Annotated in this window: 64 protein-coding genes (2 of these 64 only partly in view); 13 read left to right on the top strand and 51 right to left on the bottom strand. The window is 47.5% G+C overall.

Going from position 1 to position 56,798, the window contains the following annotated elements; all coding sequences use genetic code 11:
* The 11 genes from flgN to KNO91_RS15455 all read right to left on the bottom strand — a co-directional run.
* Positions 1–69, bottom strand: the start of a protein-coding gene (gene flgN / locus KNO91_RS07690; RefSeq protein WP_214793747.1) for a flagellar export chaperone FlgN. Its footprint begins 288 nt before the window's first position; the window shows 69 of its 357 coding nt (coding positions 1–69); its start codon is at positions 67–69; its stop codon lies off the left edge, out of view.
* Between the two features lie 114 nt (positions 70–183).
* Positions 184–435 (bottom strand): flagellar biosynthesis anti-sigma factor FlgM, encoded by a 252-nt coding sequence (locus KNO91_RS07695; RefSeq protein WP_074033759.1) that lies wholly within the window; start codon positions 433–435, stop codon positions 184–186.
* Between the two features lie 23 nt (positions 436–458).
* Positions 459–845 carry a flagellar protein gene (locus tag KNO91_RS07700; RefSeq protein WP_214793744.1) on the bottom strand — a complete coding sequence of 129 codons (387 nt, stop codon included), beginning with the start codon at positions 843–845 and terminating at the stop codon, positions 459–461.
* Positions 846–863: 18 nt separating this feature from the next.
* Positions 864–1,505, bottom strand: a complete 642-nt coding sequence (locus KNO91_RS07705) for a ComF family protein (protein WP_214817311.1) — start codon at positions 1,503–1,505, stop codon at positions 864–866.
* Positions 1,506–1,528: 23 nt separating this feature from the next.
* A complete protein-coding gene (locus KNO91_RS07710; protein WP_214817313.1) occupies positions 1,529–2,686 on the bottom strand; it encodes a DEAD/DEAH box helicase family protein in 1,158 nt (385 codons plus the stop codon).
* Positions 2,687–2,810: 124 nt separating this feature from the next.
* The gene (gene treC / locus KNO91_RS07715) at positions 2,811–4,445 is read right to left on the bottom strand and encodes an alpha,alpha-phosphotrehalase (RefSeq protein ID WP_214817316.1); all 1,635 of its coding nucleotides are present in this window, start codon (positions 4,443–4,445) and stop codon (positions 2,811–2,813) included.
* An 82-nt stretch (positions 4,446–4,527) separates the two neighbouring features.
* Positions 4,528–5,976, bottom strand: a complete 1,449-nt coding sequence (treP, locus tag KNO91_RS07720; protein ID WP_214793732.1) for a PTS system trehalose-specific EIIBC component — start codon at positions 5,974–5,976, stop codon at positions 4,528–4,530.
* Between the two features lie 200 nt (positions 5,977–6,176).
* Positions 6,177–6,884: a trehalose operon repressor gene (gene treR, locus KNO91_RS07725; RefSeq protein WP_214786828.1), complete on the bottom strand. Its 708-nt coding sequence runs from the start codon at positions 6,882–6,884 to the stop codon at positions 6,177–6,179.
* Between the two features lie 51 nt (positions 6,885–6,935).
* Positions 6,936–7,784 (bottom strand): DegV family protein, encoded by an 849-nt coding sequence (locus KNO91_RS07730; RefSeq protein ID WP_214817319.1) that lies wholly within the window; start codon positions 7,782–7,784, stop codon positions 6,936–6,938.
* A 95-nt stretch (positions 7,785–7,879) separates the two neighbouring features.
* Entirely contained in the window at positions 7,880–8,572 is a 693-nt protein-coding gene (locus tag KNO91_RS07735) for a response regulator transcription factor (RefSeq protein ID WP_271305325.1), read from the bottom strand.
* A gap of 22 nt (positions 8,573–8,594) precedes the next feature.
* The gene (locus KNO91_RS15455) at positions 8,595–9,719 is read right to left on the bottom strand and encodes a sensor histidine kinase (RefSeq protein ID WP_214793723.1); all 1,125 of its coding nucleotides are present in this window, start codon (positions 9,717–9,719) and stop codon (positions 8,595–8,597) included.
* A gap of 179 nt (positions 9,720–9,898) precedes the next feature.
* Between KNO91_RS15455 and KNO91_RS07745 the strand changes: the two genes are divergently transcribed.
* Together KNO91_RS07745 and KNO91_RS07750 are read left to right on the top strand one after the other, a co-directional pair.
* The gene (locus tag KNO91_RS07745; RefSeq protein ID WP_214793720.1) at positions 9,899–10,540 is read left to right on the top strand and encodes a YigZ family protein; all 642 of its coding nucleotides are present in this window, start codon (positions 9,899–9,901) and stop codon (positions 10,538–10,540) included.
* A gap of 41 nt (positions 10,541–10,581) precedes the next feature.
* Positions 10,582–11,589: an LCP family protein gene (locus tag KNO91_RS07750; protein WP_214793717.1), complete on the top strand. Its 1,008-nt coding sequence runs from the start codon at positions 10,582–10,584 to the stop codon at positions 11,587–11,589.
* A 40-nt stretch (positions 11,590–11,629) separates the two neighbouring features.
* On the opposite strand, the gene KNO91_RS07755 is transcribed toward KNO91_RS07750, so the two are convergent.
* The 5 genes from KNO91_RS07755 to KNO91_RS07775 form a co-directional block, all read right to left on the bottom strand.
* Positions 11,630–12,682 (bottom strand): glycosyltransferase family 4 protein, encoded by a 1,053-nt coding sequence (locus KNO91_RS07755; protein WP_214793713.1) that lies wholly within the window; start codon positions 12,680–12,682, stop codon positions 11,630–11,632.
* Between the two features lie 123 nt (positions 12,683–12,805).
* On the bottom strand, positions 12,806–13,213 hold the full coding sequence (locus KNO91_RS07760; protein WP_214793710.1) for a Rok-like winged helix domain-containing protein: 408 nt from the start codon (positions 13,211–13,213) through the stop codon (positions 12,806–12,808).
* A gap of 218 nt (positions 13,214–13,431) precedes the next feature.
* Positions 13,432–14,091 carry a beta-phosphoglucomutase gene (pgmB, locus tag KNO91_RS07765; protein WP_214817321.1) on the bottom strand — a complete coding sequence of 220 codons (660 nt, stop codon included), beginning with the start codon at positions 14,089–14,091 and terminating at the stop codon, positions 13,432–13,434.
* Positions 14,092–14,290: 199 nt separating this feature from the next.
* A complete protein-coding gene (locus tag KNO91_RS07770; RefSeq protein ID WP_074033784.1) occupies positions 14,291–14,626 on the bottom strand; it encodes an Asp23/Gls24 family envelope stress response protein in 336 nt (111 codons plus the stop codon).
* Between the two features lie 74 nt (positions 14,627–14,700).
* Positions 14,701–15,756 carry an acyltransferase family protein gene (locus KNO91_RS07775; protein WP_214793707.1) on the bottom strand — a complete coding sequence of 352 codons (1,056 nt, stop codon included), beginning with the start codon at positions 15,754–15,756 and terminating at the stop codon, positions 14,701–14,703.
* A gap of 329 nt (positions 15,757–16,085) precedes the next feature.
* Between KNO91_RS07775 and KNO91_RS07780 the strand changes: the two genes are divergently transcribed.
* Positions 16,086–16,574 carry a hypothetical protein gene (locus KNO91_RS07780; RefSeq protein WP_214786811.1) on the top strand — a complete coding sequence of 163 codons (489 nt, stop codon included), beginning with the start codon at positions 16,086–16,088 and terminating at the stop codon, positions 16,572–16,574.
* Between the two features lie 5 nt (positions 16,575–16,579).
* Here KNO91_RS07780 and KNO91_RS07785 read toward each other — a convergent pair whose 3' ends face one another.
* Together KNO91_RS07785 and KNO91_RS07790 are read right to left on the bottom strand one after the other, a co-directional pair.
* A complete protein-coding gene (locus KNO91_RS07785) occupies positions 16,580–17,179 on the bottom strand; it encodes an alpha/beta hydrolase (RefSeq protein WP_214786809.1) in 600 nt (199 codons plus the stop codon).
* Positions 17,176–18,120: a ring-cleaving dioxygenase gene (locus KNO91_RS07790; protein WP_214793704.1), complete on the bottom strand. Its 945-nt coding sequence runs from the start codon at positions 18,118–18,120 to the stop codon at positions 17,176–17,178. The genes KNO91_RS07785 and KNO91_RS07790 overlap by 4 nt, the downstream gene beginning before the upstream one ends.
* Before the next feature lie 116 nt (positions 18,121–18,236).
* On the opposite strand from KNO91_RS07790, the gene KNO91_RS07795 reads away from it, so the two are divergent.
* The 3 genes from KNO91_RS07795 to KNO91_RS07805 all read left to right on the top strand — a co-directional run bounded on the left by KNO91_RS07795 (position 18,237) and on the right by KNO91_RS07805 (position 20,800).
* Positions 18,237–19,127 carry an ABC transporter ATP-binding protein gene (locus KNO91_RS07795; protein WP_214786805.1) on the top strand — a complete coding sequence of 297 codons (891 nt, stop codon included), beginning with the start codon at positions 18,237–18,239 and terminating at the stop codon, positions 19,125–19,127.
* A complete protein-coding gene (locus KNO91_RS07800; protein WP_214793701.1) occupies positions 19,117–20,310 on the top strand; it encodes an ABC transporter permease in 1,194 nt (397 codons plus the stop codon). Before KNO91_RS07795 ends, KNO91_RS07800 begins: the two co-directional genes overlap by 11 nt.
* Before the next feature lie 64 nt (positions 20,311–20,374).
* A complete protein-coding gene (locus tag KNO91_RS07805) occupies positions 20,375–20,800 on the top strand; it encodes a hypothetical protein (protein ID WP_214693732.1) in 426 nt (141 codons plus the stop codon).
* Positions 20,801–20,854: 54 nt separating this feature from the next.
* Here the strand turns inward: KNO91_RS07805 and KNO91_RS07810 are convergent, their stop codons facing one another.
* Positions 20,855–21,454, bottom strand: a complete 600-nt coding sequence (locus KNO91_RS07810) for a helix-turn-helix domain-containing protein (protein ID WP_214786800.1) — start codon at positions 21,452–21,454, stop codon at positions 20,855–20,857.
* Between the two features lie 90 nt (positions 21,455–21,544).
* Positions 21,545–22,045, bottom strand: a complete 501-nt coding sequence (locus tag KNO91_RS07815) for a PTS sugar transporter subunit IIA (protein WP_012727005.1) — start codon at positions 22,043–22,045, stop codon at positions 21,545–21,547.
* 208 nt (positions 22,046–22,253) lie between these two features.
* Between KNO91_RS07815 and KNO91_RS07820 the strand changes: the two genes are divergently transcribed.
* Positions 22,254–23,948, top strand: a complete 1,695-nt coding sequence (locus tag KNO91_RS07820; protein ID WP_214817323.1) for a M3 family oligoendopeptidase — start codon at positions 22,254–22,256, stop codon at positions 23,946–23,948.
* Between the two features lie 31 nt (positions 23,949–23,979).
* On the opposite strand, the gene KNO91_RS07825 is transcribed toward KNO91_RS07820, so the two are convergent.
* The 4 genes from KNO91_RS07825 to KNO91_RS07840 form a co-directional block, all read right to left on the bottom strand.
* Complete coding sequence (locus KNO91_RS07825) at positions 23,980–25,047, bottom strand: DUF389 domain-containing protein (protein ID WP_214793695.1); 1,068 nt, start codon at positions 25,045–25,047, stop codon at positions 23,980–23,982.
* Positions 25,048–25,182: 135 nt separating this feature from the next.
* Positions 25,183–26,076 (bottom strand): aldo/keto reductase, encoded by an 894-nt coding sequence (locus KNO91_RS07830; RefSeq protein WP_285800806.1) that lies wholly within the window; start codon positions 26,074–26,076, stop codon positions 25,183–25,185.
* Complete coding sequence (locus KNO91_RS07835; RefSeq protein WP_214817325.1) at positions 26,073–26,576, bottom strand: cupin domain-containing protein; 504 nt, start codon at positions 26,574–26,576, stop codon at positions 26,073–26,075. The genes KNO91_RS07830 and KNO91_RS07835 overlap by 4 nt, the downstream gene beginning before the upstream one ends.
* Before the next feature lie 81 nt (positions 26,577–26,657).
* Positions 26,658–26,984, bottom strand: a complete 327-nt coding sequence (locus KNO91_RS07840) for a winged helix-turn-helix transcriptional regulator (RefSeq protein WP_214793689.1) — start codon at positions 26,982–26,984, stop codon at positions 26,658–26,660.
* A 262-nt stretch (positions 26,985–27,246) separates the two neighbouring features.
* Between KNO91_RS07840 and KNO91_RS07845 the strand changes: the two genes are divergently transcribed.
* The 3 genes from KNO91_RS07845 (at position 27,247) to KNO91_RS07855 (ending at position 30,601) form a co-directional block, all read left to right on the top strand.
* Positions 27,247–28,449: an MFS transporter gene (locus KNO91_RS07845; RefSeq protein ID WP_214817327.1), complete on the top strand. Its 1,203-nt coding sequence runs from the start codon at positions 27,247–27,249 to the stop codon at positions 28,447–28,449.
* Positions 28,450–28,459: 10 nt separating this feature from the next.
* A complete protein-coding gene (locus KNO91_RS07850) occupies positions 28,460–29,407 on the top strand; it encodes an LLM class oxidoreductase (RefSeq protein ID WP_214817329.1) in 948 nt (315 codons plus the stop codon).
* An 84-nt stretch (positions 29,408–29,491) separates the two neighbouring features.
* Positions 29,492–30,601 carry a low temperature requirement protein A gene (locus tag KNO91_RS07855; RefSeq protein ID WP_251126575.1) on the top strand — a complete coding sequence of 370 codons (1,110 nt, stop codon included), beginning with the start codon at positions 29,492–29,494 and terminating at the stop codon, positions 30,599–30,601.
* Positions 30,602–30,638: 37 nt separating this feature from the next.
* Here the strand turns inward: KNO91_RS07855 and KNO91_RS07860 are convergent, their stop codons facing one another.
* From KNO91_RS07860 to KNO91_RS07930, 15 genes are all read right to left on the bottom strand, one after another.
* Positions 30,639–31,067: a CBS domain-containing protein gene (locus KNO91_RS07860; protein ID WP_012727014.1), complete on the bottom strand. Its 429-nt coding sequence runs from the start codon at positions 31,065–31,067 to the stop codon at positions 30,639–30,641.
* Positions 31,068–31,321: 254 nt separating this feature from the next.
* A complete protein-coding gene (locus tag KNO91_RS07865) occupies positions 31,322–32,125 on the bottom strand; it encodes an alpha/beta fold hydrolase (protein WP_214793676.1) in 804 nt (267 codons plus the stop codon).
* 75 nt (positions 32,126–32,200) lie between these two features.
* Entirely contained in the window at positions 32,201–33,313 is a 1,113-nt protein-coding gene (locus tag KNO91_RS07870; RefSeq protein ID WP_214817334.1) for a M14 family metallopeptidase, read from the bottom strand.
* Between the two features lie 87 nt (positions 33,314–33,400).
* The gene (locus KNO91_RS07875; protein WP_214817336.1) at positions 33,401–33,799 is read right to left on the bottom strand and encodes a hypothetical protein; all 399 of its coding nucleotides are present in this window, start codon (positions 33,797–33,799) and stop codon (positions 33,401–33,403) included.
* A 114-nt stretch (positions 33,800–33,913) separates the two neighbouring features.
* Positions 33,914–34,381 (bottom strand): flavodoxin family protein, encoded by a 468-nt coding sequence (locus KNO91_RS07880; RefSeq protein WP_214793667.1) that lies wholly within the window; start codon positions 34,379–34,381, stop codon positions 33,914–33,916.
* A 56-nt stretch (positions 34,382–34,437) separates the two neighbouring features.
* Positions 34,438–34,794 carry a hypothetical protein gene (locus KNO91_RS07885; RefSeq protein ID WP_371816652.1) on the bottom strand — a complete coding sequence of 119 codons (357 nt, stop codon included), beginning with the start codon at positions 34,792–34,794 and terminating at the stop codon, positions 34,438–34,440.
* 80 nt (positions 34,795–34,874) lie between these two features.
* Positions 34,875–35,525: an SIMPL domain-containing protein gene (locus tag KNO91_RS07890; protein WP_214817342.1), complete on the bottom strand. Its 651-nt coding sequence runs from the start codon at positions 35,523–35,525 to the stop codon at positions 34,875–34,877.
* A gap of 33 nt (positions 35,526–35,558) precedes the next feature.
* On the bottom strand, positions 35,559–36,242 hold the full coding sequence (locus tag KNO91_RS07895) for a hypothetical protein (RefSeq protein ID WP_214817344.1): 684 nt from the start codon (positions 36,240–36,242) through the stop codon (positions 35,559–35,561).
* Positions 36,243–36,438: 196 nt separating this feature from the next.
* Complete coding sequence (locus KNO91_RS07900; RefSeq protein ID WP_214817346.1) at positions 36,439–37,515, bottom strand: RNA-guided endonuclease InsQ/TnpB family protein; 1,077 nt, start codon at positions 37,513–37,515, stop codon at positions 36,439–36,441.
* Positions 37,516–37,519: 4 nt separating this feature from the next.
* The gene (gene tnpA, locus KNO91_RS07905) at positions 37,520–37,921 is read right to left on the bottom strand and encodes an IS200/IS605 family transposase (protein ID WP_214794704.1); all 402 of its coding nucleotides are present in this window, start codon (positions 37,919–37,921) and stop codon (positions 37,520–37,522) included.
* Between the two features lie 168 nt (positions 37,922–38,089).
* Entirely contained in the window at positions 38,090–38,632 is a 543-nt protein-coding gene (locus KNO91_RS07910; protein WP_214817348.1) for an RNA polymerase sigma factor, read from the bottom strand.
* Between the two features lie 114 nt (positions 38,633–38,746).
* Positions 38,747–38,917, bottom strand: coding sequence for a hypothetical protein (locus KNO91_RS07915; RefSeq protein ID WP_214817350.1), 171 nt, complete (start codon positions 38,915–38,917; stop codon positions 38,747–38,749).
* Between the two features lie 220 nt (positions 38,918–39,137).
* Complete coding sequence (locus tag KNO91_RS07920; protein WP_214817352.1) at positions 39,138–39,647, bottom strand: GNAT family N-acetyltransferase; 510 nt, start codon at positions 39,645–39,647, stop codon at positions 39,138–39,140.
* Positions 39,538–39,774, bottom strand: a complete 237-nt coding sequence (locus tag KNO91_RS07925) for a GNAT family N-acetyltransferase (protein WP_214817354.1) — start codon at positions 39,772–39,774, stop codon at positions 39,538–39,540. The genes KNO91_RS07920 and KNO91_RS07925 overlap by 110 nt, the downstream gene beginning before the upstream one ends.
* A gap of 61 nt (positions 39,775–39,835) precedes the next feature.
* Positions 39,836–40,828, bottom strand: a complete 993-nt coding sequence (locus KNO91_RS07930; RefSeq protein WP_371816653.1) for a tRNA dihydrouridine synthase — start codon at positions 40,826–40,828, stop codon at positions 39,836–39,838.
* 138 nt (positions 40,829–40,966) lie between these two features.
* Between KNO91_RS07930 and KNO91_RS07935 the strand changes: the two genes are divergently transcribed.
* Positions 40,967–41,494, top strand: coding sequence for an AAA family ATPase (locus KNO91_RS07935; protein WP_214817357.1), 528 nt, complete (start codon positions 40,967–40,969; stop codon positions 41,492–41,494).
* Here the strand turns inward: KNO91_RS07935 and KNO91_RS07940 are convergent.
* Entirely contained in the window at positions 41,486–41,926 is a 441-nt protein-coding gene (locus KNO91_RS07940; protein ID WP_214817361.1) for a hypothetical protein, read from the bottom strand. The genes KNO91_RS07935 and KNO91_RS07940 overlap by 9 nt on opposite strands.
* Positions 41,927–42,133: 207 nt before the next feature.
* Between KNO91_RS07940 and KNO91_RS07945 the strand changes: the two genes are divergently transcribed.
* Positions 42,134–42,802, top strand: a complete 669-nt coding sequence (locus KNO91_RS07945; RefSeq protein WP_214817364.1) for an excalibur calcium-binding domain-containing protein — start codon at positions 42,134–42,136, stop codon at positions 42,800–42,802.
* A gap of 168 nt (positions 42,803–42,970) precedes the next feature.
* On the opposite strand, the gene KNO91_RS07950 is transcribed toward KNO91_RS07945, so the two are convergent.
* From KNO91_RS07950 to gatC, 11 genes are all read right to left on the bottom strand, one after another.
* Positions 42,971–43,504 carry a GNAT family N-acetyltransferase gene (locus KNO91_RS07950; RefSeq protein ID WP_214817366.1) on the bottom strand — a complete coding sequence of 178 codons (534 nt, stop codon included), beginning with the start codon at positions 43,502–43,504 and terminating at the stop codon, positions 42,971–42,973.
* Complete coding sequence (locus KNO91_RS07955) at positions 43,501–44,094, bottom strand: dihydrofolate reductase family protein (RefSeq protein WP_214793632.1); 594 nt, start codon at positions 44,092–44,094, stop codon at positions 43,501–43,503. The genes KNO91_RS07950 and KNO91_RS07955 overlap by 4 nt, the downstream gene beginning before the upstream one ends.
* Positions 44,095–44,345: 251 nt before the next feature.
* Positions 44,346–45,023 carry an HNH endonuclease gene (locus tag KNO91_RS07960; RefSeq protein ID WP_256441818.1) on the bottom strand — a complete coding sequence of 226 codons (678 nt, stop codon included), beginning with the start codon at positions 45,021–45,023 and terminating at the stop codon, positions 44,346–44,348.
* A 33-nt stretch (positions 45,024–45,056) separates the two neighbouring features.
* Entirely contained in the window at positions 45,057–45,239 is a 183-nt protein-coding gene (locus KNO91_RS07965) for a hypothetical protein (RefSeq protein WP_214817371.1), read from the bottom strand.
* Positions 45,240–45,557: 318 nt separating this feature from the next.
* On the bottom strand, positions 45,558–47,471 hold the full coding sequence (locus KNO91_RS07970; RefSeq protein ID WP_214817373.1) for a UvrD-helicase domain-containing protein: 1,914 nt from the start codon (positions 47,469–47,471) through the stop codon (positions 45,558–45,560).
* A 5-nt stretch (positions 47,472–47,476) separates the two neighbouring features.
* On the bottom strand, positions 47,477–49,462 hold the full coding sequence (locus KNO91_RS07975) for an ATP-dependent nuclease (protein ID WP_214817374.1): 1,986 nt from the start codon (positions 49,460–49,462) through the stop codon (positions 47,477–47,479).
* Positions 49,463–50,092: 630 nt separating this feature from the next.
* On the bottom strand, positions 50,093–51,454 hold the full coding sequence (rlmD, locus tag KNO91_RS07980; RefSeq protein WP_214817376.1) for a 23S rRNA (uracil(1939)-C(5))-methyltransferase RlmD: 1,362 nt from the start codon (positions 51,452–51,454) through the stop codon (positions 50,093–50,095).
* A 55-nt stretch (positions 51,455–51,509) separates the two neighbouring features.
* The gene (locus tag KNO91_RS07985; RefSeq protein ID WP_214786002.1) at positions 51,510–52,508 is read right to left on the bottom strand and encodes a diacylglycerol kinase; all 999 of its coding nucleotides are present in this window, start codon (positions 52,506–52,508) and stop codon (positions 51,510–51,512) included.
* Positions 52,509–52,571: 63 nt separating this feature from the next.
* Entirely contained in the window at positions 52,572–54,002 is a 1,431-nt protein-coding gene (gatB, locus tag KNO91_RS07990) for an Asp-tRNA(Asn)/Glu-tRNA(Gln) amidotransferase subunit GatB (RefSeq protein WP_214817378.1), read from the bottom strand.
* Positions 54,003–54,014: 12 nt separating this feature from the next.
* Positions 54,015–55,457, bottom strand: coding sequence for an Asp-tRNA(Asn)/Glu-tRNA(Gln) amidotransferase subunit GatA (gene gatA / locus KNO91_RS07995; protein WP_214817380.1), 1,443 nt, complete (start codon positions 55,455–55,457; stop codon positions 54,015–54,017).
* 11 nt (positions 55,458–55,468) lie between these two features.
* Positions 55,469–55,759, bottom strand: coding sequence for an Asp-tRNA(Asn)/Glu-tRNA(Gln) amidotransferase subunit GatC (gatC, locus tag KNO91_RS08000; protein ID WP_012727041.1), 291 nt, complete (start codon positions 55,757–55,759; stop codon positions 55,469–55,471).
* Positions 55,760–55,974: 215 nt separating this feature from the next.
* On the opposite strand from gatC, the gene KNO91_RS08005 reads away from it, so the two are divergent.
* A protein-coding gene (locus KNO91_RS08005) for a methyl-accepting chemotaxis protein (protein WP_214793619.1) crosses the window boundary here: on the top strand, positions 55,975–56,798 show its 5' end (the start). The gene runs 880 nt beyond the window's last position; only the first 824 of its 1,704 coding nucleotides appear in the window; its start codon is at positions 55,975–55,977; its stop codon lies off the right edge, out of view.

Raw genomic sequence — 56,798 nt, forward strand, 5'->3', positions numbered from 1 at the left:
GTCATTTTGAACGAGCAGCTGTTCTTTCGTATAGGCCAATTCGAGTAAACGTTTATGTAATGTGAGCATGAGTCTCTCCTTTTCTCAAAAAAAGAGCCGACTAAAGAAAGGGGTGCCCCTTATTTAGTCAGCTTCCGTGCCGTGTTATTCAGTGCGAAGGCCTCAAACGGACCTCGCTTCCATTCATCCTTGTAGAAAGCGTTTGGCGATTTCACGCGCGTCCCGTGAATACGTGCCCGCATCAATCTCTGCTTTCAAAGCGTCGATTTTTGCGAGACGATCCGGATGTTTCACCGGTTCTTCAAACCGGGCGCGGGCTTCCGCCGAGATTGACAATTGGTCCGTTTGGCGTGATGGCGCGGGCTTCGGCTCGACTTGCGTTTTCTTTTCATAAGTGTTCGGTAAGTGTACCCACTTGGCTGAATCGATGCGCATGCGTCTTCCCCCTCTTCATGATGTTAATCCAAACGATAAGCGCGAGCAGATGACGATTTCGTCAAGCTCTCTTGTAGACTAGACAGTTCCTTCTGCATATCTCTCTGGCAGTTCGAACACACTTTCCCTTCATTCGTCGGTTGACCGCAACGTACGCAGCCGACCAAGAGTTCCGGGTTGTCCTTAATGATCAGGCGTCCTTCATGGATATATCGCGTGATATCAAGTTCTGACACACCTGTCGCTTCGACGAGGGTGCCGATGTTCGTTGATTTGTTTTCTGGTTCACGAATGAAGTCACGGACTTTCAAAAAGTTTTGGAAGTCGACTTCACTACATGATGGGCAATAAGGCGAGCGACCTTGTTTCATAAACAAGCGTCCGCACATTTGGCAAGATGCTGCATCCATTGGTTTCACCTCTGCTCTTTATATCGGACGCGTTTTTGATTTGTTTAGCGCCCGAAATAAGCAAATCGCAGAAACTTCTGTCGCACCCGCCTGCCGTAACGAAAATGCTGCCTGATGGAGCGTCGTCCCCGTCGTATAGACGTCGTCTACAAGAATGATTTTCCCACATTTCACTGAAGTTGGTACAGTGAAAGGATTCGTTCGGTGTCGTCTTTCTTCTTTCCCGAGTTCGCGTTGACTTGAAACCTCGTTCTTTTCAATCAGTTGCCGGGTCGGAGCGATTTTTCGCGCGAGCAGTGCTGCTTGATTGAAGCGACGCAATCGGAGTCGTTCATCACTGAGCGGGACAGGTACATACGTCACGCCAGGTTCTCTTAGCTTACGAAGCACTGGTGCGACCGACGCGGCGATGGCGACGTCCCCACTGAACTTGAAGCGATGTAGCCATTCCACACCCGCCTCGTCATACGCATATAGACAATGAACGGTCAAATCTAAGCCGAGTGCGAGCCAGCGGATACAGTCCGAGCACGTCTCACCGGTCTCGTTCGGTTGACCGCAACGCGGACAGCCTCCATGGAGCGGTGTCAGTCGGTCCTCACACGACGGGCACACCCAGTCGCGTCTCCATAACGTGGCAGGTGTCCACGGGACGGTCATCGGTTGGTGACAAAGGAGACAGTTCATCGTCTGTTCGCCTTCTGGATCGCCCGAATGGCGAGGTCTTGTCGGAACGTCCGCTCCCCGTAAAAGAAACAGACCTCCCCCGTCGGCGCATCCGATTTTCGCCCGGCCCGGCCTGCCATTTGAATGAGCCCGCGTGTCGAGAAGAGCTGATGCTCACTCTCAAGCACCCCGACCTGCACGTCCCGAACCGTCATCCCTCGCTCCCAGATTGATGTCGCGAGGACAATCCCGTTCGTATCTTGGAGCCAGTGAAGCGCGTCGGTCCGCTCCTCGGTCTCGGCAGACACCATCCGACACGTAAATCCTGCGTCTTCTAACGTCTTTTGATACCGTTCCAGATCAGGCTTCGTCGGTACGAACAAGAGACGTGGTTTCGATGCATGACGTCGACAGAAGTCGAAGAGTCGCTCATCGGTCTGTTTGACGAGTGTCGGCACGGGTAAATCGAATCCGTGATAACGGCGAGACAGATGGACCGTCGAAACCCTCTGTTGCCATACGGTCGGGGTCGCCGTGATGAAGACAAACATCCCTTTACCGACACGAAGGATGGTGCGCCATAACGTGACGTCAAAGGCGAACGGGAAGGCATCAGACTCATCGACGAGCACATAATCGAACACATGACGTAGATTGAGTAGTAACGGCGCGGTCGCGACGGTGATCATCCCGATGGAATCTTTTTCCCCGCCTCCGTATCGTCTCGTGACGGGTACGGTGAATGCCTGTTCGAGTCGTTCCACCCATTCTAGGGCGACGTCTTTCCGTGGGGATACAATCAACACCCGTTTCCCTTCATTGACGACCCGCTCGATTACCAGGAACGTCATCTCGGTCTTCCCGGCCCCACACACCGCGTGGACGAGCCCGGTCTTGCGGTCGTCCCACCAAGCGAGCAACTGATTCGCGACCCGTGTTTGGGCGGGTGCGAGTTCGAACGGCATCGTCAATTCGGTCGTCTCGGGTGGAGTCGTGATGTCCCTTTCTTCTAAAAAGTCACAGCGACAGACGCGTCCGAGATACAGACAGTTCCGACAGTAGGCACACGAGCCGTGATGACAGGTAAAGGTCCGGACGTTCGTGCTGAGGCAGCGTTGGCAGATGCCGAAACGGATGGCACGGGTCCCGTTTGATGCGACGATGAGTTCCCCCATATTTCCTTGCTCCTTTTTCCTTTCACACTAGCAAATTGGAGACGCGACTGCGACTCAGCTTATGAAGGACAACCAATCGGCTAAACATAAATAGGACCCGACGAAAAAGTCGGGTCCCACTTGCTTATTTCTGTTTGTAGAACATGATCGCCTCGTATGGACGAAGGGACAACGTCGTCCCGTCGAGCTCAGGCACGTCGTAGTTGTGACTGACGACGCTCACCCGCTCGAAATCTTCCGGGATCGTGTACGTCGTTTCGGTTCCATAGAAGTTGGCGACGACGAGGAGCTCCTCGCGGTCGGTCTTCCGTGTATATGCCCAAACGTCTAGAGAATCAGGCGTGAGGAGCGTGTAGTCCCCGTCCGTCAAGACGTCAAGTTCTTTTCGTAACGCAATCAAGTTCTTGTAGTGGTAGAACACCGAATTCGGGTCATCGAGCGCCGCTTCGACGTTCACGTCTTGATAGTTCGGTGCGACGTTGATCCATGGTGTGCCGTCCGTGAAACCGGCATGCGTCGTCGCATCCCACTGCATCGGCGTCCGCGAGTTATCGCGTGACTTTTGTTTGATGGCCGCCATCATGTCTTCATGTGACACGCCTTCTTCGCGTTTCAACTTATAGTTGTTGAGCGTCTCGATGTCTCGATACTCATTCAAGTCGTCAAAACCAGGATTCGTCATCCCAATCTCTTCCCCTTGGTAGATGTAAGGTGTCCCTTGGAGCCCGTGGAGCACGGTCGCGAGCATCTTCGCGCTCTCGACGCGATGGTTCGTGTCGTTCCCGAAACGGCTGACGACACGTGGTTGGTCGTGGTTGCACCAGAAGATGGCGTTCCATCCCTTCCCGTGCATCCCTTGTTGCCACGTCGACATGATGTCTTTCAATTGGATGAAGTCAAACGGTGCCGCGACGAATTTCTCGCCGTTCGGATAGTCGACTTTCAAGTGGTGGAAGCTGAACGTCATGCTGAGCTCGTTCTCGTCCGGGTTCGAATAACGCACACAGTGGTCAAGCGTCGTCGACGACATCTCACCGACCGTGATGACATCATGACCGTCGAACACCTCTCGGTTCATCTCTTTCAAATATTCGTGGATACGTGGACCGTCCGTATAGAATTTCCGGCCGTCCGACTCATCCTCTGGGAAGTCTTGTTCTTTTGAGATCAAGTTGATGACGTCGAGACGGAACCCTTTGATCCCTTTCTCGCGCCAGAAGCGCATCATCTCATAGACGTCTTCGCGCATCTGCTCGTTCTCCCAGTTCAAGTCGGCCTGGGTCACGTCGAACAGATGGAGATAGTATTGTCCGCTCTTCTCATCATATTCCCACGCGTTCCCACCGAACTTCGATTCCCAGTTCGTCGGCTCGTCACGCCAGATGTAGTAGTCACGGTATCGTTCGTCTCCCGATAGTGACTTTTGGAACCATTCATGGTCGGTCGACGAGTGGTTGACGACGATGTCCATCATAAGGCCGATGCCCCGCGCCTCTGCCTCACGGATCAATTCGTCGAGGTCTTCCATCGTACCGTATGAAGGGTCGATGGCATAGTAATCACTCACGTCATAGCCGTTATCGTGTTGAGGTGACTGATAGACAGGCGTCATCCAAATGTATTCGATGCCGAGTTCTGCCAAGTAATCTAGCTTCGCCGTCACCCCTTTGATCGATCCGGTCGCGTTCCCTTCCGGACTGTAAAAACTTTTCGGGTAAATTTGATAGACGACTGATTTGCGCCAATTTTTCTGTGTCATCAACGACATCTCCTTTTTGTAAGAGTTTTCATTTCAATAAGAAAGAGGGAAGAACTGCCGTCCCTCCCTCCCGAGTCAATGCTTATGCGACTTTATTTTCTTCGATTTCACCTTTCTTCATGTAGCGCTTCGACAAGATGAATGTGAGCGCGAACGGGACGATGATCGCAATGATCATGCCTACGATGAAGAGAAGGATTTTGTCTGTGAAGATCGAGAGGAATCCAGGGAGTCCTCCGACACCGATTGCGATCGCTTGAACATCGTTCAATGTGATGAAGATGGCTGCGATCGCCGACCCGATCATCGCAGAGTAGAACGGGAATTTGTTCGGCAAGTTGACCCCGAACATCGCCGGCTCCGTGATCCCGAAGTAAGCCGAGATTGCTGAAGTCGATGCCATGCTCTTTTGTTTCGCGTTGTGCTTGTAGACGAAGAACATCGCGAGTGCGGCAGAACCTTGGGCAATGTTAGAGAGTGCGATCATCGGCCAGATGAACGTACCGCCTGTATCGGCAATCAACTGAAGGTCGATGGCGATGAACAAGTGGTGCATCCCTGTGACGACGAGTGGTGCATAGAACAATCCGAAGAGGAGTGCCCCGACGACCGGTACCGCTTCAAACGTGTTGACGAGTCCTGTCGCAATCAAGTTCCCGATTCCGCGTGTGACCGGTCCAACGATTGCGAGTGCGAGGAATCCAGTGACGACGATTGTCGTGATTGGAACGACCAAGAGTTGAATCGCGTTCGGTACACGTTTTTTCAAGAACATCTCAATTTGGCTCAAAATATAAGCCGCGGCGAGGACCGGCAAGATTTGACCTTGGTATCCGACTTTCTCGATCTCGAAGAGTCCGAGGATATCGAATGTCGGTACTTCGCCTTCAAGTGCTGCCGTCCCGTAGCCCCATGCGTTCAAGAGGTCCGGGTGGACGAGCAAGAGACCCATGACGATCCCGAGTACTTCGCTTCCGCCGAAACGTTTCGTCGCCGACCATCCGACGAGTGCCGGTAAGAAGACGAATGACGTGTTCGCCATCATGTTGATCAGGTCCCAAAGTCCTTGTAGGTTCGGATAAGCCTCGATGAGCGTCTGCCCTTCGATGAAGAGACCTTCTGAAGCAAGTAAGTTGTTGATCCCCATGAGGAGACCGGCCACGATGATGGCTGGAATGATTGGCATAAAGACGTCAGAGAAGACTTTGACGAGTTTTTGAAGCGGATTCATTTTTTTGCCGCCTGCGGATTTTACCTCGGCGACCGTTGCCGCCTCGAGTCCCGCGAGTTTGATGAACTCAGCATAGACGCGATCGACATCGCCGGCTCCGATAACGATTTGATACACGCCGGAGTTCTCGAACGCCCCCTTGACGAGATCGACTTCTTTCACACGTGCCTCATCGACTTTTGACTGATCTTTGAGCGAGAGACGGAGACGCGTCACACAGTGTGCGGCTTTGTCCACGTTGTCTTTGCCGCCGATCGCTTCTAAAATATCCGCGGCAATTTGACGATAATCTGCCTTCATGTTTAATGTCCTCCTTTGTTTGAAAACGATTAATGAAAACGGTTACTTATGAGTACAAACAAAGTATAACTTATCTATATAAGTTACGTCAACAACTTATATATACAAGTTATCAAGAAACATTCTAGTGATTATTCATGTAAAAAATTCCCTTATTCATTCTCCGTCAAACAAAAAACCTCTTCCTGTACGAAAGAGGTCTAGCGCCGAGCAACGTCACTGAACTGAAACTTGTCCAAGCGGTGCCGTGACTCCGTATATTCAAATTGCTGCCCTTCATATAAAAACGTATCGTTCGTGATGACGATGACATATTCATAGTCGTGCAAATCGAGACGCATCCGGTCGAGCTCTGTCACATCTTCCGCCGCGATTTTCCGTTTGGCGTAGCTGATTTGCAGACCGAGTTCACCTTCGATATATCCATAGATGGAACGAGCGGCAATCTCTTCTGTCAATCCAGGGACGAGGTCTTTGACGAAATAGTTGATGTCTAAGATGACGTTTTCCCCGTCAAAGTTCCGGACCCGCTCGATGCGAAACACATGCGTCCCCGCCTTCAAGTTCATCCGTTCGACGAGCCAAGGTGGGGCCTCCATCTCTTCGAACGCCGCAACGTGTGTCTGAATAGAACGACCGAGCATGCTGGCGTACACTTCCGAGAAACTGACGATGCCGTTGAATTGAAACTCGATCTGGTCACGTTTCAACACGAAGACGCCTTTCCCGTGATGCTTCCGGACATATCCGTTCTCTTGCAACAGATCGAGCGCCTTGCGGACCGTTCCCCGACTTGCCTCGAACTGATGCATCAATTCCGTCTCAGACGGAAGTTTCGAATCTGCAGGTCTCGTGCCGTTGCGCATCTCTTCTGCCAAGCGCTCAAATATTTGGCGATATTTCGCCATCGCATTCCCTCCTCCATTGAAAAAGACGACCGGAAACGGTCGTCTTTTGGTTTACCATTCGCGACGATACCAAGTGATGCCGATTGCACCAGGTCCGAGATGCGTTCCGATGACCGGACCGAAATGGCTTCCCGAGATGTGTGCTTTCGGGAATTTCTCTTTCATCGAAGCGATTTCTTCCGCCTGACGCTCCGGGCAGTTAGCGTGAATGATTCCGATACAGTATCCCTCACCGTCTCCGGCAATCGACTCGTCCATCATTTCTTCGATTCGACGCACAGCCTTCTTATACGTACGAATCTTTTCAAATGGGACAATCAATTTATCTTGGAAGTGTAGGACCGGCTTGATTTGTAAGAACGAGCCGACGAGCGCTTGCGCGGCGCTCAATCGTCCACCACGTTGTAGATGGTCGAGGTCATCGACGACGAAGTAGGCGCGAATCGAATCACGGACCGTCTCGAGTCGGGCGATAATCTCTTCCGGTGTCGCTCCTTTGTCACGGAGGTTTAACGCCTCTTCCACAAGAAATGCTTGCGGCATACAAGAAATCTCTGAGTCAAACGCATGAACGGTCACATCGACCATATCATTTATCGCGACCATCGATTGGTACGTTCCGCTGATGCCACTTGATAGCGTGATGGCGATCACATCCGTCACATCGTCTGGCAAGTTTTCAATCAACTCGACCGTCTCACCGATTACCGGCTGCGACGTCGTCGGTAGTTTGCCTGCCTCGATTCGCTCATAAAACGCCTCTGTCGACATATCGATCGACTCGCGGTACGACGCGCCATCGAAGATGACACTGAGTGGAGCGACATGGACGTCATGTCGTGCCAAAAAATCATCCGACAGATAGGCGGTACTGTCGGTTAAAATCGCAATGTTTCCCATACTATATCCTCACTTTACGTCGTTTCATTTTTCCAATTATGTTAGGATTCCATTCCATATTGTAACACAAAAACGAGGTAAAGCATCGGTGACGCTCAAATCTCGACCCAACCTCGGCGAATCGCATCAACGACCGCTTGCGTCCGGTCATTCACATCCATTTTACGGAGGACAGAGGACACATGGTTTTTAACCGTTTTCTCACTGATGAACAACATGTCACTGATATCTCGGTTCGACCGACCGTCCGCGAGAAGGTGCAACACCTCTACCTCGCGACGTGACAACAATTGGTACACTGGATCATCTGTGCGACTCTCGACGCCACGACCCGCTTGCTCCCCTTTGAATTGTAAGAGACGACGGTACTCTTTTAAGACGTTCGTCGTTACTTTCGGATGAAGGTAAGCCCCGTCCCGAGCGACGGCGCGGACCGCCGAAATCAATTCGGTCGACGCCACTTCTTTTAATAGAAAACCAGACGCACCCGCTTCGAGCGCATGCGTGATATACGATTCGTCATCATGGATCGAGAGGATGAGGACGCGTGTCTCCGGTGAAAGGAGAGACAGTTGTTTCGTCGCCTCGATGCCGTTCATGTCCGGCATGTTGATGTCTAAGATCATGATTTCCGGTTTTTGTTCGCCAGCGATGCGAATCGCCTCGCGACCCGTACGCCCTTCTGCGACGACCGTAAATTCATCTTCTAAATCAAAAATCCGCTTCAATCCTTCGCGGAACAGTTCGTGATCATCCACGATTGCAATGCGTGTCTGTGTCATTTCCATGTATGTCTTCCCCCTTGTTCTCTCACGGAATCGGAATCGACATCCGGACGACCGTCCCCTTGCCGACTTCCGAGTCAATGGTGATACTTCCGCTCACCAACTCAATTCGTTCACGCATCCCGACAATCCCAAATGATTCTTCGCCAATCGTACTCGGCTCGAAACCGATGCCATAGTCGCGGATGTGAAGGTGAATCACATCGCTCGCCTGTTCGACATTGACGATAATCTCTGGCGTCTTGGCATGCTTGATCGCATTTTGTACCGCTTCTTGTACGAGACGGAACACGTTGATTTCTAACTTCTCTGGCAGACGGGCGCGTGATCCCCGATAGTTGAGGCGTGTCTTGATGGCCGTATACTCCTCCGTTTGGTGGAGATAGCGCTCAAGCGTCGGTAAAAAGCCTAAATCGTCAAGTGACATCGGGCGTAAGTCGTAAATCAAGCGACGTACGTCGACGAGTGCTCCACGAATCAACTTTTTCAATTCATGTAATTCGGCAAACGCCTCGTCTTTCCCTCGTTTATCGAACGTCTTTTCAATCAGATCGGCACGTATCAAAATATGGGCAAGCGATTGCGCCGGTCCGTCGTGCATCTCGCGGGCCAGATGGCGCCGTTCGCGCTCGGCCGCTTCGAATACACCGATGGCCATCTCCTGCTTTTTCATCATGTCCGAATATTCTTGTTGCAAATCGTCTCGTAAGAAGTTCAAGACGACGCTGACACGACCGATCAATTTTTCGGCCCGTTCAATCGTGTCCTCTAAAATAAGAAGACGCCGTTCTAAATCATTTCGCCGTTGCTGTGCCGCCATCTCTTCTTTTTGAACGAGAAAACGTTCCAGTTGCATCTGATTCGCCCGTTCGTAGGCTTCACGAATTTCTTGCTCACTATGTATATGAAACTTTTTACTGACTTGAACGAGCTTGGCTTTTGCGGCTTTCACGAGTCGGTCGAGTCGATCGGACTCCTCGATGTAGAACTCGATTTTATCCGTCAATTCTTTTAACTCGTTTTGAATTGCTGAATATTCAGTTGCTGAACTTTCGGTTATACGGACAATCTCCTCTTTACTTTCCGTCACCGTTTCAATCATATTTGTTATGATATGTTCTAAAGCTGTCCGATCGGTAATATGATTCACGATGCCATCCCCTAATAGTTCGGTAGTTAATCCTCATCTATCCTTATATATCGTCCACTCTAAAACAGGTTTACAGTGAACATGAGAGATTTTCTATAATTGCATTCGCTAAGTGAAGCGTATGTGCCTACTTGAATTCTAAAAAAAATATTCAAAAATAGAAAGGAGAATTTTCAGAAATGTCTATTGAGTCAAATTATACTATAAAACAAAGTGGAACATACGAAGTCGTTATACAAAAATCAAAATTTATCGCTCACTTCAAACGTGTCGAAACCGAGGAAGAGGCGCAGACGTTCATCCAAGGCATCAAAAAAGAGCATTGGAACGCAAACCACAACTGTTCCGCCTACATCATCGGGGAACGAAATGAACATCAAAAAGCGAACGATGACGGGGAACCGAGCGGCACCGCGGGCATGCCGATGCTCGAGGTGTTACGGAAGCGTCATCTCAAAGACACGGTCGTCGTCGTGACACGTTACTTTGGGGGAATCAAGTTAGGTGGCGGCGGGCTCATCCGAGCATATGGTGGGACCGTCAGCGAGGGACTCGACGCGATCGGGATTGTCGAACGTTTGCAAATGCAACAGTTGACGCTTACCGTCGACTACACCTGGATCGGCAAAGTCGAGAACGAATTGAGACAGTCCACCTACTTGCTCGACGACATCTCTTACGCCGACCTCGTCACGTTCCACGTGTCGGTACCCGTCGAAGAAACGGATACGGCACTCGCTTGGTTGACAGACATGACGAACGGTCAAGGTACACTACAAACTCACGATATCCGCATCATCGAACGTGATTTCAAACGCTGAAACGCCTATACTAAAAGAAACAACTGAAATGAGGAATCCATATGGAAACACCCCCACGCAAGAAAAAGTCACCTTGGAAAATCGTCCTCATCGTGCTGGGTGTCGTCTTGCTGATCGGCGGTTCCGCTTTCGGGTATTTTGTCTTCAAAGCGAACGATACCGCCGAAAATGCAAACAAAGAGTTGGAGCGTGGCGACAAGTCAGAACGTCGTGACGAAACCATCGACTTGACGAAAGATCACTTCTCCGTCCTATTAGCAGGTGTCGATGGCGGCGCCTCACTCGAAGAAGGTCGAAGTGACTCGTTGATGGTGGCGACGTTCAACAAGGAATCGCGTCAAGTGACACTCGTCAGCATTCCGCGCGACTCGTATGTCGACATTATCCTCGATGAAGGCGACCCGTTCAAAGACAAGATTAACCATGCTTATTCGTACGGAGGCATCGATGCAACGATCGCGACCGTCGAGAATTTGCTCGATATTCCAATCGACTACTATGCGACCATTAACTTTGACGGAATCGAAGACCTCGTCGATGCGGTCGGAGGTGTCGAAATCGACGTCCTCATCCCAATCTCCGGAAAAGCGACCGGGAACGTCGAGTTAGAGCCTGGCGTGCAAGTGTTGAACGGGAAAGAAGCGCTCGCGTACGCCCGTATGCGAAAAGAAGACCCAGCTGGTGACATCGGTCGGGCCGGTCGACAGCAACAAGTGATCGAGGCCATCATCAACGAGGCGACCACGATCAACTCGTTCACCAAGTTGAACCGGATCATGAATGCGGTCGGCGAGAATATTCGAACGAACATGTCCTTGTCAGAAGCCTCACAGCTTCAACCGTATGCGAAATCCCTCAAGTCATTCAATCGTGAAACACTTGAAGGAACCGATTTGACGTTGAACGGTGTCTATTATTACGAACTTGACCCCGCTGACCTCCGCGACGCGCAAGCCCTTCTCCAAACAGAGCTTGGAATGCCCGTCACGGCAGACGAACCGTCAACGGATGAGACAGATGACTCGATGACCGAGACGACGATTTACTAACGAAAACGGCCGATATCGCTTGGCGATATCGGCCGTTTGTTTATGTCCTCGGACGACCCAAAAGTCGTCGGGACGTACGGATGATTGGTTTATAGTTCGGATGAATGAGTTCGGTCGATTCGACAATCAATTCAATGACGATCAGGACCACGACGAACGTGATGACCGCCCCGATCATCGTCGTCTTCGCAAACAAGATCGAAGAGATCCCAAAGAAAAGGGTCATCCCATACATGAGCAAGACAGCTTGGCGTGTCGTGAACCCCATGTCGATCAACTGATGGTGCATGTGCGATTTATCGGGCGACATCGGAGGTCGCCCTTGGACGAGCCGACGTACGATCGCGAAAATCGTATCCGAGATCGGCAAGCCGAGCAACAAGACCGGAACGACGAGTGAAAACAATGTCACGTTCTTAAAACCGATCAGCGAGAAGACGGCAAGCATATATCCGAGAAATAACGCTCCCGTGTCCCCCATAAAAATCTTCGCTGGGTAGAAGTTATGGACGAGAAAGCCGAGTGTACTCGCGAGCAACAACAGGGCCATCATCGTCAAATAGACGTTCCCTTGAATGATCGCTAGGACAGCAATCGTTCCGAGGGCGATACTCGACACACCTGCTGCGAGCCCGTCGAGCCCATCGATCAAGTTGATCGCATTCGTGATCCCAATCAGCCAGAGAACCGTGACCGGGATACTCCATGACCCGAGATACAGTTGCTGGTCGAACGGGAGGTTGACGAGCTCGATGCGCATCCCAGAGTTCAAAACGACGACCGTCGCAATCATCTGCCCCATCAACTTCACGCGGGCCGACAACTGGAAGCGGTCATCGATCAGTCCGGTAATGAGAATGACGACGGCCCCGATCAAGATGGCGTCATTATAACGACTCGTCGGAAGCAGCAACGCATAGCCGATGAAAAAGGCAATGAAGATCGCCAGACCACCGATTCGTGGCATCGTCCGTAAATGTACTTTTCGTGCGTTCGGATGATCGACCGCACCAATGAAGAATGCGAATCGACGAACGAGCGGTGTAATCAAGATGGCCATCACAAAACTGACCAACATGGCAATCCATAGCATGGGCCGACAGTTCCTCTCTCAAAAAAATAGACTCTGGCGAATTATATCATATTTTGAATCGATGAGTTGATATCAGTCCGTTTACAACAAAAAGCCGATGGGGCGTTCCCCATCGGCTCAAGATTATGAAAATGTTACGGCTACTTCTTCTGCTGGTTCATATGTATAGAGGCCGCGGCCAATCTTTTTGATTTCCGGGTTCACCCCTTCAATCTTCACCATCAATTGGTAAATGTTGCTGATGTGATGACGGTAACGAAGTTCGAGCTCCATCTGTATATCACGTACGCTCATCGTCTGACGCTCTTTCAATAGATCCGTCACTTGATGAACATATACTTCGAGCGGATAGCGCTGATTTACACGACGTGGACGTAGGCGTTTTGATGCATCAGTCATTGAGTCTTTTTCCTCTTTGTCTCGACTCAGTTCCGCGATCAAATATTCCGCACGTCGTTGTAATTGACGGTACGATTCCTCGATTTCCATCAATTCTCTGTAAATGTGCTCATTCACATTCGTAGATTCCATACACAAATCCCCTTCTACATCCAATTAATTTTAGGAATTCCCTATTTTAAATCAGTAATTCCTAATTATCCCTTGATATCTTCTATAAAAGTGTAACGGATTTGTAATGTGCTTGTCATCTCTTTTTGGGCAATATTGTCTATTTGGGACTTTTGGACTATAAAAAGACGGCGACTGTTCGGGGCAGTCGCCGTCTCACGGAAGATGATTGTAGTCCATTACACGCGAGCGAGGATGCGATCGAGTGAAAGTTCGTCAGTAGAAGCGACGATGAGGTCTGCATGACCGAGCATCGATTCTTCTCCGACGGCGACAGCAAACATGTTTGCCGCTTTGATTGCAGTTACGCCTGCAGCCGCGTCTTCAACGCCGATGGCGAGTTCGGGTTTCACGCCAAGGGCAGAAGCGGCTTTCAAAAACACTTCGGGGTGCGGTTTTGACTGGGCGACAGTTGCTGCATCGACAATATGGTCGAAGTAATGACGGACGCCTAGTGCGTCAACGACCGCAAACGCGTTCTTTGAAGCAGAAGCCATTCCGATTTTGAGTCCCGCCTCTTTGATTTCATCAAGGAATGAAACGATACCAGGAAGCAAATCGTCAGATGAGATATGTTGAATAAGTTCAACGTAATGCTCGTTTTTCTTTTGGGCGAGTTCTTCTTTCTCTTCCGGCGTGAAATCGTTCTGTTTTCCGCCGAGCGTAAGGATGCGCTCGAGCGACTCAGTCCGACTCACCCCTTTGAGGGTTTCGTTGAATTCGCGGTCAAATGGAATTCCGAGCTCTTCACCGAGCTGCTTCCAAGCGAGGTAATGGTACTCTGCCGTGTCAGTGATGACACCGTCCAAATCGAAAATCACTGCTTCAATCGTTGACATACATGCTTTCCGCCTTTCCTTCAAATGCTTGTGTCGTCAGACTACATTTAGGGAACTTGACAAGTACCCGTCGCACGTTTGGTCAATGATGCAAACGGTTGCACTTGTTCGATTTCTATTATAAATGAAAACGTTATCTTGATGCAACCGTTTTCGCAAAAATCAAAAAAAGAGAAGAGCTTCCGCTCTCCCCTCCCCATTACAGTTGAATGCCAACGACTTTTACGTTCACCGAACGCGGTGTCATCGCGAGCATCGTATCCATATCTTGCGTGATTCGCTCTTGAACAGCCGTCACCGTCTTGATGATCGACTGACCATATGCGATGTAAAGCGACAAGTTGATCGTGATGCCTTCTTCTGACTCATCCACTTTCACATGTTTCATGAGCGCACGTTCTGACAATTTCGTGTCTTCTTGTGTGAACGATACGTGTTTCGTTTCTTTCACCGCGACTGCGGCGATCATTTCCACGACGTGACGAGAGACGTTCACGTCGCCTTCTGTGCTGTGCATTCCATTTTCGTATGGCATAGGGTCACTTCCTTAACTCTAGTTTCGTTTCCTCTTTATAAAGTGTAGCGGAAATGAAGCGTTTAGAAAAGACTTTACCCTTTCACACCTTTCGTATTTTGTACGCGCCTCACATCAATCTCGACGAGCGGACGCAACAGACGGACCATCGGTGGACTGATAATCACGAGCACCATCACGAATGCGACGCCGAACAAGACGAGCAGTTGCATCCAAGACGTCGGCATAAATCCAGCTGGCACGAACGCCTTCCAAGCGACGACGAAGAACACGTGAACGAGATACACGTACAAGCTATATCGCCCTGCCCGAGAGAAAATAGGCAGCTTTCGTCCCGGAATGATGAGTGCGAAGCTGATTGACATGAGGAGAGACACCGTATAGACAATCAAGAAGGCAAACGGTCCGCTCCACATCGCTTCCGGCACCGCCGTATCATAGGCGAAACGGAACTTGAACAAGTTCCCGATATGATAGAACGTGTCATCTTGTTGGACGCGCATGGAAATCAATAAGCCGATTGTCAGCGTGACAAAGACAATCGCTCCACCGATTCGATAACGGTTTCGTTGTTCTGCCCGTTTCGGAAGTTCGAAGAAATTGAGCGTATTCCGTTCGGACATCCAGTTCCCAATCAGGAAGAACGGATAGAACATGATGACTTTTCGTAACGCGAAGTACCCGGTCGCCTCGGCCTGGAACCCGAATAAGAGCGCGAATAAAAGGGCATACAATACGTAACCTTTCAATTGTGTCACGTATGGGGTGATGATGTACCAGAAAATGATCGCCATCAAATACCAAAGTGCCCAGTATGGCTTCAACAGATTCAGTCCCGGATTCTCAAGTGAGAAGATCGGGATTCCTTCTGTGAAGGCGAACCATGAACCGAGAATGACTTGCCAGATGACGTAGACGACGAACAACTGGATCACACGTAAATATCGGTTCTCTCGATAAAAATAACCGCTGAGCATAATGAATAACGGCATGTGGAAAGTGTACAGGAACAAATACACCCACTTCGGAAGAATATCGTCGTATGCGCCACGTACGTCCGTCAACAGGTGACCGAACACGACGAGCAAGACGAGCACTCCCTTAATATTGTCGTACCAATAATTTCTCATAACATTCCCTCTAGTTCTTTATGATGATTACGATGAAGCTGACCTTCATGTTTTCACGCGCTCTTTGCATACGGAATTCATGAAAGGTCATATGGAAAAATCCCTCACCTATCATAATCGATTCCCTCGCCAAGTGAAATTACGTTTCAACAAAATTTTCATGTCTTCATTGTCATCATTCCCATAATTCGCTGATTGCAAGCCGAAACGTCAAAAAATCCTCACGATTCAGCACGTTGTGAGCGTATTCAAATAGACGGGATTGGGTACAGTATAGTATAGTAGTGTTACTAAATATTCAGAATATTCTAATAAAGGAGGTGGAGAGAATGGCTTCGATCATCCGGAATCGACATCATATGGTTCATGACCCAAAACGTTCATTCTCTAACTTCGGATTTTGGTGGTTCATCAGCAGCTTTTCCGTCGGGCTACTCATGATCGCCTTTGAATCGGTCCGCAACGGCTTCTCTGCCATTCATCCTCTGTTGTCTAGCATGGCCTTCCTCGGTCTCACGTTCGTGCTCGGTGTCTGTGCCAAACTGGTCCGTGACGTCTGGTGGCTCAACTATTTGCTCGAGCGTACGCAAAATCGCTACTTATATATCGGTGGCGACACACTCCAAACCTGGCAGTATACGCTCGATTCGATTTGGTTGCTCACGCGAACCTCACAAAAAAAGCTCGGCCGATTGTATATCCAAATCGACCGAACTGTGCGTGCTGAGGAAGCAAAACGTTTATTCGCCGCCTATTTGATTGACCGAGGTGTCCTCGTCGTCTATTCTCGTCCGAACAAACCGAAAAAAATGGCTTGAACGAATTAGTCGAGGTGAGCGGCAATCCATGTCCGTGCTGCCTCGACTTCTTCCATGCGCACTTCATGCCCACCCGTATGATAGAAGAGCTCGACGTCCGCTCCGGCATTCCGGAGTGTCGATGTCAGCTCTTCTGTTTCTGCTTTCGGGCAAATCGGGTCGCGCTCTCCTGCCGAGATAAACACGTTCGTCCCTGACAAATCCGGTAAAGTGAGCGAGCGGTCCGGGACCATCGGATGGAACAAGAGTGAAGCGCCGAAGGCCGGTTGGCGGTATAGCGCAGAACCAATCAAGTTTGCCCCGTTCGAATAACCGATCGGAATCATCTTGTCTCGTTTGATCCCATATTCCGCTGCAGCATCATCTAAAAACTGAAGGAAGCGTTCCGTCTGCTTTTTTAAATCTTCAAGATCGAGCACGCCTTCCGCGTGACGACGGAAGAATCGGGTCATCCCGTTCTCGAGCACATCCCCTCGTAGCGTCAGGACATTTGACTCCGGTGACAGCTCTTTCGCGAGCGGGATCAAGTCTTGCTCGCTCCCCCCTGTTCCGTGTAATAAGACGAGCGTCGTTTCTTTCGTTCCTTGAATGAATTGATGAATCATATGCGTTCTCCTTTCGGGATTGTAATGGTTGGTAACGTACGGACAATCTTGTCGCGGTCCGCTTCAAGCCATGGCGGTAAACGTAACGTCTCACCGAGTGTGTCGACCGATTCGTCCACGGTGAATCCCGGTACGTCTGTCGCCAGTTCGTGCAGGATACGTCCGGCATCATGGAAATAAACCGAGCGGAAATAGTTCCGTTCTTTCACTTCGGTCGGTCTCAGTCCGAGATCAAAGATGGCATCTTGCCAGGTAGAATAACGTTCACCGTCCGCAACCCGCCAAGCGATATGATGGACCGTCCCCGTTCCCGGCACACCGTTCGGAAGAATCGTCTTTTTGACATCGATCACGTTCCCGTAGTCAGCCGTCCCTTTCAGACGAATCCATTCCTCATCTTCTTCGATCCGTTCAAATCCGAAAAGTTCCACCAACAAACGTACGGTTTCTTCCGGTGATTTTGATAAAAGCGTAGCGCCGGCAAATCCGACAATCGCCTCATTCTTCGTGACGCCCGGGATGACCCAGTGCGTCTGTTTCGTCGTAGCCCGTGCGACGAGTTCGACGACGAGTCCGTCCGGGTCTTCAAAAAGAAGCGACGGCTCATCGAACCGTTCCGTGGCAACGGTCGCGATTCCATGCTGTTGTAGTCTTTCTTCCCAGAACGGTAAACTTCCTGCCGGCACGAGATATGTCGTCACACCGACCTGGCCACTTCCGACCTGACCCTTCCCTAACCCTGGAATCGGGAAGAACGTGATCACGGTCCCCGGTGTGCCGACCTCGTCCCCGAAATAGAGATGATACGTGCCCGGGTCATCAAAATTGACGGTCTGTTTCACGAAACGGAGACCGAGTACTTGCCCATAAAAATCAAGCGTACGTTGCGGGTCTTGAACCATCGATGAGATGTGATGGATGCCTGTAGACTGCGTATTCATTGTCACCCTCCTTTATTATCTTGATTTCAAGATAAATCATTTGCCAGAAAAAGTGAAACTTTTTGCTCACAGTGGCGTACGATAGGAGTAGAGACATTCTAAGGAGGTATAAGAATATGGCATTACAGATCGAACGAGTCACCAAAGAATTCGGTGACTTCACCGCTGTCGACGACCTCACTTTCCGCGTCCCACAAGGGGAAATGTTTGGACTACTCGGAGCGAACGGCGCCGGAAAGACGACGACATTCCGCATGATTCTCGACATCTTAAAACCGACCGATGGAACGATCACATGGAACGGAAAAGCAGTCGACCATCGAATCGTCGGATACTTACCAGAGGAACGAGGCCTCTACCCGAAGTCACAAGTACGCGAACAACTCGTCTTTTTAGCCAGTTTGAAAGGCATGCGCTCAAGCGATGCCAAACGTGCGGTCAAATCATGGCTCGAACGGCTGGAGATCCCCCAGTATGAGACGATGCGCGTCGAACAACTGTCAAAAGGGAATCAGCAGAAGATTCAACTCGTCGCCGCCCTGCTCCACAACCCTGAACTCGTCATCTTAGATGAGCCATTCAGTGGACTCGACCCGGTCAACGTCGAAATCTTGAAACGTGAAGTGCTCGCCTTGCGCGACGCGGGGACGACCATCGTCTTCTCAAGCCACCGGATGGAGCATGTCGAAGAGCTCTGTCAACATGTCGGGATTTTAAAAGGCGGTCGTGCCGTCGTCAGTGGTGACGTACCGACGATCAAGTCGCGTTACGCCGAACCGGCTCTCTTCATTGAGACGGACCAAATCCAATTACTCGAAGCACTTCCTGTCGTCGAGACGATCGAGCCGTACAAATCCGGTCACTTAGTACGCCTGCATTCGTTCGAAGACAGTGATATCGTTCTATCGACACTCGTCCGCCATCAGGCGAACGTCAAGACGTTCATGCGTCAACCGGTATCGCTCAATGACATCTTTATCAAGGAGGTCGGACAGCATGTTTCATAACTTTGGACCGCTCTATGCATTCACACTCAAATCGAGAATCCGTTCGAAGGCGTTCGTCATCTCAACGGCGTTGACGATTCTTTTCATCTTTGGATTTACGAACATCGACCGCATCATGTCCTCGTTCGAGGATTCCGAACAGGCGAGTGCCCTCGTCGTATCGGAGAATCCAGCGCTTGTTGATACGATGAAGTCGCTCGGCTATGAGGATGTCGCCGTGAGTGACATCACTGAAGAAGAAGCGCGGACCGGAATCAACGACGGCGAGTACGGGGTCGTCGCTTTCGTCGATGGTTACGACGCCCGTGTCATCTCGGAACGTCCGGAACAGGAATTTACGACTCTCTTGCAAACATCGCTTCAACAGCTGCGAAACGCGGAATTGATTGAATCAGCCGATGTCGACCCAGCCGTCATCACCGCTCTCAGCGAACCGATTCAGCTCGATGAGTCGTATCTCGGGCGCGGAGGTGAGAACTCGGATGAACTTCTCTCATCTTCGGCACTCGTCTATGTCATGTTGATGCTCTTGTATATCTCGATCATCACGTACGGGTCGATGATTTCAACGGAAGTGACGACCGAGAAGTCGTCGCGTGTCATGGAGCTCATCATCTCGACGACCCATCCGGTCACGCATATGCTCGCCAAAGTGACCGCAATCGGGACGCTCGCCCTCATCCAAATCGGGATTTTCCTCGGATTCGGTTATGTCAGTGCGAGCGGCAGTGAGTTAGCGACAACCGTCATCGAAAATGCGGGGAACGCACGAGCCGTCATCTATCTACTTGTGTTCTTCCTACTCGGCTACTTATTGTATGCGTCCCTCTTCGCCGTTCTCGGCTCGCTCGTCAGCCGCGTCGAAGAGTCGCAACAGATGGTCATGCCAGTCATCATGCTTCTCGTCGCAGCGTTCTTAGTGGCGATGTTCGGCTTGAACAATCCGGATGCGACGATCGTGACGATTCTATCCTTCGTCCCATTTTTTGCCCCGATGCTCATGTTCCTTCGAGTCATGCTCGTCGATGTGGCCGTGTGGGAAGTCGCGCTCTCGATCGGTTTACTCATCGGGACGATTGGCGTGACGCTTTGGATCGGCTCGAAATTCTATCGTGGTGGCGTCTTATTCTATGGAACGAACGCCATTAAACAATGGCGACAAATATTACAAAACCGCCAATAACGTTTACAGCAAATTCGTTTTCGTTTACTCTAAAGAATGTGCAAAATGAGGAGGAAAACGAACTATGCGATCACGATTACTCGCGGCCTTAATCTTTACGTTTATGACGACGCTCACGACGTTCATCTGTTACACCGTCTTCTTAGACGCGGATGCGTTATGGCAAATCCTGCTTGCGTATGCAGGTAGTACGTTTATCGGAACGCTCGCGTTTTGGTATCCGGTCAGCAGACGTCCACAAACGTCTCGCTTCGGTGGCGCATGGATCGGCATCATGATTACTGCAACGACACTCATTGGCTTCACCGTCATCCGCTTCACATTCCGCGGCGACGCAGCAGCTCTGCTCGACTGGCAAACAGTGCTAGCGAGCCTCGCTTACACGTTCGGGTATGTCGGATGGGTGCTCACAATCTTGAATATCGTGCTCGGCTTCTTACTTGCCGGCACACGTCCGAAAGTACGCTACGAAGCGCGTCCGATGCGCTGATCAATGGAAATGACCAGGAGAAATGATTCTCCTGGTCATTTTTTTATTCTATGATTATTGCAATTTATATGATTTATCCACGACGCCGTACTCTGCATACTGGAAGGAGTTGTCCGCGAACTGATCGGGTACAAGTCGTTCCACGTAACGGGCGAACGGGACGATGTGCCGATTCGTGTCATGGGACCGTCCAAGGTCGAGGACCGCGTCAACGAGTGCCTCAAGCGCATGGTGTGTCGTCGGTTCTTCGTCTTCTTCGAAGATGCGCTGCAACTCCTCTTCATGCATCAAGTCAAAGATGCGCATCCGCTCCTCAAGCTGTCGCTGCATCTCTTCGACGGACTTCCCGTGCATCGCTTCTTCATAGGCGAGCTTCATCTGTTCGAGTTCGGGGACTTTCCCACGCATCAATACTTTGAGTGACTCCCCTGTCCAAATGTGGCGTGCCAAATAATTCGAATCGATGCGCAGAGCTTCTGCGAGCGCCTCTATGTAAGGCATCGTCGGATACACCTCACTCAGTTCGGTACGTCGAATAAAATATGGGGCCACGCCGATTTGATCCGCAAGTGTCTCGATTGACAATCCAGCCCGCTCTCGTAATATCCGAATTCGGTCCCCGTATCCCCGATACGGTGCATTTTTACCATCCATCTCAATTCCCCCTTTCCTCTCTTTTATTATAATTCCCGAATTCACAAAAAAATACTCGGAAGCGTGAGCTCCCGAGTTTTGATCGTTCTCTTATTTCTTCGTCAATTCGACGACTTCTGAAGATCCAGCTGTCACCGTGTCGCCTTCTGCGACAAGTTTGTTCACGCCGAAGCTGTCATGGTTCGTGATAATGATCGGAGTGATTGTCGACGGAGCGTTCGCTTTGATGAAATCGAGGTCGAACGTGACGAGCGGGTCGCCTGCTTTGACAGACTGACCTTCTGTAACATGTGTCTCGAAGCCTTCACCTTTAAGGTTTACCGTATCCAAACCGATGTGGATCAAGTACTCTGCACCGTTGTCGGCATTGATACCGATCGCGTGTTTCGTCGGGAATACTGTAGCGATTGTTCCGCTGACCGGTGAGACGACTTTACCTTCTGTCGGCTCGATCGCAATTCCGTCACCCATCATTTTTTGTGAGAATACTTGGTCCGGTACGTTCGTGATGTCGACGACCTTTCCTGTAAGCGGTGAAACCGCGTTGAGTTGTTCTTCTTTACCACCAAATAGTTTTTTAAAGAATCCCATAGCTTAATCCCTCCAACATGTTCTATTGAATCGAAGTCTTCACTTTTATACCCGAAAAGCTAAAACTTCAATCCCTACCTTATAAACGGTATAGTAGGTATAAGGTAGTGCGAAATCGTTTTACACATCGTAAGAATACGAGTGTGCAATCGCTTTTGCAAGCCCTTTTTACACTTTATAAAAATTTCACACGATGGAGGCGCTTACAATGACGACTTTCACAAAATTGTCATATGAACGGCCCGACTTGGACGCTTTGAACAGCAGATTGTCGGACTATTCTGCCGAATTACAGCAAGCGAGCACACTCGAGGAAGCGAACGAACTTATTCGCCAAATCAACAAGGAACGTAACGACTTTGAGACACAAAGTCAGCTTGTCGCGATCCGACACTCGGTCGACACGCGCGATACTTTTTACGAGGAAGAACAATCTTTCTTTGACGATGCTCTCCCGGTCTATGAGAAAGAGATCCAAGCGTACTATCGCGTCTTGACGAACCACGAGCTTCGTTCTGAACTCGAAGCGGAATGGGGCAGCCAGCTGTTCTCCCTCGCCGAGCGTGCGCTCGAGACGTTCGAAGAGTCACTCATCCCGAAACTGCAGGAAGAGAACCGCCTCGCGACGTCCTATCAAAAAGTCATGTCAGCAGCACAAATCGAATTTGACGGCAAGACGCTCAACTTGTCACAGTTCGGTCCATACCTTCAATCACCTGACCGTGATGTCCGAAAAGCCGCATCCGTTGCCCGCTATACATATCTTTCTGATAACGGTGACGAGCTCGACCGCATTTACGGTGAACTCGTACGCGTGCGTACAGAGATCGCCCACGCGCTCGGATTCCCTTCATTCGTCGAGCTCGGCTATGCACGCATGCAACGCGTCGGGTATGACGAGTCGATGGTCGACAACTTCCGGAAACAAGTCCGTGACGTGATCGTCCCGCTCGCTTCTGCGTTGAAAGACAAGCAGGCGAAACGAATCGACGTCGATCACCTCTACTATTACGATGAGTCGTTCGTTTTCCCAGACGGTAACGCGACACCTCAAGGGGACGAATCGTTCATCATCGAAGGTGGAAACAAGATGTATCATGAGCTCTCGAACGAGACGGACGAGTTCTTCCAATACATGCAAGAGCGCGGCGCTCTCGATTTGACGGCGAAACCAGGTAAGGCTGGCGGCGGATATTGCACATACTTACCGTCTGAAGGTCTCCCGTACATCTTCTCGAACTTTAACGGCACAGCCGGAGATATCGACGTCCTCACACACGAAGTCGGTCACGCGTTCCAAGTATATGAGAGCCGTCATTTGACGACTCCGGAATACGCCTTCCCGACGTACGAGGCGTGCGAGATCCATTCGATGTCGATGGAGTTCTTCTGTTGGCCATGGATGGAGCTCTTTTTTGGCGACCAAGTCGACAAGTACAAGTTCAACCACTTGGCTGGCAGCATGACGTTCCTTCCATACGGCGTGCTCGTCGATGAGTTCCAACACGTCGTCTACCGCAATCCAGAGATGACAGCTGCTGAGCGACGTCAGGCATGGCGCGATTTGGAGAAGGTCTATCTTCCGCATCGTGATTATGAGACGAACGACTATCTTGAATCAGGCGCATGGTGGCACCAACAAGGGCACATCTTCCAAAGCCCGTTCTACTATATCGACTATACGCTCGCACAAGTGTGTGCGTTCCAGTTCTGGGTACGCATGCATGAAGACCGCGAAGCGGCATGGAGCGATTACCTCACGCTCTGTCAGGCAGGCGGAAGCCGATCGTTCCTCGAACTCGTCGAACTGGCAGGCCTCAAATCGCCATTCGCAGACGGCGTCTTGAAAGAAACGATCGACCAGATTGAAGACTATCTCTTAAAACATCCGCTCGCAAACTAACGAGTAAGACCATCGAAAAATCGATGGTCTTTTAGTTTGGGTTGACTTCGTTCTGCAGTTCGAACGGCAAGTCCTCCAAATTGATTTGACGACTGTCGAACAAGTTGAACTGTTGCAACCGACTTTCGAGATAGTCTTGTAAAATGCGTGCTGCCTGTTCACCAGATAACCCGTTCAAATCCGGGACCTGTGTCACCGACAATTCGATGGCATGTAGTCCGTAGTCCGGCAATCGGGATTCGATCTCCGCAAGTTCTTCATTGGTCAGCCGTTTCCCTGTCGTCGTCACGAGGAGGAGGTCCTTATCCTCTTCGTAGTCTTGACTGATAATGATGGCGTCTGAAAACTCTTCTTCGATGAAGTTGTTGATCCCTGTCCGGACGATGCTGTCTTGTACGAGTGTCGCGGCCGAAAAGATACTTGGCACGACGATGAGGACAGACAACCCGATGAGGAGTCGATTGATTTTTTTATGGTTGGCGTCTTGTTTCGTCAACACTTGTGAGATGCCCATGAACTTGACCCCGATGAACGTGGCGATGGCGATGAACGCACAGTTGATGACGAACAGATAGCTCGATCCGATCAAGTAGTCAACGTTCCACGTCGCAATCGAATATCCCACAGTACAGAGCGGGGGCATCAAGGCGGTCGCGATGGCTACACCCGGGACGATGTTGTTGCTCATCTTCTTTTGTGCCCCGATGATTCCGGCCGTCCCCCCGGCGAAGGCGATAATGACGTCCCAAATCGTCGGCTCGGTCCGGGCAATGATTTCATTACTCGCATACGTAATCGGTGAAATGGCGAAATAGATTGTCGCGACGGTGAGACTGACCGCGACTTGAACAAGGAGCAGACGTACACCTGCCCGAAGCAGCTTCATATCATAGAGCGACAAGGCGAGACCGATACTCAAGATTGGAGTCATGAGCGGCGAAATTAACATTGCCCCGATAATGATCGGAATCGAGTTCATATTCAGTCCGATTGAAGCGATGAAGATGGAGCACATGAGGATAACAGAATCACTTGGTCGTACTTTCAAATTCGTGTACATCTTGTCTTTGAATTCTTCGGCGGTATACGTCTGTTCCATTCTGAATTCAGCTCCCTTGTCGTATCAGTCTCGTCTACACAAGCAAATCCTTCCTTTATTTACCCGCAACACGAAAAAGACAATCGATTTCGACAAAAGAAAAACTGGACCGATTGATTGGTCCAGCTCCTCTCGTCAAATGACATCTAACGGTTGTTTCGTCGTCGGTGGCGGGAACGCCTCATCGAGCGCCGCAATATCTTCCTCACTCAAATCGAGTAAGAGCGCTGCCGCATTCTCCTCGACGTGCTCAGCCTGCCCGGCTTTCGGGATGGCGATGACGTGTCCACTCCGAATCGTCCAAGCCAGTAAAATTTGCGCGACCGAGGCGCTATACGTCTCCGCGAGTCGATTGACCGTCTCGTTTTCAAAGACGTCTTTTTTCACGTCACTCCCTTCTGCGAGCGGTGCGTACGCCATGACCGGAATTCCTTGTTCTTTCAAATAAGGAATCAGATCATACTCGATTCCTCGACTACCGAGATGATAGAGCACTTGGTTGACCGCACAGTTGTGACCGTTCGGCAAGGCAAGAAGTTCTTTCATATCCTCGACGTCGAAGTTTGAGACGCCCCACGCCCGAATCTTGCCGTCTGCTTTCAGCTGCTCCATCCCTTGAATCGTCTCCTCGAGCGGGGCATCGCCTCGCCAGTGGAGTAAGTAGAGGTCGAGATAGTCGGTCCCGAGTCGTTCGAGCGACTCATCGCATGCTTTGACGAGTTTTTCTCCGTACGCATTGTATGGATAGACTTTCGAGACGAGGAACACCTCTTCTCGTCGATCTTGGATGGCTTCACCGACCAGTTTTTCGGATTCCCCTTCGCCGTACATCTCCGCCGTGTCGATGACATGGAGTCCGCAGTCAAGTCCTGTCCGAAGTGCCTCCACTTCAGCGTCATGCTTCGATTTCTCTTCTCCCATGCGCCATGTGCCTTGCCCGAGTGCCCGCATCTCGCGTCCGTCTTTCAATTCGACGACGTTTTGTTTTAACGCCGCGAGTAATAAAGAATGTGGTAGTCGTTGATTCATAACGTTTCCTCCTTTGTCCAAGCTTCATGTAATGGTCCCGTCGTCCCGAAGACAGGGTCAAACATCGGCTTCTCGACTTGTTCAATGCGTTTTAAATTGTCTGGGCGTTCTTCCGTCTTCCCGGTCAACGTGTCATAGTCACGACCGTCCGGATATGCCCCGACGACTTGGAAGTCTGAACTCGCTTCGATACGACGATGTCCGGTCCCTGCCGGTAAGACGAGCACGTCCCCCGCACGTACGCGTACGAGATCACCGTTCGTCCCTCCGAGTTGAAGCGTCGCTTCGCCGTTCAATACCCCCAATACTTCGTGCGTGTTGCTGTGATAGTGATGATAGTCGAACACCCCGTTCACCCAGCTGTTCGTCCATTCGTTATGAGCGAACGTCTCCTGCATCCCGCTCGGATCATCAAAGACACCACGATAGAGGAGCGCTGGATAATCCGGATGATTCGGAATGAATCCGTCATCTGTAAACATATAAGTTTTCAAGTCCATCCTAAGTCCCTCCTTGTCTCTGTCCCTGTACCCGACTTTAATGTACAAAAAACGGTCGTCCATCATGGACGACCGTGAATGTTAGGAGATGACCTCGTCTCCTGTCTGATCGATGTGACACTCACCCCAAGCGCACATGGCGTCTAGGATTGGTTTTAGTGACCATCCATACTCTGAGAGCGAGTAGATGACTTTCGGCGGCACTTGCTCGTACACCGTACGCACGACAACCCCGTCCGCTTCAAGCTCACGCAATTGTTGGGTGAGCATCTTTTGGGTGATGTTCGGCATGAGCTTACGAAGCTCACTCGTCCGTCGCTCTCCTTTAATCAAATGACACATGATGACGACTTTCCATTTGCCGCCGATCACATCAAGTGTCGCTTCGACCGGAATGTTATATGGCATATCGTTTCCTCCAGTTCTTCCATAGGCACTTTTTGGTGCCTACCGCACTAAAAAGTACGTACTTCTCAAACAGTTTTCATGCACTTATGATAGCAACTATAGCAAATCCATACAAGTTCATTTCGCTCGTAACACCCTCTTGAGACGGTAAGGTACTTTTTCGACCGTACTGAACAATAGAGGAAAGAGAAATGTCTTTGCTATCCGGAGACGACGGGCCCTCGTCTTCCACACTATTCATTTACTTTAGGAGGAACTATTCATGAATCAACCGTACACGCAACCTGTCGAAGAACAGGCACCTAAAAATGGAGGGTTAGCATTACTCGCCCTCGCGATCAGCGCTTTCGGAATCGGAACGACTGAGTTCGTCCCGGTCGGTCTTCTCGCTTCAATCGCAAGTGATTTAAACATCGGCATCACACTCGCTGGTCTCATTATCTCGGGTTACGCGATTGGCGTAGCTGTCGGTGCACCAATTTTGACTGCACTCACAAACCGAATGAACCGCAAAACGTTACTCATGGCGCTCATGGTCGTCTTCATCGGCGGAAACTTGGTCTCTGCCATGTCGACTAGTTTTGAACTCTTAATTGTCGCCCGATTTATCACCGCGTTCTCGCACGGTGTCTTCTTCTCCATCGGGGCAACGATTGCCGTTCAACTTGTACCACCGCATAAAAAAGCGAGTGCCATCGCACTTATGTTTACAGGTTTAACCGTCGCGACCGTCACAGGTGTCCCACTCGGTACTTTCATCGGTCAAGCGTTCGGATGGCGTGCAACATTCTTCGCTGTCGCAGCACTTGGTGTCGTTTCAATCATCGCAAGCTTCTTTTTGATTCCGAAAGATTTGAAACAGTCACCACCAGCGAAGTTCTCAGATATGAAGAAATTGCTCACGAATGGTCGTCTCATGCTCGGATTCTTGATCACAGCACTCGGTTACGGCGGAACGTTCGTCGCCTTCACGTACTTGACACCAATCATGCAAGACGTGACAAAAATCAGTCCTAGTTTAATCAGTGTCGTCTTACTCGTTTACGGAATCGCAGTCGCCATTGGAAACGCGATCGGCGGAAAGCTCGCAAACGAAAATCCAGCAAAAGCATTGTTCTATATGTTTATCGTTCACGCGGCAGTCATGATCATCATGTCGTTCATGATTCCATTCAAAGTGGCCGGTCTCATCGCAATCGTCTTGATGGGTCTCCTCGCCTTCATGAACGTGCCTGGACTTCAACTGTATATCGTACAATTGGCTGAAAAATATGTACCTGCCGCTGTCGATGTCGCATCAGCGCTCAACATCGCTGCCTTCAACATCGGGATTGCCTTAGGTGCAACAATCGGTGGAATCGTCGCAGATTCAATCGGACTTGTGCATACCCCTTGGGTCGGTGGCATCATGGTCATCATCGCCGTCATCTTGACAGCCATCTCACGTCGTTTGGAAGCAAACTAAGGAGGACCTCATGTTCAACAATCACAAAAGCTACAATCGGATGTACCGGGAGGGCGAGCTCACGTTCGGCCTCCACATCCCTTTAGAAAATTTCAAGATGCGTACCCCGACTCTCGAACGCCAAGTCGAACTTGCCCAAAAGGCCGACGACTACGGCTTCACAGCGTTATGGCTACGGGACGTCTTATTAAAAGACCCGAATTTCCTAGACCCTGCCGTCGGTCAGATTTACGACATGCTGATTTACGGAACACATTTACTCGGTCAAACGAAAAACATCGCACTCGGTACGTCTGCACTCGTCTTGCCACTCCGTCATCCCCTTCGTTCGGCGAAGGAAGTCGCAACAATTGAATCGTTGTTCCCAGAACGATTGATTTTAGGCATCTCTTCAGGTGACCGTCGTGCCGATTTCAAAGGGCTCGGAGTCGATCACCCGACACGTGGCGACCAATTCAAAGAGTCGCTTCGTGTCATGGAGCAGGCGCTTTACAACAACTACCCAACCATTGACTCACCGTATGGGGAAGTCGAACAGGCTACGCTTGTGCCACGTCCGAAAAAACGGATCCCGACGATGATCACCGGGTTCGCGCAACAAGACATGGACTGGCTTGGGGCGAATGGGGACGGGTGGATGTATTATCCGCAAGCACCTTTCGCACAACAACAAGTGCTCGACGCGTGGCGCGCGAGCGGTGAGGCGCACGGTCGCACATTCCGTCCGTTCTCGATGCCGATGCATCTTGATTTGACGCTTGACCCAGATGAGCCACCGACACCGATTCGACTCGGTTTCCGAATCGGTCGCAACCATTTGATTAAATTGCTCGAAGCGTATCGTGCGATTGGAGTGAATCATCTGTTCTTCGCCCTCTTCGACGGAGAACGTCCGGCCGAAGAAGTCATCGATGAATTAGGAAAATATGTACTTCCCCATTTTCCACCCCTTACTTGATATTTGCCCTTCATTTTTGAAATGAAGGGTTTTTTGTGAAATGGACGGGTAAATAACAATGAATCTATGAAAAGGAGTTCTCCCATGCCCTCTCATCATGAAAAGGTAGAAAAGATTGAACTGTTTTTTGATTTAGTATTTGTGTTTACATTCATTCAACTTACGTTGAAGCTCGAGCATCATCTGACATTTCATACGTTTTTAGAGGTTTTCGTCCTTATGGCCCTCATTTGGTATATCTTCGAAGGGTATATTTGGTTGACGAATACGACCAAACTGACAAGAAGAAACCATCAAATCTTCATGATGCTCGGGATGATTGGATTTATGCTGATTTCCGTCGCCATCCCAAAAGCCTATGATCAAGATGGCTTCATCTTCGGACTTGGTTTTTTAGTGATTGTCGCCGTACATTCGACGCTATTCTTGTTGCACAGTAATGATGATACGAAAAAAGCGATGCTCGCCATCGTACCGTACAACGTATCATTTAGCATCATCATCCTCGTTGCTTCACTGTTTGAAGGGAACGTACGCCTGATTGTATGGGGGATTGTCGCGATCGTCGCCGTATTAGGTCCTCTTGTACAGAAAAACAGAGGGCAGTTCGAAGTGTCGTCCTGGCACTTCCTTGAGCGACATTACCTCATCCTCGTCATCGCCCTTGGCGAAACGATTGCGTCGACCGGTCGCGCCGCGATTGATGAAGATTTGACTTCTGATGTCGTCTTGACGATGATTCTTGCGCTGACGCTGACCGTTCTGCTTTGGTATTCCTATGTGAAAGACGATGAAACAAGAGAAAGTCGTTTTCAAGAAATGCACACGGATAAACGGGATCAGATCGCCAAGGCGGGGTTCTATTGGTCACACCTCTCGATGTTCCTCGGTATCATCTTACTTGCCGTCGTCAAGATCACCATCGTGCACGACCCGATGCAGACGCTCGATTTGGCACATCGCATCACACTGTATGTCGCCATTGTCTTGTTTGGATATGGTGTCATTTACTTCAACCGTCTGTTCTTCAATGTGTCGTGGAAGCGACTTTCGATGCTAGCTGCCTTGCTTGTCATTCCATTGATTGCCCCATATTTGCCGGCAATCATACTCTTACTCGTCATCACCTTGATTTACTTCATCGCAATGATTGCCCCACTTCCGTTTTTGAAAACAAAGCAGAAAGAAACATAAAACAAGCCAGAACCAAGAGTCGGTTCTGGCTTGTTCATTATCGGACTTCATTCTCGAGTTGTTTCAACTTTGTCGAGTAATACTCGATGATGTCACGGCGTCGGATGATACCGATGAAATATTTGCCGTCATCGACGACCGGCACGAAGTTTTGATCCGTGATCGCATCGACGAGCTCTTCGATTTGAGCCGTAATCGATACCGGCTTATAGCGAACGCGTTGCTTGATATCTTTTAGACGTGTCCGGAGCACTTTTTCATAGTCTTCTTCCCCACGAAGCTGTTCTGCGAGTGCCCAGAGCAAATCCCCCTCTGTCATCGTTCCGGCGTAAAATCCATTCTCCGAAACGAGTGGGACAGACGTGAATCGATGATGTTTCATCTTTTCCAGCGCTTGTCGTACCGTTGATTCGGGGTCCAAATATTTGACGTCTTCTTTCGGATATAAAAAGAAAGCGATGTTCATTTAAATCTCTCCTCAATCTGTTAATCCACCCCGTTATTGTACCATGAATGGTAGGACAGGTTGAACTAAATCCATGTTCCTATCTGTAATCATCCCCTTTCTCCTAAACGACACAAAAAAACATCGTGATCCTGGTCACAGCGATGTTTCGGTGATTCAAAAGAATTGGAAGGGAACTCCAATTGATTTATACCCGTTTTAGTTGGTTCTTATCCATCCAGACATACAAAAGGGCCCCTTTAGGAGCCCATAAATTATTGAACAAACTGCAACAGTGTATCGTTAAATTTCTCTCGTTCATCGAGCACGGTGCCGTGTCCGCTCTCTTCGAAACGCTCAATCCGAGCGTTCGAAATGCCTTGCTCCATCTGTTCTGCAAACTCAAATGGACAGATTTTATCATGTACGCCGTGAATAATTAACGTCTCTACGTCAATCTTCGGCAAAGCATCGCGCAAATCTTCGTCCCGGAGTGCCTGTGCCGAGGCAATCGTTCCGTGACTCGAGGCCACGAGTGCGAGATGGTGGAACCAATTCTGCATCGGTTTCGAATGTTCTTTCTCAAAGAAGATTTCTCCGAACCCTTCGAGCATTTTCGGTCGGTCGGCTCGCGTATCTTCAATCAACGCGTCGACTTCTTCCGTTGTCATGCCGTATGGATAGTCTGAACGTTGTGTGAAAATCGGTGCTGCCGCTCCCGCTAAGACTAACTTTTTGAGTCCATCCTCTTTATAGTCGGCTGCGTAGCGGACTGCGATCGCACCACCCATTGAAAAACCAACGAGCGTGAAGTCTTTTAAGCCAAGCCCGTAAACGACCATATGCACATCAGATGCCATCGTCTCATAGTCATACCCTGTCGCCGGTGCATCCGATTTCCCGTACCCTCTGAAGTCGATTCCGATATAGCGATAGCCGGCTTCGATTAACGCATTCTTCTGATATTCGAACATGTTGTTGTTCGCAGGCCAACCGTGTAAGAAGACGATCGGCTCCCCAGAACCGACATCCTCCACGTATAAATTCGTACCATCATGTGCTGTAATATATCCCATCATCCAACCTCCATAGTTTTGATTAATCGTAAATACTCACAACCTACTTGTTCCCGTTTCCGAATCCTAAAAACCTTCTCATGTGTCACGCCAGAGCGATTCCCCTTTTAAATACCCTTCAACGGCCTTCGCTCCTTCTCGTAACACGGCTTCGCGCCAACTCGGGTCGTCCGGATAGAACATTGCCATGAATTCGTTTTGAATTCCATTTCGTGCTTCGGGATCTTTTGTTCCTTCGAAATAGAGACGATTTTCTAAAATGATTGTCAGAAATTCTCGAATCGAGGCTTTCGTCGACGTGCCGAACGTCCCAAACTCGAATAAGGCGGAGACGAGTCCTTTGTCTGGATATTCCGTATCGCGTACGTAGTAAAAGTGATTCGTCGAGTCCCCGAGCACCTCGTCCGGGTCATACACGTTGACGTTGTCGAGGCCGTACGCTTGTTTCAACTCATCTTCGGTTCGGCCGTCCCGCTTACTAATGACCATCGTCACCTCGTTTGTCGGACCGAGCGCCGTATGCCAGTCCATATGCACGACTCGTTCATAACGCTCGAGTAAATCGTGTTGAATCCCTTTCAAGAAGATGGCGGATGGTTCATCCGAGTCTCCGCCATAGTACACACCTTTCGGGAATTGATACTGCCCCATCCCTTTCGCCCCACTCATCGCCTTGAATCCGTCGAGCTTAATCCCAGAACCGAGGAATGAATAAATTTGTTCACGCGCTTCATGGTAGTCGTCAATCACTCCGTCTGGAACGAACAGATGTCGCATCAGTTCATACTCACGGTTGACGTTATACGGCACCGATTCACGGTCAATGACGTAGTTTCGGTTCAAATCGACATTATGCTCATTGACCCGTCGGAAGTGTTTCATTCCCCAAGGATTGACGGCATGAATGAGACAAATGCCTGTCGTCTCATGTCGCACATGAGGCAATTGCGTTTGCACAAATTGATGCGTCACCGCAGCACCCGCATATCCTTCGATCCCATGTTCCCCAATCGTCATGAGAAGGATCGCTTTCCGCTCTCGTTTGGGTTCCCCTAAGATGATGTCGATGCTTTCGTCCCCAATTGAGTGCGTTAACAGCTCTGCTTTTGGATAATATCGTTTCACCTCAGATAATAAATGTTTGAACTTTTCTCGCGATTCTTCATAGGATGATGAAAAATACTGGGTCATCGCACTCTCCTCCAATTCTTTTCTCTCTACACCATTCCCATCCTAGTGCAATCTAAAAACGCCTTCTGTAAAAGAAGACGTTTGCTGTCAAGGCGTTCGGATTCGTTTCGTATGTTGCCGTCGGAAAGCCATCACATAGAAAATCGGACCAATCAAGACGGCACCGAACAACCAATAGAGACCCGCATTCGCATACAATCCTTCAAACGACCGAAACACCCAGGCGAGAACCGTGAACGCGACAATCAACTCAACGGTCCATAATAATCCGCGGCGAACCGCTAGAAGAATCGTGTTCGTTTTTTGGAAAAAGGCTGCGACGAAAGCAATTAAAAATGCAGGAAAACTCGAGAACCATAACATTCGGTTGAGTGAGGACTCGGCAAAATAGGCGTTTCCGAGAGAGACAGTGATGAGGAAGTGCACCAAAATAACGAGCAAGACGACCACCCATCCGACGAACACATCCCGTTCCATTTTTTTCATCACAACCAGCTCCCTTTCTAAAGAGTTGAATACTAATATTTACCCGCTTTTTCAGCCTTCTCGTCTGATTCAACTAAAAAAACGCACTCTGCTCGCAGAATGCGTTCCAATGTATTATCCGACCAACTCCCGCGCCCATGCTTTCGCACGTTCAAGTTCGCCTGCTTTCAACATTTCCGTCTCCCCATCAACCAAAAATGATTCTTTTCGGACGTTCGTTGCGCCTTTTTCAATCATTTCCCCTTCGACGCGGTTCACCGCATGACCGAACCAGTCGATGATTTTACCGAGAATCGGATTTTGTTTTTCTTTGACGACACTTGTATCAAACGCGGCCGTCCGCTTCCCGCGAAGCGCGTTGTCTGAGATTCCGTCTAAAAACACTTTAATGTCCTCCGTCTCATACCCGCCATGCGTTGGTGAGCCGATGACGACAAGATCGACATGAGCCAAGTCGCCGAGCCCAATATTCAACACATGTTCCATACGCGCTTCATGTTCTTTCGACAGCTCTTCCTGCATCGCATGAGCAATCTTTTCTGTATGCCCATACAAGGAATCAAAGATAATCAAAATATTCATGGTGAATCCCCCTTTACCGAACTTCTCTTTATCTCCCTTCCCATTTCAGCGTTCGTTCATGCTTCTTTTTTGTACAGTGCACTTCGCTTGAAGAGCGTCCAACTCACCAGAACAATACCGAGTACGAGCAAGGCATAGCCGAAGAATTTAATAAAGTCGCTCGTGTGGTAGGGAGCCCTGAATCGGTATTCCGCCCGTTTCCATTTCGAACCGTCTTCAACCGCAATGACGTCTTCAACGGCCTCCCCGACGACTTCACGGTACGCGGTCCCAATCGGATATCCATTCGAAGCATTCCCGTAATAACGCCCTGTCTCGTCATTGACCGTTGTTTCCACTTCACCGATCACGTCACCGAGCGAATTCTCATCGATTGTCGTATCGAGCACTTCATATACATTTCGTTCAAACACGACAAATGTATACGCCCAGGAAAGCGCAGACACAGGAAATGCAATCGATAATGCGAAAAGAGTCAGGAAGGTTAGTCGCCTCATTTGAGGCTCCAGACGAACGTTGCCGTATCGCTCACATCGATATCATCAGGCTCGATTTCTGGCATCCGTGATTCGGAATAGACAATCTCCTGACTATAGAGGACGTTCGTAGGTGAGAAGACATGAATCTCTCCCCACGTGTAGTCAATCTGTAGCAAGTCTCCTAACGTTGCACCTGCACCTTTTGCGAGGAGTGTTGCCCGTTTTTTCGCATTTTCTGCAGCGTTGACCAATAACTGATCTTCAATCGCATTCGGGTCTTTCATTGTAAAGCGAATCGAGAGTGTCGGGTTCGCTCGGGATTGACTGATTTGTTCAATCGCGTCCGATAGTCTGGACGTGTCGAGTGGGAACTCGAGTTTCGTCTTCTGTTTACACACATAACCTACAAAGCGCGACCGATAATTATTATGTTTATCTTGATACCGCTCATACTCCGTATCGATGGAAAAGTCACTCGTTTTCAAGTCCGCCTTCTCAAATCCAGCACGCACGATCGCCTTTTGGAGCTGTGATACCGCGTTTGCTGCCTCTGTCATCGTCTCTTCGTAACGCGGTGCTTTTGAGACGAGGTCCATGTGAATCACAATCAAATCTGGTCGAGATGAGACATTCCCTGTTCCTTTTACGGTGATTGTACGTTCCATATCGTTCGCCCTCCTAATAATATGAGATGTAGATTATTCTGATGCTTTAAATCGTGAGATCATCCAACGTTCTATTTCATCTAAAGAGTTCATATCTTGTAACGACGGATAGGCGTCCCGTTCAAATAGCAGTCCGCTCGGAGTATCTAAAAACAGATAACGTTCCCCGTCCGGAAAACCGTAATCCGCAATATCTCTCAGTCGAAGCGTCTCTCCGTTTTGTTCCCAGATGAATTCGTCATCATATGGAATCGGCGTAAAGATGCCCTCCATCCCTTGATGCACGTGTGAGATGACGTCAGTATGCTCTTCCTGTTCCGCTCTTCCGATTGCATCTGCACGAACGACCAGTTCTTGTCCAGTTTGCACATCGCCATGATACACATCTGACACTTGTATGGTGAGAAGCGACTGATATTCGAGCTCTCCGTTAAAATCAATCTCGATATGCCGGATGTTCTCGACCGTTCCTTTGACTACGACCGGATTCCACCGCGAAAAAAGTTCATCTTCTGTCATGTCCATCACGTTTTCTTGGGAAGTACCTTGCCTTATTTCTGATTCATCGATGATGTGAACCGAGTTTGCCGTTGAATCCGTGGATAACGGAATACGTTCATTCCAAATATTCGATGTGAAGAGCATGAATCCCGCAGCGACGGCGAGTACCACTCCTGCCCCCCATTTGAGTCGTTGATAAGGTCTTCGCTCTATCACCATGGATTCCTCTATATGGCGGTCATCCACTTCACCTAGTAGTTGAATTGACACTCCCACGGCTAAAGCCGCAAGCTCACCCTTCGGGATGAGTGGGATTCTGAAGTGCTTGTGCGAGCGCAGTCCATTTCTGTTTTGCTCAAACCTCCAGATGAGGGTGTGCCATCACCCCTCCTGAGACAGATCATATAGATTCTCAGGCTGATTGACTTTTACCATCAACCACAGGTGCGTATCGGATATTCATCGCACCAACTAAATCTCGATGTTTATTAAATCCGCAAGAGCACGAATAGGTACGGTCTTTCGCTTTATTCCGACTCCCGCAAGAAGGGCATGTTTGAGATGTATATGCAGGATTGACATATTCAACCTTGATTCCTTCTAGTTTCGCCTTGTACTCGATAAATAATGCCAAGCGATAGAACGACCATGTATGCAGATTCTTATTGTTTTTACGGCTTGTTCTTGCCGTCTGCCGGATATTCGCTAGCTTCTCTAGGCGAATGACAGAAATATTGTTCTCTTTTGCGAAGTCGACGATCTCACGGCTTACCTTGTGATCCTTGTCTTTCATCCAACGCTGCTCCTTGTTGTTCAGTTCCTTGATTGCGTTCAGCTTCTTCTTTTGACCGAGTTCTTTCCGTTTCGCACGAAACTTGCGTCTCATGTACTTGTTTTCACGACCGTTCCCAAAGAATCTTACCTTATCGCAATCAGTCGATGCGACCGCCGGGACTTTCAAGCCTAAATCCACACCAAGGATCCTTGAGCCCGTCTTTTCGATTGTGAGGATTGTAACGGCGATTTGGGCAATCCACTTATTAGACTTTTTCGTAATGCGCACCGCACCCAACTTGTTATTAAGAAGCGAGAAGGTGCGATTGTGTTTGTCGACCATTTCTGCTCTAATTGGTGTTTTCTTTGCTTTTCCATCTACCATGATAGGAAGAGAGATTGACTCGAAGTCAAACGAATAGTTCTGATTGTTCCATGTGCAGTAAGGTTTCTTTAGGATTGGGACTATTTCATATTTCGATTTCTTCGCTTTTTTAAATACGCTTTGGGCGTCTTTAATTATCTGATTCTTGACGGCACTAGGCAAATGAGCGCAAACACTTTTACTTGTCAATTTGAGCATCGCTTTAGCATCCACCATATCAGAGATAAGTTGATTGACCGTCTCGATATATGTTTCTGCCATGCTTTTTAAAACAACTTCCTGTTCTTTTGTCGGCTTCAGTTTAATGTTAACTGTCAGCGTCTGAGACACGGTGTCACCCCCTTGTTTTTTGTTGTCCGACATAACGTTTAATCGTTTCGCTCGATACATTTCCAGCGGTGGAGACGAAATAGGATCGTGTCCAGAGACTCGGCAAATGTTGAAGATGAGGAAATTCTTCTCTTAACTTTTTAGACGTTACTCCCTTTATTTTTGCCATGATGTCAGCAGGACTCAGTGTTGGAGGGGCGTTAAGGAACATATGCGTATGATCTGTATCGCATTCCAAGGCTATAATTTTGATATTCAGTTCTTCGCATATTTCGGACATCAAACCTTTGAAACGTATTTCTACATCGTTACGAAGGAATATCTTTCTTCTGTATCGAGGACAGAAAACAAAGTGATAATTGATTAGAGAAACAGTAGTATGAGTTCTTCTATAGTTGGTTTCCATATTAATATCGTGTCAGTTTAACCAACAAACTGCAACAAGAAGATTTCCAGATACTTGAAGCGCCAAAACCTTCGGATTCTTTACTGACACTCCGCATCCTGCCGAGCTTTCATCCCACCCCTAAAGGAGTGGGCTTTCCCGCTCGGAAATTCTGTAATTTTTCGTGATTCATACTTGAATCCCTTCTGATTGGAGTACACGCTGTAAAGCATCACGTGTTCGCTTCAGCGTCATTTTGACATGACTCTCCCCAAGTTGATGGTTTTTCGCAATTTCTTGAATGGAGTGAAGGTAAAAATAGCGTTGCATGAACATCGATCTTGTCTGTCGAGGAAGGTCTGAAAGAAATGCATTCATCAGGTCGACGACCTCTTCGTCCTTCATCGATTCCGTGAGGACATGTTCCAATTCTTCATAGACGAGCGGCACTTCTCCACCACCCCGTTTTTTCGCATGATTCTTCTTATAGCGCTGCAGTGCGAGATTTCGTACAATCTTTGTCAAATACGCCCCAAGTCGAAACGGACGCGTCGGCGGGATCGACTCCCACACTTTCATGTATAAGTCGTTTAAACACTCTTCCGTATCTTCGTGATTTTGTAGGATATTATAGGAGACACGACGACAATAGCTTCCGTATTTCTTCTTTGTGGCGACAATCGCATATTCGGATCGTTCCCAGTACCAATCGATGATGACCTGGTCATCCATCTATTTCCCCCCTTTCCCTTGCTCCTCACTTATATAGATCCCGATACAAGGTCATTCGTCACAACAAGCTAAAAAAAACTCGTCATAGCGACGAGGTATTTAAACGATGATCTATCATTTTTTCCAAATCGATACGGCAAGCCCGCCGAAGTAGCCAACCATCGCTCCGCTCGCAATACCATATGTCAGCTGTATATTGAAGAAGAACGAGAGAATTACACCGAGTGTCGTCCCCGCAATCAACCCAAAACAAATGATACAGTCCTTCCATTCTCGTGAATCCATCTTGCTCCTCCTTACCGATCCGTTCAATCTTCCGACTTCAGTTCTTCCATCCACATCCACAATCATTAGCCCTTTATGTCAAAACGAATTCAATGCTTGTGTTCTTAACAATCTTGTCGCATATTTCCTAATATGTAGTAACAGCCGATATATCCAAAATATCCTTTATTTAGGTAAGAAACAAGAGAAAATGCCAAGGAAATGATTCCTTGGCATTTCTTTATGATTCATCCAGCTCAGTCGAAGCGAACTCATACTCCCGTTGACTCGGAAGCACTTCTTTCTGCTTCTTCGGAAACGTAGCGTCGAACACCTCTACTTCCGCTTCCTCCATTTCTAAACCTTCTGTGAATACCGCCATACCCCGAACCCCCTCTAACGCCCCTTCGTATAAAGGTAACACGAGCAGTCCTTTATAATACTGTCCGTCCGGCATTGCGATGTCATATCGCTTCCCGCCTACAAATCCATATGGCTCATAATGATACGGATAGCCAAGTGTCAGGATCGCACGATAGCCAAGCGACTTTGCATGTTCAATCGAATGTGTAATGAGATGTCTGCCAAGTCCTTGTCGGTGGTACTTCGGGTCGATGAAAACCGGACCGAATGTGATCGTATCAACCGACCCTTCTCCGTCTACGACTTTCGACTTCGAGTAAAAAAATCCCGCCGGCCAGTTCTCCGTCCACCTCGATGACCCATGACAATTCAGGTAAGTAATCTTCATGTTTTCGCAGTTGATGAATCGCATAATGCTCATGACATCCCGGGAAATATAAATTCCAAAACGCTTCCCGCGCAATCGCTTCGACGCGACGCTCATCATCCGGTCTTTCTTTTCGTATGTTGAACATTCGCCTCACTCCTTTCCAATCATTATACGAAAAAGGTCCAGCTTTCGCTGAACCTCATCGCTTATTCAGCAGCAAGCGCCGCCTCTTCTTCGTGATATTTCTCGACGAAAGCGTCGAGCAACGCCCGTACCTCGTCCGTCGATTTTGTTTCCATCAGATTATGACGAAGCTCGCTCGCCCCACGGAATCCTTTGACATAAATCTTGAAGAAACGGTGCAAGTTCGAAATCGAACGCGGCACGTCCTCTTGGAATTTGTCTTGAAGGTCCAGTTGCAGACGCAATAGATCAAGATGCTCTTCCATCGAGTGCTCGCGTGGTTCTTTCTCGAACGCGAACGGATTTTTGAAGATCCCGCGACCGATCATGACACCATCGACCCCGTATTTCTCAACAAGTTCGAGGCCCATTTGACGGTCGAGGATGTCCCCATTGATCGTGATGAGCGTATCCGGTGCAACCTCGTCACGAAGCTTCACGATGTCCGGAATCATTTCCCAATGAGCGTCGACTTTACTCATCTCGTTGCGCGTGCGCAAGTGAATCGACAAGTTGGCGATGTCTTGTTTCAAGAGATGCGTCAACCAGTCGCGCCACTCGTCGAGCTTCGCGAAACCGAGACGCGTCTTGACGCTGACCGGGAGTCCGCCGGCTTTCGCTGCTTGAATGAGCTCAGCCGCGACTTCCGGACGGAGAATGAGGCCACTCCCTTTCCCACGTTTTGCGACGTTCGGGACCGGGCATCCCATATTGATATCGAGTCCTTTATAACCCATCTCGGCCATACCGATACTCATTTGACGGAAATATTCCGGATTGTCTCCCCAGATGTGGGCGACCATCGGCTGCTCATCTTCCGTGAATGTCAAACGGCCACGAAGGCTACCTTTCCCTTCAGGGTGGCAATAGCTATCCGAATTGGCGAATTCTGTGAAGAAGACATCTGGGCGCCCCGCATGAGCAACGACGTGACGGAAGACGACATCGGTCACATCTTCCATCGGGGCAAGTATAAAGAATGGACGCGGAAGGTCGCGCCAAAAGTTTTCTTTCATCGTAAAATCAGTTCCTTTCATCCATACAGTCCAACAAAATCACTCATCTATTCTATTATGTCTGTCGGATTGTATCAACTGTTTCACCACACTGTTCGATATAATAAAGGAACAATGACAATGAAATGAGGAGAAGGAATGATTATATGGATCAACGGCGCTTTCGGTTCAGGCAAGACGACATGTGCCAAGATACTCGAGAAACAGCTACCGAACGCATTTCTGTACGACCCGGAACAGGCCGGCTTTTTCATTCGGGACCAATTGCCGAAAAGTCTTCAACAGCCTGATTTTCAGCACCATCCGGAATGGCGGGAGTTCAACTATCAGATGCTGTTGAAGATCGCCACATCCTTTGATGGGGTCATTCTCGTTCCGATGACACTTGTGAACGCAACGTATGTAGACGAAATCATCGGGCGGCTTCAACGAGACGGGATTGACGTGCGCCATCTCATCCTTGAAGCGAATCGACGAACGCTCGTCAGACGCTTGAATAAACGATTCGAATGGTTTAACTCCTGGGGCAAATCCCAAATCGACCGCTGCCAATCCGCATTTCAATCTGAAATTCATGCAACTAAAATTGTCACGAACCACCGATCAAAACAGGATGTGGCGAGAGCCGTCGCTGAGCACGTAGGACTGACGCTTTCTTCAAAATGATTCAGATTCATACATCTCTTCCACAGGCTCGTCTTCCCATCGAATGACGAGCTCGCTTGCGTGGGACAGACTCAGTTCTACCGTTTCACACGTCGTATCAGTCAACCACATGCAGCGGAATAAGAGCTGGCGATAACCATACAACTCATCGACAATCTCGAACCGCCCACTTTTGACGAACTGACTGAGTTGCTCGATTGGACACATCAAATAGGTCGTTTCACCAAATCGTGTAAGTGAAGAAGAGTCCCAATCGATGTTCGGAATCGTCACGGTGGCACGTCCTGTCCACACCGCTTCCTTCGTAAACAAATCTCGGATTCCATCCGCAAACACGAGACGGATGGTTGAACCAATCACGGTCGCTTCTGTGATGACGGCATCATGTAAGGAAAGCGGGACGTTACGGTTTCGAATCGTATATTGTTTCATCAAATCCCTCCTTTGTGTATCTATCTTCTTCGCGAAAATTCACTTCTTACCTTTCTCATACATCAACCATAATCAGCAATGAATTGAAAAAACAATAATCAATTGAAAACATACTTCATTCATTCCGTTTATCAATTTAAAAATTGGTAAAATAAATATAAATAAGTGGGTTGTTTTGGATGTCGATAAGAGAAAGGAGGATATGGTATGGAAAATATTTTGTTAGTCGGGCTATTCCTAATAATTTTACTTATTGTGACAACTTTTATTTTGAGCAATTACGTTCAGCAATCACTACTTTCCCCTCGCTTCTTCATCATTTTCGCAGTCCTCTCATCAGTTCTTCTATTAGCTTCATGTAGTTTCGAAGAGACGATTTCAATGGAACAATATGAGCAAGATTTATCGCTCATTGAGGAAAAATTGAGTTCCGCCAATTCTGAAAAAGAAAAGTTACAAGATCAACTGGATACCTATTTATCTGAAAACGAAGACTTACGGCAACAACTGACAGACGCTAGAGAATCAACGAATCAAAGACTTGAAGAGGCCGAAACAAAATTACGTGAAGAATTTGAAAGTGAGTTACAACGTGTGAAAGAAGAGGCTGCACAACAAGTAGAAGAGAAAGTCGCATCAGTTCGAAAAGAAGAACAGGAAAAGGCTGCAGCTGCCATCGCAGAGATGAAAAATGAACTTGAGCAACAGGCACAAGCTTCGGAATCGACCGAATCGAATACTCAAACGTCGCAACCCTCTGAGAACTTCCAAAACTGTACAGACTTACGCGGGACCTATCCAGGTGGTGTTTCTTCCGACCATCCAGCGTATCAACCTAAAATGGATCGTGACAACGACGGCTGGGCATGTGAATGATCACTTTTCCTAATAAAGGAGTGAATTCGTCTCGAATTCACTCCTTTTTCAATCGTTTCTGAAACACATAATTCTCCGCTCGTTTCGTATACTCGTTTCCGGTCACCAATTTTTTGTTCATACGCTTCATAAGTTTCTGTCACTTGTTCAAGATTCATCTAGACCCTCCTAGTATAAGTATCCGAGCAAATCGAGTTTCCCTTCCGTCCATTTCTTATCCCCGACCGACCGGACCATCAGTTCGTCAAATGATGCCTCACCAATCCCGCGTATCGTCTGGTTCTCGTCATCAATTTGAAGCCACATGCATGTGTTCGATACAGTGTGAAATCCAATCCGTTCGTATAGGTCAGGTCGGTCTGCGAATAACAGCAGAAAGTCGACGGGGTACGCTTCTCCGAGGGCAATGATTTCTTCCATTAACGCCCGTCCGATTCCACGTCCTCGCACTTCTTCCCTCACACATAAATCAATGATGCCAAGCACGTGAATCGGCTCCCCGTCCACATTCATCACACGAAAGTCTAACCCGACTTGCCCGATGATTTGTTCGTCTTCATACGCAATCAATCGGAGATGAGGAAGTTGCTTGAAGTAACGGCGATTCGGATAAATGGAAGGAAACGCATGTTGTAATAGCTCAATCAGTTCCGTATCCATCGATTCTGAAATGGTCATCTCGAGGTGCTGCTCGATTCTCATAGCTCCGCTCCATCTTTTTGAATGCGTTCGTAGCGGACGATACTGACCCCGTTCGGCATCAACTGTTGCTCAATCGCATCTAGTTGAAGTGGTAAGATGTTACCGTCCGGGAAAAGACGCTTCCCGGAACCGATGATAATCGGATACATGATCAATCGGTATTCATCGATGAGGTCGTTCGCGAGTAACGTGTGCACGAGTTCACTGCTGCCCCAGACGTGCAAATCCGGTCCATCTTCTTGTTTGATTTGTTTCAACGCTTCGACCGGTTCTGTCAGAAACGTCGTTGATTCCCAAAGCGAATCCCGTGATTGCCGCGTAACTACATACTTCATCGCACGGTTGACTTCTGGCCAGACATCATCGTGATGCGGCCAATAACTCGCCCACTGATCATATGTCTTTCGACCGAGCAACAAATCAAATTCACTGTTCATTTGCGTCCGAATCCAAATCCCGAGCTCTTGACTCGAAAACGGCTCCGTCCATCCACCGTGCATAAAATCCCCACTCATGTCCTCTTCTTTTCCACCTGGTGCTTGAATTACACCATCCAATGACAAATGTTCTAGAACAATAATCTTCCTCATCTCCGACTCCCCTTTCGGCTGTTTGCAAAAAAAGCCCCCGATTGAATCAATCGAAGGCATGATACATTCATCTTATTCTACTTTCTACATCCATGCCACCGTCTCCACATGTGGTAAATTTTGAGGGTGGACAGTTTAAATATAGAAATGTAATAGAATTGACTAACCTTAAATAAAACTTGTGAATTATCAAATATTTACTTTAACACTATCATTCAGACTCAATTATTCGGAAGTTCAAAATATAATCCTTAATAATTATCTATTTCCTTCAATAGTTCGTTTAAAGAATGCCTGATAGCGATCGTCTCCCTTTTTAACTCTTCTAATTTTTCTAAGGGATGATTATTAAATATTAGCGTATCACCATTAATTAAATGAAAATAATCATTTATTCCATGAAAATATCGGTTTAAACATTCTAATTGATGTATTGATTTATCTTTTATACTTTCAATTTTTACATCCCCAAAAGAATTCCTTCTTTTCCGCCATTTTTCAACTATTTCCATAACTTCATCTGTTAGACTAAAACGAAATGGTTCTGCAGCAAAATCTGTATCAATTATTTCTTCTAATATATCAATAACATCTGCTTTAAAACTTATAAATTTCTCATAGTCAATTTCGCTTAAGGTTTCTATATTCATAAAACCATCTTCTATTCTTCGATAAAAATCATCTCTTCTTTTCTTTAATTCGTTTTCAGAGTACTTCTTTCCTTTAGGATGTTCATTATTATAAAAACCAACTTCTGCATGACACTCTAAACATAGTGGAATACAGTTTTCAAAAGTATCTTTTCCGCCTTTTGATTTTTGCTTAATGTGATGTAACTCCATCTTCGTTTTAACATGCCTTTCACACAAGCAGCAGTGCCTCTTACATGCTGTCAATGCTTGTACTTCAACTTTATTTGGAAATCCCATATTCAATATCCCTCACAACTATAATGTTATTATTCAAACATTATTTAATATCCGTATATACATTATCTTTTTAATAAATTCCTTTATCTCTGGATTAAGATTTACAATATGTTCATCAAGGTAAGCTTGAACAGAAGGTGATACAAAATATTGGCTATCTGTTTCTGGTTGAACACCTAAGTCTAATACATCTATATAATCGCCAGCTGTAATCAAACCCGGTTTTATAAAAATAAATCGTCTCTAAATTTTCTAACCAACACATTAATATCACTAAAATTCCCCAAATTTATTAAGATACATATACTTTTCAATGTACTTTCTGTTGAATCAATTAATTCGGTTCTCGCCATGAAACATCTATTGCCGTGATTAAAAAATTCACGTTACCATTTGACCATATTAAATCAGATAAATGCCAGACAAACATCAATTGTTTATATAGACTTTCAATTGTTTCTTTAAAGGCAGGATTTGACTGAATCCCCTTTGACTTTCTATCCCACTTATCAAAAGTTATTTCCATTTGCAACTCTAGTTAGATAGTATTATCTTATTAATCGTTGGAACCCCTGCAATTTCAAGTGTGTGTAAAAGCTCTGAAATCTCATCAGTAGTTTGCTTTAAATTTTCCAATTTTTTATATCTAAGTACTTCTCTTTCATTACTAACTGTAAATATTATTCTTTCTTTTGCTCTCGATAACGCCACAAAAAATGCATTTTTATCTGCTTCTCTTTGGGTAGAAAAACTCCAAAAAGCCTTGTCTTCCACACCGATAAAAATTACAGTATGATACTCTAAACCTTTACTTTTGTGAATCGTCATAATAGGAATACTATATTCTCCTATAAAATCACTAAGCAATTCTTTCATAGAAAGCCCGTTTGTATATTTTAATTTGGAAATCATCTTTTCTATCAAAGTATCTAGATAATTTCCTTGATTGTATTTAGGATAGAATGATTTAATAACACCTATGCCAAAATAATCTATAATACGTCTTAGAATATAATCAATATCTTCTTTAAATTTATTTTCATTTGTCTTAACGAAACAAATTTTAATTTCTGATAATATATTCAATAATTCTTGTTCGATAAGCGTATAATTAATACTTTCTGGATTTAAATCACTATACTTAATCTCTATAATTTCATCAATTATACTTAACCATAACTCTGGGGATTTCTCTTTATATGATAGTTCTAATACTCTTATTAAAAGTACGATTATTTCTTCTGATAAGAGTTCCTGATAATCTTTTTCTATTCTACTTTGAACATCAAATTTAGATAATGCCTCCATTAAATCAGCAGTATATATACTTTCTTGTTGTTTAACAATAATACAAAAATCTTTTGGTTTAAGTTGTTCTTCTTCAATCCATGTCTTAATATTTTCTGCTAATATTTGTGCTTCATTATAATGATTATCGAAATTCCATATTTCACAAATACCATCTTCCTCGTTCCAACTGCCAGCTGCTCTAACTTCTGGAGATTGACTACTTAAAGTCTGAGAGAAAATATTTTGTATATACACCAATTTAGGTGCCGATCTAAAATTACAAAGAAGAGAGGATTCTTCTGCACTAAAATCTGATTTAAATACTTCAAAAGCATTTGGCAATGCTCCTGCCCATCCCATAATCCTTTGCTTAGCATCTCCAACAGCTGTCATTTTTGATTGTGAGCCATCAAAAATAGTTTTTAACAATTTATACTGCAAATCTGTCGTATCTTGAAATTCATCTAAAAATATATGACTATATGTTGACCTTAACGCCTGTACAATTAAAGGATTCATACTTAGTAGATATTCAACTAATATAGTTATCATTGGAAAAGTTAATGAGCTTTTAAGAGAGCCTCTCCCTTTAATTAAGACCATCCATAATCTTTTATTGATCCAAGAATATAAATCTTCTTCAATACTTAGTATAGGTAGGCTCGTGTTCTTAACAGTATTCATTAATTGTGTTATATGATAATCATGTTGCCAGTTTGTATAGCTTGGATTTGACTCCGTTATATAAGATTTAACAATCTCATTTACATCTCTATCTAATAGCAGAATTTCATAATTTTTATGGGGTCTATACTCTTCAGGTAAACCATTTAAAAACTGGTCGAGCAAGCCTTTAGCAAATGCATCAAATGTTTTAGATTCAAACCTTGCTGATACATTTCTTCCATACCTCTGTTCAACTCGTTCATGAAGGTTTTTAGCAGCATCTGTTTTAAAGCTAATTGCTAAAATTTTCTTCGGATAAACACATTGATTTGTTTCAATCAAGTATCCTGCTTTATGAGCTAATAATTCTGTTTTTCCTGCCCCTGGACCTGCGGCTATTGCAATATTATTTTGATTTTTTATAGCTGATAAAGCCGCATCTTCTAATGAAATATTATTTGAGGGAATCCATTCAGTAGATTCGTTATTCATATAGATCACCCTTCATCTGAAAATCCAATTTTTGTTTTTATACGTTCCACTAGTCTTAAAAGTTCAGGTGGCGATTTTGAAATTAAAGTTGCACCATCGATTTCTTTTAATGCTTCAATGTGTGTACTAGGTTTTCCTCTGCCTAAAAATAATGAATTGTACCAAATCATTGCTTTATGTTCTTCAGCAGTATATGTTTTCCCTGTAGCTTTTGAACTCTTCAAGGTGGCCTGTATCGAGTCATCTAGTTTAGCTTTGTATTGGTCTGAATTTTCATCATCAATTCCTCTTGGTCCTTGAGACATTGTACTATGATACTCAGATTCAAAATTTAGCAACATACTAAAATCAATATCAAGTGGGTATGAAAAGAAAACATCTTCGTTTTCTAGTTTATTTATCCAAACATCCATATTGCCTACATTTTCAACATTTCTACTATGAAAGTTTTCCACCTCATCCATTGTGTAAATATAAGGATTTCCTCCTTTACTAACTCTTAATAACTTCGGTTTAATTCGATCATTAGCATCTAATTGCTGTAATACATATTTTATTCTTCCCCAACCTCCGCCACCTCTTTCTCTATCTAAATCTAATAAAGTAACATGAGGTATTGATAAATCATTTAACAATTTCCACATATGATTTACATGTCTTCCACCTAAAGGTACTACCGAAATATTAAAATCATCTAATAAAATATCCGATGCACTTAACAATTTTGGCAGTATTATTTCTTCACTATCCCCCTCTCCTAAAATAACTAATTTAGAAAAATATAAATCTGGGTAAGCTTTAATTGCTTCTTTAATATAGGTATGCGCTGCATCAGTTTTTTGAGGAAGTTTAATTACGTTTACTATTGATTCAGAGTCTTGAATTTGCAAATGTCTTATATTCTCTGGATCTATTTTTCCAATTATAGAAGAATTGTGTGAAGATAAAATAACCTGTGCATTTTCTTTCATAGCAATTTCTTTTAAATTCCTAACTACTCTCCCTAATAGATGCTGAGAAATATGGTTTTCTGGTTCTTCAATTGCTAAAATATTTAATAATGGCTTATCTGTCTTATGTTGATTGTTCTCTATTTCAAGTAGAGAAGACACTAATGTTATGTAAAACAAGGACTTCAATCCATCACCAAGTTCATCAACTTTCACAGTATTTCCATCGACACTTGGATTAAATAAGATTTCTACATTCTTTAAGAAATCGTCTAGTGTATTACTATTAAATTTCAAATTACTCTTTGAAAACCTTGGGTCTTTATGATACTTATTCCATTGTGCATTTAATATTTCTTGAATGCTTTTAATTCCTTCTATATCTTTGAATAACGTTTCTATAGGTGTTGTCAGGCTTTCTATATCCGCACCTAAGCTTTCAGGCCATTCTATGCCATCAAAAATCCTCCATAATAATGTCCCTGAAGCATTTTTCAATTGACTTGTAGGATTCCTCATAGCTGGTACATACATCATTTGTATTAAGTTTCTGTGATGAATTGGAACTTTAACGAAATCTTCGTCATTTTCAGTCTGACCATATGGAACTTTGACATAGTATAATTCTTGTTCTATGTTCCCTTCAGGGCTTGTTCCTTGAATCCACTTCCCAATTAATCTTATCCTTAAATAAGGCGGCTTGCCCGATTGTTCAACCACTAAGTGTTTAATAAATTCTGGGATAGTTACTATTTCTTCAGGATCCTTAATTTCCAATTCTGGAAATTCCACTTTAGCTTCTATTAACATACTTTTTTCTAGATCTGTTGACGTTGGTGTAGATTCTGGTACGTGAAAATCTGTTTTAATTAAAGTACGGTCAGAGTTTTTTTGTCCAAAAAGTCGTAGTAGTGCTAATATTAAGCTTGTTTTCCCTGCACTATTTCCACCGATTAACGCTGTTAAATCATCAACGTTAACTTTCTGCATATTATTACCAAAAGATTTAAAATTAGTTATATGTAATTCAGAGATTCTCAAGTTATAATCCACCTTTTAATATATATTTTTTACTATATTATAAATCATAAGGCTATAATTAAGTGAATTTTCTTAATATATTCCATTTAAGATACATAAAATTTTATAGAATATACATAAAAAAAGTGACTAACACATTTACCCTTCTCTTCTCGTAATATAGTAAAAATCACTCAATTAACATCATCTGTATCGTTCCGTTTTTCCGAAAACTATCTAGGTATTTTCGGAAAAACGGAACGATTTAACACTAAGAAAAAAGCAGTAAATCTATTGTTAGATGAAAATATCGATAAAGATGATTATGAAAAAAATTAAACTCACAGATTGATCAATTAAAGGCTAAAAACTAAATGAGCTTGTAGAAAACGACAGTACAACTGCTGTAGATCGACAAGAATTAAAAGCCTATATTCAAGCACAATTGAATCCAAAACAACTGTTAACAGAACTTACACCAGACATTATGCTCGCTTTATTCATAAAATAACAGTAAAAGCAGACGGCCAATTAGAGGTGCATTATCGCACTTCTAAACCGTCTGCTTTTTATGTTTCAACAAATATTGAGTTAGCTATTTCAAAGACATTCCTGAGTATTGGACATGTAAAAACCATGCTTAAATTAGGATTAGTCGACCAGTTCAAGCCACGCCACCGTCTCCACATGCGCCGTATGCGGGAACATGTCGACCGGCGTCACCTCCATTAAACGATAGCCACGGTCGGCGAGATAACGCATATCGCGAGCCTGCGTCGCGACGTTACAAGAGACGTACACGATCCGCTTCGGTCCCATCTCGACCATCGTCTCGAGGAACGACTCAGCACAGCCTTTTCGTGGTGGGTCGACGACGATCACGTCCGGATTTACGCCGTCTTTCTTCCACTGCGGGAGCACGTCTTCCGCCGCTCCACATGCGTACGTCACGTTATCCATCTCATTGACGAGCGCGTTCTGTTTCGCATCCTCGATGGCTTCTGGTACGACTTCAACGCCGTACACATGAGCCGCTTTTCGGGCGAGGAACAGACTGATCGTCCCGATACCACAATATGCATCGACCACTTGCTCCGTACCTGACAACTGTGCGTACTCCAGTGCTTTTCCGTACAGCTTCTCCGTTTGGACCGGATTGACTTGGAAGAACGAGTGCGGGGAAATCGTGAACGTCAGTCCTGCGATTTTATCCTCAATCGTCTCATGGCCGTAGAGCAACTTGTTCGTCGCTCCGAGGATGACGTTCGTCTTGTCCGGGTTGACGTTTTGCATGATCGACGTCACGTCCGGAAGACGCTCGACGATGTCGGCGACGATTTCATTCACACCTTTTAGTTTCGTCGTCTTCGTGATGAGGACGATCATGAGTTCACCCGAATGATATCCATATCGGGCCATGACGTGACGGATGACCCCACGTCCGGTCTTCTCGTCATACGCCGGCACACCACGTGCATCTAACACGTCGCGAACGACTTGAACGGCTTTGTCATTGCGCTCATCTTGAATCAAACATTCGCTCATCTCAACGATGTCATGCGAACGTGGGCGATAGAAGCCCGAGACGAGATGGTCTCCTTCTTGTTTGAACGGGACTTGAGCCTTGTTGCGGTAGCGCCATGGCTCCGGCATGCCGATTGTGTCATGTACTGGCACGTCGAACTGACCGAGGCGCTTGAGCGCATCGACGACGCGTTCCCGTTTCTGGCGAAGTTGTCCTTCATAGCTGAAGTGTTGCAGCTGGCAGCCGCCACATTGATAAAAGATCGGGCACGGCGGCTCGACGCGGTCCGCGCTCGCTTCTTTCACGTTCAACAATCGGGCGAACCCGTACTGCTTGTTCGTCTTCGTCACGACGATTTCGACCGTCTCTCCTGGTAACGCGTTCGGAACGAACAGCGTATAGCCATCGACACGTGCCACACCCGCCCCTTCATGGGTCAAGTCGTGGACGTGGACATCGAGACGATCATTCTTTTTCACTGGTAGCATACGAATGCTCCTTCCATTGCAAATAGGAATGACTGATGTCGTCATTCCTATCTTTTCACTCTGCTTTATCGAGCGAAACATTGAACAATTGCTTGATCATCTGTTCGCGTTCATATTGTGCATTCAAATCTTCCATCTCGCGGATTCGGGCGTTCGGTGCGAGTACCGTCAAGTGACGGAACAAGTTCCGCATCTCGCCGGTGCACTCCCCGCCGTACTCGCCGTCGATGTTGAGACTCATCGGTTCTGTCGTCTTCATCTTGACGCGGCTCGTCTTCACATGTTCGACGAGCGAGCTTGATAAATGCTCCCCACGGAGGAGAAGACGGACGACATGGATGAATTCGAACAAGTTACATTTCCGAAGGATGAACAGGTCGAACAACCCGTCATTCAACGACGCATGGGGTGAGATTTTTTCAAAACCACCGACCGAGTTCGAGTTCGATGTGAGGAAGACCATGACTTCTCCTTGGAACGTTCCTTCATCGTGCTCGAGCTCGATATACGTCGGTTTGATGAGCGGTAGTTTCTCCATCCCCTTCACGTAATAGGCGAGCTGACCGAGTGCCGTTTTTAACTTCGATGGCACTTCATACGAAAGTTCGGTCATGATCCCGCCACCAGCGATATTGATGAAATAGTGGATGTCACCTTTCTCGCCTTCAATCTCCCCAAGGTCGACGGGCATCTCGAACCCGTCACAAATGACGTCGAGTGCACCGACGACGCTGAGCGGAATTCGCATCGCCCGGGCAAAATCGTTCGTCGTCCCGACCGGAATGAGCCCGATCGTCGGACGGTTCTCAAGCGGTGCAAGCCCTGAGATGACTTCATTCAATGTCCCGTCTCCACCTGCGGCGATGATGAGATCGAATTCGGCCGCCGAGGCCCGTTTTGCTTCGAGCGTGGCATCACCAATCGCTTTCGTCGCATACGTCGACGTCTCATAACCCGCATCCTCGAGGCGGTTCAAAATGTACGGGAGTTCCCGTTTGATCACTTCTTTACCAGATGTCGGGTTATAAATGACCCGCGCACGTTTCCGTTGCATATTGATTCTCTCCCCTGTGCTCAACTCGAGCGAAAAGCGAGACACAAGTGTCTCGCCGCCTGCTTAGCGTTTTGCGATCTCTTCGTGGAACAAGCCATCGAGGAGTGCCGGGTTCGCCATCCCTTTCGTCTGTTTCATGATTTGCCCGATGATGAAGCCTTTCGCACGGTCTTTCCCGTTCTTGAAGTCTTCGATCATTTGCGGATGTGCCTCGAACAATTCGAGGATGTAGCCGCGGAGCAAGTTCTCGTCCGAGATTTGGGCGAGACCGTTCGCTTCGACATACGCTTTCGGCTCTGCGCCCTCTTCCATCATCGCTATGAAGACACGCTTCGCAATCTTCGATGAAATCGTGCCTTCCGCGATCAAGCGGATGAGTTCTGCGAGTGATTCCGGCGTCAACTTCATCGTCTCGACCGTTTCATCCGACTTGTTCAAGTGACCGAGTACTTCACCCATGAGCCAGTTCGCTGCTGCCTTCGGTTCAGCCCCAGCCGCTGTCGTCGCTTCAAAGAAGTCCGAGAACTCACGCGTCGACGTGAGGGCTTTCGCATCGTATGCCGAGAGACCGTATTGGCTCATGTAGCGTTCACGACGTGCTGCCGGCATCTCTGGGATCGTCGCGCGAATGCGCTCTTTCCATGCCTCATCGATTTCGAGACGGACGAGGTCCGGTTCTGGGAAGTAGCGGTAGTCCGCTGCCCCTTCTTTGACACGCATGAGAATCGTCTTTTTCGCTGCCTCATCATAGCGAAGCGTCTCTTGACGCATGACGCCGCCTGAGAGAAGCAATTTACGATGACGCGTCTCTTCAAAGTCGAGTGCCTTCAAGACGTTCGAGAACGAGTTCAAGTTCTTAAGCTCTGTCTTCGTCCCGAACTTCTCTTGCCCGTATGGACGGACCGAGATGTTACAGTCACAACGAAGCGATCCTTCTTCCATCTTGACGTCCGAGACGCCAGCGAATGAGAGGACCTCTTTCAAGCGTTCGAGATACGCGACCGCATCTTTCGGCGAACGCATATCCGCTTCACTGACAATCTCGATGAGTGGTGAACCGGTCCGGTTGAAGTCGACGACCGAATGTTTCTCGCCCGTATGGTTCATCTTCCCAGCATCTTCTTCCAAGTGCACGCGCTCGATGCGGAATCGTTTCATCTCTCCGTCCACTTCGACGTCGACGTGACCGTTCGAGCCGATCGGCTTGTCAAACTGCGAGATTTGATATGCTTTCGGCGTGTCAGGATAGAAGTAGTTCTTGCGGTCAAACTTTGTATCTGTTGCGATCTCACAATTGAGTGCCATCGCCGCTTTGATCGCGAGATTGACCGCTTCTTCGTTCAATTTAGGCAAGACGCCCGGGTGTCCAAGACAAATCGGACACGTCTGTGTATTCGTTTCGGCACCGTAAGTGCGTGAGCAGCCACACCAAATCTTCGACTTCGTGCTCAGCTCGGCGTGCACCTCGATCCCGATGATCGTTTCAAAGTTCATCGTACGTCCTCCTTAGAGCTGTGGCATCTTGAAACCGCCGTTTGCTTGTTCAAAAGCATGGGCCACGCGGTAAAGTGTTGATTCATCAAAGTAGTTCCCGATAATTTGAAGACCGACCGGAAGTCCTTCTGAGAGACCTGCCGGGACCGAGATTGCCGGGATGCCGACCAAGTTGACCGGAATCGTCATGATATCGTTCGCATACATCGTGAGCGGATCGTCGAGCTGTTCGCCAAGTTTGAACGCTGTCGTCGGTGCCGTAGGTCCAACGATGGCATCGTACTCTTCGAACACTTTCGCGAAGTCCTGTTTCATGAGGGTACGGACTTGTTGTGCCTTCTTGTAGAACGCATCGTAATAACCCGAGCTGAGCGCATATGTCCCAAGCATGATCCGGCGTTTGACCTCATCGCCGAATCCTTGTTCACGCGAATACGTGAACACTTCGTCGAGCGTGTCCACTTCGGCGCGGCGTCCATAACGGATTCCGTCGAAACGAGCCAAGTTCGAAGAGGCTTCTGACGATGCGAGCAAGTAGTAAGCCGAAAGTGCGTACTTCACGGATGGGATGGATACCGTCTCGATTGTCGCACCGAGAGACTTGAGTGTCTCGATTGCTTTTTCGATTTGTTCGCGGACACCTGGCGCGACGCCTTCTGCCATGAACTCTTCTGGAAGGGCGAACTTCATCCCTTTCAAATCTTGGTTAAGTGCTGCCGTATAGTCAGGCACCTCAACCTCGGCTGACGTCGAATCCATGTCGCAATGTCCTGCAATCGTATTCAATAAGTAAGCATTGTCTTCAACGGTACGCGTGAGCGGACCGATTTGGTCGAGTGAAGACGCGAAGGCAACGAGGCCGAAGCGCGAGACGAGACCGTATGTCGGTTTCATACCGACGACACCGCAATAAGCGGCTGGTTGACGGATCGAACCACCCGTATCCGAACCGAGGCTAAAGAGGACTTGCCCAGCTGCGACCGATGCCGCTGAACCGCCTGAAGAACCTCCTGGTACACGTGTCGGGTCCCATGGGTTACGGACCGGTTTGAACGCCGAGTTCTCGTTCGATGAACCCATCGCAAACTCGTCCATGTTCAACTTCCCGATCGTGACAGCGCCGGCGTCGTGAAGACGCTCCACAACTGTCGCATCGTGTGCCGGGACGAAGTTCTCGAGGAACGTCGAGGCACATGTCGTGCGCATCCCTTTTGTGACGATGTTATCTTTTACGCCGATTGGCATACCGAAGAGCGGATCGTCTGAAGTTTTCGCGAGCTCATCCATGCGTTTCGCTTGCTCGAACGCATCTTCATTGAGCGTCAAAAACGCACCGATTTTTTCATCCGTCGCTTCGATACGATCGAATGACTCTTTGACGAGGTCCGTGACCGTGACTTCGCCTTCTTTTAATAGCGTATGCAATTTCGCTACACCGTGGTCAAATAAACTCATGAAAGGCCTCCTTACTCAAAGACCGCAGGGACACGGACTTGACCGTTCTCCCAGTCAGGTGCCATCCGTTCGACTTCCTCACGTGGAAGCGATGGACGAACCTCGTCTTTGCGTAGTACGTTTTTCAAATCTAGGGCATGGGTCGTCGGTTCGACGCCCGTTGTATCCAGCTCATCGAGTTGCTCGGCGAACTCGAGAATTTTTGTCAATTGCTCCGTGAAGTGCGTCACTTCTTCATCCGTGATCGCAAGTCGGGCAAGTCCGGCGACGTGCCGAACTTCAGCTTCTGTAATACGAGCCAAAATTCCCACCTCCAACAGTTTTCAATACATCGTTCATTATCATACCACTTTTTCAGAAGACAAAAAAGGAAATCTATCTCGTTCTAAATTGTCTCATTTTTATGAAACTAGGGGAATCCACCCCGAATATTGACCCGCTTTCGAAATCAGCTATACGGTCGGCGACGGATTCTGATTATGCTTATGATAGAAACGATTCGTTAAGGAGGAATCATATGTCGATCCGAAATAAACTAATCACCGCTTTCAGCATCATGTTTGTGTTGCTTCTTGGTGTAAGCGGTTACTCTTGGTATGCCTTGAACGCCTCAAAAGCGGCTCAAGAAGATATGACCGTTTCCTGGGTACCGGGGATGGACCAGATTCATCAAGTCGATAAACAATTGCTCGAAATTCGCCGCCATCTCATTCGCCACGCCCTCGTCGATGACGCGGTGACGAAACAAAATATCGAGCGAGACATCCAAGCGTCCGTCGCCATCTTAGAGCAACGGATGGATGGATATGAAGCGACGATTATCATGGAAGAGGATCAACAGCTCTTCGATCAAGCAAGTTCCGATTGGGCCAACTTCCAGACCGTCATGAATGAACTTATCCGTATTTCAAATGAAGAAGGTACAGAAGCTGCGGAAGCGTACATTCGTGACACGGCTACCGCTAGTGCGGACACCCTCTCGAATTCGCTTGGCCTCCTCGTCAACCTGAACCGGGAAGCGATTCAGACAGACACGGCCGCAGCAGCTGAAATGTTTGAACAGGTTCAGCTGACGCTCCTCGTTGTTCTCGGGGTCGCTGCCGTCATGACCATCCTCATGATGCTCTTCATCTTCCGTTCCATCTTTGAGCCGCTCAAAGAGTTCAAGACGAAGATGCACGAACTCGCGACGAGCGAGGGGGATTTGACGACGTCGATTCCTGTGAAGCGCCGCGACGAGTTCGCTGGACTTGCCCGTGACTTCAATCAGTTCATCGCCAACTTGCGTCAGTTGATCCTTCAAGTAAACGACGTCACAACGGGTGTGACGAAACAATCGAC

It is taken from the genome of Exiguobacterium sp. s59, assembly GCF_018617475.1.
GTDB lineage: Bacteria > Bacillota > Bacilli > Exiguobacteriales > Exiguobacteriaceae > Exiguobacterium > Exiguobacterium aestuarii.

Excerpts from the sequence above, each read along its gene's own strand:
- KNO91_RS07695 (WP_074033759.1), bottom strand. The coding sequence starts at position 435 with ATGCGCATCGATTCAGCCAAGTGGGTACACTTACCGAACACTTATGAA.
- KNO91_RS07700 (WP_214793744.1), bottom strand. The coding sequence starts at position 845 with ATGGATGCAGCATCTTGCCAAATGTGCGGACGCTTGTTTATGAAACAA.
- KNO91_RS07705 (WP_214817311.1), bottom strand. The coding sequence starts at position 1,505 with ATGACCGTCCCGTGGACACCTGCCACGTTATGGAGACGCGACTGGGTG.
- KNO91_RS07710 (WP_214817313.1), bottom strand. The coding sequence starts at position 2,686 with ATGGGGGAACTCATCGTCGCATCAAACGGGACCCGTGCCATCCGTTTC.
- treC (WP_214817316.1), bottom strand. The coding sequence starts at position 4,445 with ATGACACAGAAAAATTGGCGCAAATCAGTCGTCTATCAAATTTACCCG.
- treP (WP_214793732.1), bottom strand. The coding sequence starts at position 5,976 with ATGAAGGCAGATTATCGTCAAATTGCCGCGGATATTTTAGAAGCGATC.
- treR (WP_214786828.1), bottom strand. The coding sequence starts at position 6,884 with ATGGCGAAATATCGCCAAATATTTGAGCGCTTGGCAGAAGAGATGCGC.
- KNO91_RS07730 (WP_214817319.1), bottom strand. The coding sequence starts at position 7,784 with ATGGGAAACATTGCGATTTTAACCGACAGTACCGCCTATCTGTCGGAT.
- KNO91_RS07735 (WP_271305325.1), bottom strand. The coding sequence starts at position 8,572 with ATGGAAATGACACAGACACGCATTGCAATCGTGGATGATCACGAACTG.
- KNO91_RS07745 (WP_214793720.1), top strand. The coding sequence starts at position 9,899 with ATGTCTATTGAGTCAAATTATACTATAAAACAAAGTGGAACATACGAA.
- KNO91_RS07750 (WP_214793717.1), top strand. The coding sequence starts at position 10,582 with ATGGAAACACCCCCACGCAAGAAAAAGTCACCTTGGAAAATCGTCCTC.
- KNO91_RS07755 (WP_214793713.1), bottom strand. The coding sequence starts at position 12,682 with ATGCTATGGATTGCCATGTTGGTCAGTTTTGTGATGGCCATCTTGATT.
- KNO91_RS07760 (WP_214793710.1), bottom strand. The coding sequence starts at position 13,213 with ATGGAATCTACGAATGTGAATGAGCACATTTACAGAGAATTGATGGAA.
- pgmB (WP_214817321.1), bottom strand. The coding sequence starts at position 14,091 with ATGTCAACGATTGAAGCAGTGATTTTCGATTTGGACGGTGTCATCACT.
- KNO91_RS07770 (WP_074033784.1), bottom strand. The coding sequence starts at position 14,626 with ATGCCATACGAAAATGGAATGCACAGCACAGAAGGCGACGTGAACGTC.
- KNO91_RS07775 (WP_214793707.1), bottom strand. The coding sequence starts at position 15,756 with ATGAGAAATTATTGGTACGACAATATTAAGGGAGTGCTCGTCTTGCTC.
- KNO91_RS07780 (WP_214786811.1), top strand. The coding sequence starts at position 16,086 with ATGGCTTCGATCATCCGGAATCGACATCATATGGTTCATGACCCAAAA.
- KNO91_RS07785 (WP_214786809.1), bottom strand. The coding sequence starts at position 17,179 with ATGATTCATCAATTCATTCAAGGAACGAAAGAAACGACGCTCGTCTTA.
- KNO91_RS07790 (WP_214793704.1), bottom strand. The coding sequence starts at position 18,120 with ATGAATACGCAGTCTACAGGCATCCATCACATCTCATCGATGGTTCAA.
- KNO91_RS07795 (WP_214786805.1), top strand. The coding sequence starts at position 18,237 with ATGGCATTACAGATCGAACGAGTCACCAAAGAATTCGGTGACTTCACC.
- KNO91_RS07800 (WP_214793701.1), top strand. The coding sequence starts at position 19,117 with ATGTTTCATAACTTTGGACCGCTCTATGCATTCACACTCAAATCGAGA.
- KNO91_RS07805 (WP_214693732.1), top strand. The coding sequence starts at position 20,375 with ATGCGATCACGATTACTCGCGGCCTTAATCTTTACGTTTATGACGACG.
- KNO91_RS07810 (WP_214786800.1), bottom strand. The coding sequence starts at position 21,454 with ATGGATGGTAAAAATGCACCGTATCGGGGATACGGGGACCGAATTCGG.
- KNO91_RS07815 (WP_012727005.1), bottom strand. The coding sequence starts at position 22,045 with ATGGGATTCTTTAAAAAACTATTTGGTGGTAAAGAAGAACAACTCAAC.
- KNO91_RS07820 (WP_214817323.1), top strand. The coding sequence starts at position 22,254 with ATGACGACTTTCACAAAATTGTCATATGAACGGCCCGACTTGGACGCT.
- KNO91_RS07825 (WP_214793695.1), bottom strand. The coding sequence starts at position 25,047 with ATGGAACAGACGTATACCGCCGAAGAATTCAAAGACAAGATGTACACG.
- KNO91_RS07830 (WP_285800806.1), bottom strand. The coding sequence starts at position 26,076 with ATGAATCAACGACTACCACATTCTTTATTACTCGCGGCGTTAAAACAA.
- KNO91_RS07835 (WP_214817325.1), bottom strand. The coding sequence starts at position 26,576 with ATGGACTTGAAAACTTATATGTTTACAGATGACGGATTCATTCCGAAT.
- KNO91_RS07840 (WP_214793689.1), bottom strand. The coding sequence starts at position 26,984 with ATGCCATATAACATTCCGGTCGAAGCGACACTTGATGTGATCGGCGGC.
- KNO91_RS07845 (WP_214817327.1), top strand. The coding sequence starts at position 27,247 with ATGAATCAACCGTACACGCAACCTGTCGAAGAACAGGCACCTAAAAAT.
- KNO91_RS07850 (WP_214817329.1), top strand. The coding sequence starts at position 28,460 with ATGTTCAACAATCACAAAAGCTACAATCGGATGTACCGGGAGGGCGAG.
- KNO91_RS07855 (WP_251126575.1), top strand. The coding sequence starts at position 29,492 with ATGCCCTCTCATCATGAAAAGGTAGAAAAGATTGAACTGTTTTTTGAT.
- KNO91_RS07860 (WP_012727014.1), bottom strand. The coding sequence starts at position 31,067 with ATGAACATCGCTTTCTTTTTATATCCGAAAGAAGACGTCAAATATTTG.
- KNO91_RS07865 (WP_214793676.1), bottom strand. The coding sequence starts at position 32,125 with ATGATGGGATATATTACAGCACATGATGGTACGAATTTATACGTGGAG.
- KNO91_RS07870 (WP_214817334.1), bottom strand. The coding sequence starts at position 33,313 with ATGACCCAGTATTTTTCATCATCCTATGAAGAATCGCGAGAAAAGTTC.
- KNO91_RS07875 (WP_214817336.1), bottom strand. The coding sequence starts at position 33,799 with ATGAAAAAAATGGAACGGGATGTGTTCGTCGGATGGGTGGTCGTCTTG.
- KNO91_RS07880 (WP_214793667.1), bottom strand. The coding sequence starts at position 34,381 with ATGAATATTTTGATTATCTTTGATTCCTTGTATGGGCATACAGAAAAG.
- KNO91_RS07890 (WP_214817342.1), bottom strand. The coding sequence starts at position 35,525 with ATGGAACGTACAATCACCGTAAAAGGAACAGGGAATGTCTCATCTCGA.
- tnpA (WP_214794704.1), bottom strand. The coding sequence starts at position 37,921 with ATGGAAACCAACTATAGAAGAACTCATACTACTGTTTCTCTAATCAAT.
- KNO91_RS07910 (WP_214817348.1), bottom strand. The coding sequence starts at position 38,632 with ATGGATGACCAGGTCATCATCGATTGGTACTGGGAACGATCCGAATAT.
- KNO91_RS07915 (WP_214817350.1), bottom strand. The coding sequence starts at position 38,917 with ATGGATTCACGAGAATGGAAGGACTGTATCATTTGTTTTGGGTTGATT.
- KNO91_RS07920 (WP_214817352.1), bottom strand. The coding sequence starts at position 39,647 with ATGAAGATTACTTACCTGAATTGTCATGGGTCATCGAGGTGGACGGAG.
- KNO91_RS07925 (WP_214817354.1), bottom strand. The coding sequence starts at position 39,774 with ATGTTCAACATACGAAAAGAAAGACCGGATGATGAGCGTCGCGTCGAA.
- KNO91_RS07930 (WP_371816653.1), bottom strand. The coding sequence starts at position 40,828 with ATGAAAGAAAACTTTTGGCGCGACCTTCCGCGTCCATTCTTTATACTT.
- KNO91_RS07935 (WP_214817357.1), top strand. The coding sequence starts at position 40,967 with ATGATTATATGGATCAACGGCGCTTTCGGTTCAGGCAAGACGACATGT.
- KNO91_RS07940 (WP_214817361.1), bottom strand. The coding sequence starts at position 41,926 with ATGAAACAATATACGATTCGAAACCGTAACGTCCCGCTTTCCTTACAT.
- KNO91_RS07945 (WP_214817364.1), top strand. The coding sequence starts at position 42,134 with ATGGAAAATATTTTGTTAGTCGGGCTATTCCTAATAATTTTACTTATT.
- KNO91_RS07950 (WP_214817366.1), bottom strand. The coding sequence starts at position 43,504 with ATGAGAATCGAGCAGCACCTCGAGATGACCATTTCAGAATCGATGGAT.
- KNO91_RS07955 (WP_214793632.1), bottom strand. The coding sequence starts at position 44,094 with ATGAGGAAGATTATTGTTCTAGAACATTTGTCATTGGATGGTGTAATT.
- KNO91_RS07960 (WP_256441818.1), bottom strand. The coding sequence starts at position 45,023 with ATGGGATTTCCAAATAAAGTTGAAGTACAAGCATTGACAGCATGTAAG.
- KNO91_RS07970 (WP_214817373.1), bottom strand. The coding sequence starts at position 47,471 with ATGAATAACGAATCTACTGAATGGATTCCCTCAAATAATATTTCATTA.
- rlmD (WP_214817376.1), bottom strand. The coding sequence starts at position 51,454 with ATGCTACCAGTGAAAAAGAATGATCGTCTCGATGTCCACGTCCACGAC.
- KNO91_RS07985 (WP_214786002.1), bottom strand. The coding sequence starts at position 52,508 with ATGCAACGGAAACGTGCGCGGGTCATTTATAACCCGACATCTGGTAAA.
- gatB (WP_214817378.1), bottom strand. The coding sequence starts at position 54,002 with ATGAACTTTGAAACGATCATCGGGATCGAGGTGCACGCCGAGCTGAGC.
- gatA (WP_214817380.1), bottom strand. The coding sequence starts at position 55,457 with ATGAGTTTATTTGACCACGGTGTAGCGAAATTGCATACGCTATTAAAA.